Genomic DNA, 43,474 nt, shown 5'->3' on the forward strand with positions numbered 1-43,474 from the left:
CGTCCTCGCGGTACGCGGCATGCAGACTGCCCGGGCGAACTCCCACGCCGCCTCGCAGAAGGAAGGCCACACCCCGGAGGGGACGGACGCTTCCGCTCTCGCCCAGCCCGCGCGGTAGAACCCGGCTGCCTGGGTGAGCGCTTCGGGTGAGGGGAGGCGTCGACAAGCGTTGAGCCCTCACACCGTGAGGCACTTGGGCACGGCCTGGCAATGACGTGTGGTTTGCCCGGGGAAAAGCTGGGTTCGTGCAACAACGGGCTTCGTGCAACAATGTCTCGCAACTGCACAGATCGCCCGAAGGGATAGACCATGAGCACGACGCGCACGACTGCCGAGGACACCGGCAGAAAAGAGCCGAAGCCCAACGGCTTCGGCGACCGGGTCCTCACCGGCATCGAAACCCTGGGCAACAAATTGCCCGAGCCGTTCACCCTCTTCCTCATCCTGTTCCTGCTTACCGGCGTGACCTCGACGGTCATGGCGATGCAGGGCATCCAGGTGGCGGTTCCGGGATCCGATGAGGACCTCACCATCCGCGGTCTGTTCACCGGCGAGGGCCTGACCTGGCTGACCACCTCTATGGGCCAGAACTACATCGGCTTCCCGCCGCTGGTCACCGTCCTGCCGATCCTGCTGGCCACCGGTGTTGCCGAGCGGACCGGCATGCTCTCGGCGCTGATCCGTAAGCTTTTTGGCTCCGCCAAGAAGTGGATTCTGCCGTACGCCGTCGGTGTCGTCGGTGTGACGGCCTCGATCATGGCGGACGCCGCGTTCGTCGTCGTCCCGCCCTTGGCCGCGATGGTGTTCAAGGCAGCGGGCCGTCACCCCGTCGCTGGCCTGCTGGGCGGTTTCGCGGCCGTGGGTGCGGGGTATTCCACCGCGTTGTTCCCCACCAGCCTCGACGCCTTGTTCGCGGGAATCACCAACGCGGTGATGGAAACCCTGCCGGGCCTGGCCACCACCGAGGTCAACCCGGTGTCCAACTACTACTTCAACGTCGCCTCCGCGATCGTGCTTGGCTTACTCGCCGGCTTCATCACCGACCGGGTTCTCGAGCCCCGCATGGTCCGCCAGAATGTCCCCACCGAGGAGTCACTCGAGGGGGAGGACGCCGCCGCGCGCGGTGATCGCGACGCCGAGGGTAACGAGCTGTCGCCGACGCTGACCAAGCAGGAGAACCGCGGCCTGGTTATGTCCCTGGTGGCGGGACTCATTTTGTCGGTGGTCTTCCTCTGGGCCTTCCTCATCCCGGATTCACCGTGGCGCAACGAGGAGGGGGCCTTCCTGCCGCAGTCCCCGTTGTTGCAGTCCATCGTGTTTATCGTCTTCGCCTACTTCATGGTGCTCGGTATCGCCTACGGCGTGTACGTGGGCACCGTGAAGAAGGTCGCTGACGTCGTCGAGATGATGGGCCAGGCCATCAAGGACATGCTCAGCTTCCTCGTCCTCGCGTTCATTCTCGGCCAGTTTGTTGCGCTGTTTGCGTGGACGGGAATCGGCACCTACACCGCGGTCAAGGGCGCGGCGTTCCTCGAATCGGTTGGGCTTACCGGCTTCGGCGCGATCCTCGCTTTCATCGTCCTGGCGTCGCTGCTCAACCTGCTGATTATTTCCGGTTCCGCGATGTGGACGCTCATGGCGGCGGTCTTCGTCCCCATGTTCGCCCTCATCGGCTTCGAACCGGCCTTCACTCAGGCGGCCTTCCGCGTCGGTGACTCCGCCACCCAGGTGATTACGCCGCTCAACCCGTACATGATTGTCATTCTCGGACTGCTGCGTCGCTACGAGCCGCAAGCCGGTCTGGGAACCCTGATGTCGCGTCTAGTGCCGTTCGTTATTCCGTTCTGGCTGGCGTGGGCTGGCCTGCTGGCAATCTGGTACTTCGCGGATCTGCCGCTGGGTCCGGGCGCAGTAATCTTCCTGCAGCAGTAAATCCCGTTGGGTAGCGTGGGTGGGCATGGATGACCGGACCCGCCCCTCGACCGCTTTTCTCGATTACGCTACGGCCGGCATCTCCGAGCGGATGGCTCAGGTCACCGCGCCCGACGTGCTTTTCGACGCCTACCCGGCCCAACGCGACGGATGGGCCGCGGCGTCTATGGCCGCTGAGGCGCTCGAGCCTGCGCTGACTGACCTGCTCACCGATCTCCATGCCCACCCGGAGCTCGCCTTCGAGGAGCACCGTTCCCAGGCGGTGCTGGCAGAGCTGCTGGAGTCGCGGGGCTTCGCGGTAGAGCGCGGCGTCCATGAGGTAGAGACTTCGCTGCGCACGAGCTACACCACTGCGGGGTTCAACGCCGCCCAGCATCGCACTGTTGCGGTGCTGGCTGAGTACGATGCTCTGCCAGGGATCGGGCACGCCTGCGGGCACAACATCATCGCAGCGGCCGGCGTCGGGGCATTCCTTGCAGCAGTATCCGCGCTGAAAGATTCGGGCATCGAGGGTCGCCTCGTCCTGCTGGGTACGCCAGCGGAGGAGGGCCACTCCGGTAAGGAGTACATGATCCGGGGCGGGATGCTCGACGGCATCGATATGGCGATCATGGTCCACCCCTTCGGCTACGACATTGCCAGCCATGCCTGGCTGGGGCGTCGAACCCTCACGGCCACGTTCCACGGTGTCGCGGCGCACGCCAGTTCGCAACCGTTTATGGGGCGCAACGCCCTCGACGCGGCGTCGCTGGCCTATCAGGCTATGGGGCTGCTCCGCCAACAGATGCCGCCGAGCGACCGGTTGCACGCAGTGATCACCGACGGTGGGCACCGGCCATCGGTCATTCCGGAAACCGCCACGATGAGCATCTATGTTCGCTCCCTGCTCACCGATTCTTTGGTGGATCTGTCCTCGCGTGTCGACGACATCCTGGACGGTGCCGCACTTATGACCGGTTGTACCGTCGAGCGAACATGGGACGTTCACCCTGCGTCGCTGCCGATTCGCAATAACCAGGCGCTGGCGAGGCGGTGGACAGATACGCAGGCCCTTCGCGGTCGGGTTGCTGTCCCGGCCGGGGTGGTCCCGGATTCGCTTGCGGCCTCGACCGACTTCGGTAACGTCTCGCAGCTCGTCCCGGCCATCCACCCGATGGTTAAGGTTTCACCTTCCGACGTCGCGCTTCACACCGCGGCCTTCGCCGAGTGGGCCGCGGGCCCGGAAGCGACCCGCGCGGCCGTGGACTCGGCGGCCGGGTTGGCTCAGGTTGCGCTCGACATACTTGCCGACGATGACCTTGCCCGCGCAGCCCGCGAGGAGTTTGCTGCGGCAGGCGGGACGTTCAGCGTCGAAGAAGAGCTGGGGTAGAGAACGCGGCTTGCGGCGGCCCGCTACGCTCGGGACCTATGAGTTTGCTTATCGTCGCCGCAATGAAGGAAGAGGCCGCGGAAATCTCCCGCCTCACGGATCACGAGGTCCTCATCACCGGTATCGGCACCGTGCCCGCCACCATCGCGCTAACGAAGCGCCTTGCGCAGGGGCCACTGCCGGAGCGCGTGGTCAACGTCGGTACCGCGGGTGCGCTTGCCGACGTCGCCCCGGGCGTCTACGAGATCACCGCCGCCGTCAAGCACGATCACAAGGTGCTGCGTGTCGGCGGCCTGACCGACTTTGTCTACCCGCGGGTGTTCGAGTTCGAGACCGTTACCGACCTGCCCACGGCGCGTCTGGCCACGGGCGACACCTTTGTCAACACCACCGAGCTGCGCACCGAGCTTGCCCGTGAAAGCGAGCTCGTGGACATGGAAGGCTACTGCCTTGCCGCCGTGTGCAGCGAGTTCGGCGTGCCGCTAACGCTGCTCAAGCAGGTCTCAGACAACGCGGACGAGACCTCGAACGTCTCGTGGCCGGAGTCGTTGGCTGCAGCGGCCGTGCAGCTCAACGAAGCAGTCGCGGCGCTCTAGCCCCGAGGGATGTCGGGAGTTATTTTGCAAACTCCTCGACGATCGCCGCGTTGAACGCCGGCAGATCGTCCGGGGTGCGCGAGGAGACGAAGCCGTTGTCGACGACGACTTCCTCGTCCACCCACGCCGCACCGGCGTTGACCAAGTCGGTCTTAATCGACTTGTAGGACGTCAGCTTGACGCCCTTGATCACGTCGGCGTCGGTGAGAATCCAGCCGCCGTGGCAGATAACGCCGACCGGCTTGCCTGCGGCCCGGAGCTCCTTGACCAGGGAGACGGCGTCCTCGTCGGTACGGATGGCATCGGAATTGCCGGTGCCGCCGGGCAGGATGAGGGCGTCGAAATCATCAGCCTGCGCATCCGCAGTGGTCAGGTCAACGGAGACAGTCGTACCGTTCTTGCCCTTGATCTCGCCGGACTCGGTGGAGATGACCTGAGCCGTTGCCCCCGCAGCTTCCACGGCTTCCTTAGGGGAGGTCAGCTCGGAGTCTTCGAAACCATTAGTGGAGAGAATCGCGATCTTTTTGCCGTTGAGGTCGGACATGGGAGGTTTCCTTTCGTCGTAAAGCTCGTACGCACCCCACGATAGGAAAAAGTGCGGCGGCCTGCATGGAAGCTGCAGGCCGCCGCACTTTGGTGCGCGGGATTCTAGGCGTCGTCCTTATCGAGCTCGTGTTGGCGCTTGCGGTCGCTGTGCTCGTCGCCGTTGGGATCGATTGCGCGCGTCTTACCAGGGATCTCCGAATCGTAGGTCTTCTTCGGGGCTTCGAACGGGCGCGGGATGCGCGTCGAACCGAGAGACTGCTTGAGCTTTGCGCCCGTTGGCAGCACTGTGCGACGTGACATGTCGCGTAGGTGGTTACGCACCGCGAGGAACGCCTCGCGCGAGTCCATAGTCTGGCTTTGTTGCGTGGCTATCTTGATGTCGTCCGCGGTAATCTCGCCCGCCCTGAGTGCTGTCATTTCAGCCCAGTAGCCGAAGAATACGGCGATGACTGCGGCAATCGGCACCGCCAGGAACGCGCCCACAATGCCGAAGAGGGTACCGCCGACGGTGACGGACAACAGCACGATTGCCGCGTGCAGACCCATTGCCTGGGACTGGAGGATCGGCTGCAAAATATTGCCCTCGAGCTGCTGGACTGCGACGACGAGCAGGAGAACGAACAACGCGTTCATTGGTCCGTTGGAGACCAATGCGACGATGACGGAGAGAACACCTGCGGTGAACGCACCAATAATCGGGATGAATCCACCGAAGAAGGTCAGCACCGCGAGCACGGGCCACAACGGGACGCCCAAAAGCAAAAGACCGATACCGATCAGGACTGCGTCAACGGCGGAGACAATCGCCTGGGTGCGGATGAACCCGGCCAGAGTGTTCCAGGAACGCATGAGAGCTTCGGTGAGGTGCCAGCCGGACTTTACGCCGACGTATTTGCGCATCCACGGCAGGAAGCGGTCGCCGTCTTTCAGGAAGAAGAAGGTGAGGATCAGCGTCAGGACCAAGGTGGTGCCCACGGAGGCCACCATGCCCAGCCCAGACATGACGCCGGAGGCGATGTTGGAGGCCTGCCCACGCACGAAGTCGGTTGCCTGTTGCACCAGCTCCTGGACGCGGGCGCTGTCGATAACACCGATGTCGAAACGCTGCTCGGCCCAGGTGGCGAGGGTGATGATGCCCGTCTGTGCCTGGGCGATGAGCTGCCCACCCTGGTCGCGCACCATCGGGGCCATGAGAGCGAACAGGGCGCCGATGATGCCGAAGAAGGTCAGCAGGACAACCGATACCGCCAAAGCAGCGGGCGCTTTGATCCGGTTGCGCAGGAAACGCACCGGCGGCCACAGGACGGTTGCGACAACAAGCGCCAGAAGGGCGGGGAGGATGCCCACCCAGAGGTACTTAAGTAAGTAGAGCAACAGCGCCGTTGCGGCGACGATGATGATAAATCGAAGACCCCATGCAGCGGCCGTGCGACCGTCGGAGGCAATGATGTCTCCTCGGTCGATGGGCTTGGACGATATTTCCTGCGCGGCGTCTGCCGGGGTGGGAAACGTCTCTGGCGTGTTAGCGGCCGTGTCGAAGGCGCCGATGAAATCCTGGTTCGACCCGCTGGATCGAGGGGCGTTGCTGTCTGAATTGGTCACGTGTTGCGATTGTGCCAGATGGGGTGGGTAGACGTTAGAACGTACGGGGTGCGCATACCGCCATGGGTGCCCGTCACCCGTGGCGGTGACCGCGGACCGGCCCGTATTCAATCTTGTCCGTGTGTGAAGGTGGCAGTGTCCCGTAGGTGGCAGGGCATCAAATGGTCAACTGTCGTTTTCGGGTGGGTTTCGGAGGACGATCGGGGCACTCAAGAGGTGGGGCAAAAGATTTCTGTGAGGGTCGGGAACAAGTTTGGGACCAATGCCGTTGTAAAGGTTGAGCGTGAACGACTCAAGGGTCCGATCTACTCCAGTGGTAGGGTGGCAGAAGTTGAGTCGCTTGCATTCAACTTGAATGAAACCGAACTTAAAGGAGTTTTTCACATGGCACGTGCAGTTGGTATCGACCTCGGTACGACGAACTCGGTTGTCTCCGTCCTCGAAGGTGGAGAGCCGGTCGTTATCGCCAACTCCGAGGGCTCCCGCACCACCCCGTCCGTCGTGGCTTTTGCCAAGAACGGCGAGGTCCTGGTCGGCCAGTCGGCAAAGAACCAGGCTGTCACCAACGTCGACCGCACGATCCGCTCCGTCAAGCGCCACATGGGCGAGGACTGGACCGTCGAGATCGACGACAAGAAGTACACCCCGCAGGAGATTTCCGCGCGCACCCTCATGAAGCTGAAGCGCGACGCTGAGGCATACCTCGGCGAAGAGGTATCCGACGCCGTTATTACCGTCCCCGCCTACTTCGAGGACGCGCAGCGCCAGGCCACCAAGGAAGCAGGCCAGATCGCCGGCCTCAACGTTTTGCGCATCGTCAACGAGCCGACCGCGGCCGCACTGGCGTACGGCCTGGAGAAGGCTGACGCGGAGCAGACCATCCTGGTCTTCGACCTCGGTGGCGGCACCTTCGACGTCTCCCTGCTTGAGATCGGCGACGGTGTTGTCGAGGTTCTCGCCACCGCCGGCGACAACGAGCTCGGCGGCGACGACTGGGACCAGCGCATCGTCGACTGGCTCGCTGAAAAGTTCAAGTCCCAGAACGGCATTGACCTGACCAAGGACAAGATGGCCCTGCAGCGTCTGCGCGAAGCCGCCGAGAAGGCCAAGATCGAACTGTCGTCCGCGCAGCAGGCCTCCATCAACCTGCCCTACATCACGGTCGACGCTGAGAAGAACCCGCTGTTCCTCGACGAGACCCTGACCCGCACCGAGTTCCAGCGCATCACCTCTGACCTGCTGGACCGCACCAAGAACCCGTTCAACCAGGTGATCAAGGACGCTGGCATGTCCGTCGGCGACATTGACCAGGTTGTGCTGGTCGGTGGTTCCACCCGTATGCCGGCCGTGACCGACATGGTCAAGGAGCTCACCGGCGGCAAGGAACCGAACAAGGGCGTCAACCCGGACGAGGTCGTCGCACTCGGCGCCGCACTCCAGGCCGGTGTTCTGCGCGGCGACGTCAAGGACGTGCTGCTTCTCGACGTCACCCCGCTGTCCCTCGGCATCGAGACCAAGGGCGGCGTGATGACCAAGCTCATCGAGCGCAACACGACCATCCCGACGAAGCGTTCCGAGACCTTCACCACGGCAGAGGACAACCAGCCGTCCGTGCAGATCCAGGTCTTCCAGGGCGAGCGCGAGATGGCGTCCGCCAACAAGCTGCTCGGCTCCTTCGAGCTGGCCGGCATCGCTCCGGCTCCGCGCGGCGTGCCGCAGATCGAGGTCACCTTCGACATCGACGCCAACGGCATCGTGTCCGTCTCCGCGAAGGACAAGGCCACCGGCAAGGAGAACACGATCAAGATCCAGGAAGGCTCCGGCCTCTCCCAGGAGGAGATCGACCGCATGGTCAAGGACGCCGAGCAGCACGCCGACGAGGACCGCAAGCGTCGCGAGGAGCAGGAGACCCGCAACAACGCGGAGTCGATGGCATACCAGACCCGCAAGTTCATGGACGAGAACTCCGACAAGCTCAACGAGGACCTCAAGGCCCGCGTGACCGAGGCTGCGGACAACGTCGACGAGGCGCTCAAGGGCGACGACCTGGACGCGATCAAGGCTGCCGTCGAGAAGCTGACCACTGAGTCTCAGGAGCTGGGCAAGGCCCTCTACGAGGCTGAGGCCAACGCTGGCGCAACCCAGGCGGACGCTCCGGCTGATGACAACGTCGTCGACGCCGAGGTTGTCGAGGACGACAACGACTCCAAGTAGTCGCTGACGTCGCTTACCGGGACCCCACTACCGATTAAGGAACCATCTCATGACGAACGGCAACCCCCAGATGCCCAACGACCCGGGCGCTCCGGAGAACACCGACCCCGAGTACGTCTCCCCGGACCAGGCGGAATCGCTGGCCGACGAGGCAGCGGAGGCGGAGGCTCTCGAGGCTGACGAGGACCCCCTCTCAGCCGATCTCGACCAGGAGCTCGACAGGGAGCTCGCCGACGTGGAGCGCGAACTGTCCGAGCAGGTCAATCCGGACGCCGATGGTGACGGCACTGTCTCCGACACGGAGCTCCAGCTCGCCGAGCGGACCGAGGACCTGCAGCGTCTTAGCGCGGAGTACGCCAACTACCGTCGGCGCACCGAGCGTGAGCGCGGGCAGATCGCGGAGCAGGCGAAGGCGAGCGTTCTGGCCAACCTCATCCCGCTTCTCGACGACATCGACCTCGCCGAGCAGCATGGGGATCTTTACGAGGGGCCGCTCAAGGCGTTCGCGGAAAAATTCCGCTCCCTGCTCGACAGTCAGAAGGTCACCGCCTTCGGCGCCGAGGGCGACGAGTTCGACCCGGAGATCCACGAGGCGGTCCAGGACCTGTCCTCGGGTGACACCAAGGCCATCGGCACCGTCCTGCGCAAGGGATACCGCGTTGGCGACCGTCTGGTGCGCAACGCGATGGTGATCATCGCTGACGCCGCCGATGGTGCTGCCAGCACTGGCGAAGGCACTTCGGCGGACAGCTAGCCCGCCAGCCCGCGCCATGGCGATCGCGCCGGGGAAAGGTCACGCCAGTGCAATCGGCGAGACCCCACCCCGGCGTTTTTCACTCTTTAGCAAAAACGCATAAATAAAACTCTTAGAAACAACAACCCAAATACTCCCGTGAAAGGAGGGGTAAACGATGGCTATGCAGCAGGAATGGGCCAACAAGGATTATTACGGCGACCTCGGAGTCTCCTCGAGCGCCTCGGCGGCCGATATCAAGAAGGCGTACCGCCGACTCGCGCGCGAGAACCATCCGGATTCGCACCCTGGTGACAAGGCGGCGGAGGAGAAGTTCAAGCGCGTCGCTGAGGCGTACGACGTCGTCGGTGACGAGACCAAGCGCAAGGAATACGACGAACTTAAGGCCATGATCAGCTCCGGAGGCTTCGGCCGTTTCGGAGGGGCAGGGGGATCCGGCTTTCGGGGCGGGTTTCGCACGACGGGCTCGCCGGACGCCGAGTTCGACCTCGGCGACCTCTTCGGAGGAGCAGCTGGTGGACAAGCTGCAGACAGCGGCTTTGGTGATATCTTCGGTAGCTTCTTTAACCGCGGCGGCGGTTTTGGCCGGAACGCTCGGCCGTCGCGGGGGGCCGACGTCGAGACGGAAATAACCCTCGAGTTCGCTGAGGCGGCGAAGGGGACCACCATCCCCGTCGAGCTCACCGGCGATGCTCCGTGCGCGACCTGCCACGGTTCCGGGTCCGCATCCGGGAAGACGTCGACGTGCGGCCTGTGCTCGGGCAGCGGCTACATCCGCGAGAATTCCGGCGGCTTCGGCATGGCGCGGCCGTGCACGAAGTGCGGCGGGACCGGCACCATAATCGAGGATCCGTGCACGACTTGTTCTGGAACGGGAACGGTGCGTCGCACTCGGTCGATCACTGTCCGCATTCCGGCGGGCGTGGTCGACGGGCAGAAGGTCCGGCTCGCCGGTCAAGGCGAAGCGGGTCCGAATGGTACCCCGTCCGGCGATCTCTTTGTCACGGTCCACGTGAAACCGGATCCGGTGTTCACTCGCTCCGGTGATGACCTGGAAGTCACGGTGCCTGTGTCCTTCAGTGAGCTTGCTTTGGGAGGCACGGTTGCGGTGCCGACGCTGGACAACCCGGTCAAAGTCAAGGTGCCGGCGGGCACTCCCAACGGGCGGACGCTGCGTGTCAAGGGTCGCGGCGTGCCCAAGCGAAGCGGGACGGCGGGCGATCTTCTCGTTACCGTCCAAGTTAAGGTGCCGAAGGACCTCGACGCTGCGGCGACCAGCGCGTTGCGTGCGTACGCTCAAGCAGAAAAAGACTCCGGCTTTGATCCGCGAGCCGGGTGGGCCGGTGCTAAGTAGGAGGTGACCAATGATGGCAGCTGACAATTATCAGGGCCACTACGTTATTTCCGTTGCCGCAGAGTTGACGGGGATGCACGCCCAGACCCTGCGCACCTACGACAGGATGGGTCTGGTCTCGCCCGCCCGCACTCCGGGTGGTGGCCGCCGTTACTCGGGCCGGGACATCAAAATGCTGCAGCACATTCAACGCCTCTCCCAAGAGGAGGGCGTCAACCTTGCTGGCATCAAAACGATTATGGAGCTGACGAGCCAGATTGAGGATCTGGAGCGCGAGCTCAAGGAGCTACGCGAGCACAATGAGCAGCTGCGCCAGCGCCTGCGGGCGAAGCCGCGCAGCGGTGGAGAGCTCGTCCACGTCCCGCGCTCAACAGCGGTGGTGGCGTGGGAGCCGTCTGTCCGGCGGCGCCTGAACCGCTAGGCGGTTAACACACCTGCTCCAACGACGAAGCCGCCGTCCCCGGGAGGGGGCGGCGGCTTTGCTTATTCGCTGTGCTGACACGCTCAGCGTGTCAGCACGAGGCGATTAGCGGCGGACGCGGCGAACAACCTGCTGCTCGTCGCGGTTGAGCACGGAGCGGGCGCCAGCGGCACCGGCCAGAGCGGAGATGACCGCGCCGACGATCAGGCCGAGCAGGGTCCACCAGGAGCCCTCAGCAGCCTGCGGGGCGATCTCGTTGTAGGTGTCGCGCACCTGGTCAGCGGCCTCGTTGGCCATCTGGGACGCCTCCTGCTGGGCGTTGTTCACGTCCTGCTGGGTGACGTTGTTGCCAGCGGCCTGCGCGTCCTGGGAGGTCACGGTCGTGGCGTTACCTGCGGACTGGGCGACCGAGTCGAGGATGCTGCCCAGGCCACCGATGACGGAGGCGCCGAGCCAGCCGGCCAGGATCAGGGAAGCGATGAGCGAGGTTGCCCAGGTGGCGAAGCCGTGGAACAGGCCGGCGCGCACACCGAGTGCACCGGCAACGTAGCCGGCTGCGGCGAAGGCGATGGCCAGGGAGACGATGGCGAAGATGCCGGTGGCCACACCGGACGCACCCTGCAGGCCCATGGCTGCTGCGGCGACGCCGAGCAGGATCATGATGCCGAGGAAGGTGACAACACCAGCGAAGATGGCGCCCCAGGACACGTTGCCGTTGGAAACCTCGGTGGAGTCGGTGCCGATCCAGGCCTCCTGGCCGGTGGTGTCGTCAGACTCGGTGGTTACCACGTCGTGGCTGTAACCGACGGCCGGCGCGGTGCGGGTCGTGGTGCGGCGCACGGTGTCGAACTCCTGGGTGTTCTGAGCGGTGTTCGCAGCGTTGGCGTCCGCGCCAGCGTGGCGCGCGCGGTCGTTCGAGTTGGACGGGGTAGTCATAAACATGCCTTTCACGTTAAGGATTACGTTAACTACATAAACGCTACCGACATATTTCAAGCTGGTGGATACCGTTTCGATAACGATCACCTAATGATTCCGTAATGTTCTTTATAATTTCCGTCCTGGACGGCAGGGTTTTGGCAGGTGAGGGGGCATCTCCCACCTGCCGCAGCGGATCTACTTAAAGGTGATCGAGGATGCCGCACCGATGTGGCGGAGATTGGCGCGTGCGAGCTCTGCCATCCTGCCCACCCCGCCGTCGAGCACGGTTTTCACCCCGGCGGTGGTGAAACCCTTCATCATGTCCCAGGTGATGTGCGGCGGAAGGGACAGTGCATCCGGGTCGGTGACGATGTCGACAAGGACGGGCCCGTCGAAGGCGAGCGCCTCGGTAAGAACGTGGCGCAGGTCGGCGGGATCCTCAATGCGGAACGATTTAATGCCCACTCCTTCGGCGATGCTGGCGAAGTTGACCTGCTCGTGATCGGTCTGGAAGTCGGGGAAGCCCTGGACCAGCATTTCGAGCTTGACCATTCCGAGCGAGGAGTTGTTGAAGACGATTGTCTTGATCGGCAGGTTGTGCAACTTCACCGTCAGCAATTCGCCCATGAGCATGCCGAGTCCACCGTCACCGGACCAGGAGATCACTTGGCGCTCGGGGAAGGCGGCCTGGATGCCGATGGCTTGGGGGAGCGCGTTGGCCATCGTGCCGTGCAGGAAGGACGCGGACTCGTCGCGCTTGCCGTTGGGAGTGAGGTAGCGCGAGGACCAGACGTTGCACATTCCGGTGTCGACGGAGAAGTACGCGTCTTCATCCGCCAGCTCGTCCAGGATCGACGCGGCGAGCTCCGGGTGAATGGGAGTGCGGGACTCGGGGGCTTCCTGGGTGTAGGTGTCCACGACGTCGTCGAGAAGCTCCGCGTGGCGGGTGAGCATCTCGTCGAGGAAGGAACGGTCCGTCTTCTCGTTGATGTGGGGCAAGATGTTGTCGATGACGCTGGCGACATCGCCCACCACGGGGTATTTCACCGGGGTGCGCCGGCCGATGTGGGTGCCGTCGATGTCGATCTGGCCGACGTTGTCCGAGGGCAGCCAGTCCGTGTACGGGAAGTCGGTGCCGACCATGAGGAACAAGTCGGCCTTTTGAGACGCTTCGAAGCAGGCGCCGTAACCCAGCAGGCCGGACATTCCGACGTCGAAAGGGTTGTCGTATTCGATGTACATCTTGCCGCGGAAGGAATGCCCGACCGGGGCCTTGATCTTGTCGGCGAGTGCGAACAGTTCCGTGCGGGCGTTGCGGGCGCCGTACCCGGCAAAGATGGTGACGGTGTCGGCCTCGTTGATGGCCGCAACGAGCCGGGCCGCCTCGCCCGGGTCGGGGAAGACACGCTTGCCGGAGCCGGTGGCGTAGGTCGAAGCGGTGGTGTGCGGTCCATCCGAAACCTCGGAGGCGAAGACGTCACCGGGGATGACCATGACGGACACGCCGTTGCCGGCGAGAGTGTTTTGCAGGGCGTTGTGCAGCACGCGCATGCCCTGGTCTGCGGAGTTGACCACCTCAAGGTAGGAGGAGCACTCCTGAAAGAGATACTCCGGGTGGGTTTCCTGAAAGAAGGAGGAACCGATCTCCATCGACGGGATGTGCGAGGCAATCGCGAGCAGCTTCGCGCCGTTGCGGTGCGCCTCGAAAAGGCCCTGAACGAAGTGGGTGTTGCCCGGTCCGCAGGAACCGCCGCACACGGCGAGCTCGTCGGCGGCGAGGGAGTCGGCACCGGCGGCGAAGGCCGCGGCTTCCTCGTTGCGGACGTGGACCCACTCGATGTTGTGGTTGCGGACTGCGTCGGAAAGCGGGTTGAGCGAGTCTCCCACGAGACCGTAGATGCGCTTGACACCAATTTCTACAAGGTGTTCGACCAACTGGTTAGCGAAGTTGAGGGTCATGTGCGTCACTCCTGGATTGTGGTGGCGGAGGGGTCCTTACCCATTCGTACCCGCTCGCTTACTCACGCGGCGGGGAGGAAAGCGCGCGCAGCAGGTCAGGGTCGTCGAAATAGGCTAGGTGCCCGCCCTCCACACCGGGGATGGGTGTCGCACCGAACGACGGGTGGGACGGGGACGTGCCATGCGCCCCTAACTCCCGGTAGCGCAGCGCGAGGATGGGATCGCGGTCCGAATCGACAACGAAGACCCGGGGGTCGCCGGCGCCGTAGAGCTTCATCTCACCGACAGAGCGCGCTGGGACTCCGGGGGAGCCGAGCAGCCAGACGTCGTCAGCAAAAAGGCCCGCTCCCGTGGCGGCGCGCGTGGCCACGACCGTGCCGTAGCTGTGCGCCACGACAGATTTCTGGGCGCTGGGGAAGCGGTCCTCCACAGCAAGCTGGAAGGCGGAGAGCTCCTCCCCGCCGGTGCGCGCAGCAACCGGGTCGATGCCTTCGGCGACATCCGCCGGCGGGATGTAGCCCTGCCACACCACGACGGCCGCTCCGGTGCTCTCTGCAATGGTGCTGGCCCGGGCGAGATCGCCGGGCAGTTTGCGCGGACGACCCGTAGAGACCCCGCCGACGAGCGTGATCACCCGGGTCGGGGCGTCGGTGTCTCCGACCATGACGGTCGCGCGTTGCGGTCCTGCCTCGAGGATGACGCCGCCGACCTCCTGCACCGCCTGGGCGGTTGATGCGGGAACGGTTGCAAGGTTGCGTGCGTGGATCTGCTCTAAAGACTCGTTCGGATGATGCACCAGTTTGTCGAACGTCTCGTCGACGGTGCCCAGTATCGCGGTGCGCACCGCTTGGGCAGCGGCGGAGTCGAGCAACCAGGACACCATGTTGAGCCACCGGATGAGGTAGATGCGCTGGGTATTCGCGGCGACATCGGCAAGCTCGTCGAGCTTTTGCTGCGCAGATCCCGCCGATGCGAGGATCTGCGCGATGTAGCGCAGCACGTGGGCGTGCGAGATGAAGTGGTAGGCGAACGTGTCGAGCCGGCTCAGACCGGCGTTAGCAGCTGGCCCCGCGAAACCTGCCGCCGCAATTGCCGCCGCGGCGTCGCGGGAGTCGCGCCCGCGCCCGGTGACCAGGTGCGCGGCGTGCTCGAGCGTGCGGGCGGCGTCGCGCAGCTCAGCCGGACGCAAGGCAGGGGTGTACGCCGCGTTCATTACCGTCACCCCGCGTGGTCCAGCAGTGTCGAAAGCTGCCCCGCCACGTCCGCGTCGACGCGGCAGACGGAATCAGCGAAGTCGGCCACAGACTCGGTGTGGCGGCGACACGAGGTGGAGGTGGCGTCGATAAACGGGAGTAGGTGCGCGTGAGCATCGGCTAGCGCATCCGCAAGCGCGCCGGGCGAGAGTGTGGCGTGGGGGAGCGGGTCCCAGGCGGGCAGGCTCGTGCGCGCGGCGTGTGCGGTGGCGTCGGTGAGGTGCAGATAAACCATGGACCCAGGGTCGGCACCACGTGCGCGCGGAACAAGGCCGCCGTGCCCGTCCTGTGGATAACCCGTGGCATCGCCGAGGTTTTCCACATATCCTGGCGCCCATGAAAATCGCTCTCGTGCAAGTGACCACCACCGGTGATAAAGAGCGCAACATCGAGATTGTCGCGCCCCGCATCCGGGAAGCGGCGCGCAACGGCGCGACGCTCATCGTGCTGCCCGAGGCGGCGATGCAAGCCTTCGACCAGGGCCGGCTCGACACGCAGGCGGAGGAGCTCGACGGGACGTTCGCCACGTCGATGCGGTCGCTGGCGCAAGAACTCGGCGTGACCATCGTGGCGGGCATGTTCCGCCCGGCGGACTCGAACGGGGAGAACAACCGCGTGTACAACACCGCCTTGGTCACCGGCCCGGACGTACACAAGGGTTACGACAAGATCCACACCTACGACGTGGCGGACTACAAGGAGTCCGAGACCGTCAAGCCGGGCTCGGAGATGATGACTTTCGTCCACGAAGGCGCGGTCGTCGGCGTGGCCATCTGCTTCGACATCCGCTACCCGGAGCAGTTCAAGGACCTTGCCCGCCTCGGCGCGGAGGTTATTGTCGTGCCCACGAGCTGGGCCGACGGTGAGGGCAAGCTGGAGCAGTGGCGCACGCTGACCGCCGCCCGCGCTCTCGACGCCGGCGTGTTTATCGTCGCAACCGACCAGGCCCGCCCGGGCGGAAAGGACAACGCCGGCACCCCCAGCGGGCCGACGGGCATTGGCCACTCCGTCGTCGTCGGGCCCACCGGGCAGCGCCTCGCCGAGGCGGGGTACGAGGAGGACATCCTCTACGCCGAGGTCGACCCCGCCGAGGTCGCGGAAGCCCGCAAGGCCATGCAGCTGCTCTAACCTGGAGCCCTTACCAGCGTTAGAGCCAGCGCTGCGGCGCGTCCGGCGAGATCACATGCACGGGTGACTGCGCCCCACCGCGCAGCGCCTCCGCCACCGGTTCCGCGTGTGCGGCAGGACCGCAGATGATGACCGTGCGGCCGTCGACAAGCTCGGGCGGCACGGTAGCGCCCAGGGGAGCGCGGTGGACGCGCAGCCACGGGTGGAGCTCCGCCACGGCAGAAAACGTGGCGACGTCGTAGTGGTCGCGCCGGGATGGTGCGTGCAGGAGCAGATCGATCTCGGGTCGTGCGGAATTCTCAGCACCATCAGCGCGCTCGAGAATGTCGAACACCAGCGCCTTCGCCACAGCGGCGCCTGTGCCGAGGGCGACGATGAGCACGCGCTCACCCGCGTGGACATCGAGCACTTCACCGCGCGCGGCGCCCACCGTGACGTAGGTGCCCACCACCGGATCGAGTTCGCCGTCGACGTGGAACTCCAGCTGCCCGAAGGGGTTCGCCGGTAGCGCGGGCGCGAGGTTGACCCAGGCGCCCTGCCTACCGGCGGGCAGGACAGGGACGTACTGGCCGGGACGGTAGCCCAGACCAATGCCGGCTTCGAGCCGCACCAGCTTGATCCGCCCGTCTGAGCCGCGCTCTTCCACATGCGCGATGCGCGCCGCGGTGGCCGGCGGGATTCCCGCCTGGTCTGCGGCGTCCGCTTCGTGCGCCATGATCGCCGCCGCCTGGTCGATGACGTCGGCGGCCTCGGGCGCGTCGAGGACGCGGTTGAGGACCTCGGCAAACGTCGCGTAAGCGCTGGAGGGGAACCCGAAGCGGCGCATGTCGAGCGCCGCGGCGCGCAGGCGGTGGATGATTGCGTCGGGCAACGGCACACCTGCGTCGGGGAGGGAAACGAGGAGGGTCCGGAGGGCGTCGAGAAGCGAAGGTGCAATCGTCGATGCGCCTGCGGGGAAGACCCCGCGCGCGTGCGGGAGGGTGCGCACCAGCTCAGCGAAGAATCTCGCGCGCAACTCCTCGCCCTCGGCGTCGAGGCGGGCGACCAAGGATGTGAGTGTTCCCATGGGGGCAAGAGTACTAACCACATTCAAGGCGGGGCCTCGATTAATGTCGGAGGGAGAATTACCGGCATGTGACAAAAGGATTCCCGATGGATTACACCCCCTATTCACTCCTGCTCGATATCGGGTGGATCTCGATCCTGCTCATTGTGGGCAACGCGCTGCGCAACCGGCTTAAAGTGCTCCAGGCGCTGCTGCTGCCCGCCCCGATCACTGCCGGGCTGATCGGCCTGATCCTGGGCCCCGAGGTCCTCGGCTGGATCGGGTGGTCCGACCAGGTGGGCACGTACACGACCCTGCTGATTGCGGTCGTCTTCGCCTCGATGGCGTACTCGATGGAGATGGGCGGGTCCGTCGCTTCGGGCGCGCGCAACATGTGGAGCTACTCCACCGCGATGTTCATGGGCCAGTGGGGCATCTTCATCCTGCTGGGCATCTACCTGTTTGCCCCGGTCTTCGGCACCGAGCCGTGGTTCGGCATGATGCTGCCCGTCGGCTTTGTCGGCGGCTTCGGCACCGCGGCTGCGGTGGGGTCCTCGCTGGAGGACATCGGCATCGCGGAGGCCTCCTCGCTCGGGTTTACAGCAGCGACAGTCGGCACGCTCGTGGCCATCGTCGGTGGCGTCATCGCGGCCAACATCGGCATCCGCAAGGGCAAAGCCACCCAGCTGCAGGGCGATCTTCCGGACGACCTGCGCACCGGCTACATCGAAGACGTGGACGAGCGCCCGTCGATCGGCAAGGCCACGACCAACCCCTCCTCGATTGAGCCACTCGCGCTGCACGGCGGTTTCATCCTCTTCACCGTGCTGGTCGCCTACCTGCTCAACAACCTGATCACCGACAAGTGGCCGAATGTGTCCATCCCGCTGTTCGCCATGGCTTTCGTCGTGGGCCTGATCGGGCGCATGCTGCTGCGCGTGACCAAGCGCCAGGAGTTCCTCGACCGCGACACCGTCACCACCATCTCGGGCGCGGCGACCGACTACATGATCGCCTTCGGTATCGCCTCGATCATCCCGGCGGCGCTGGCCGACTACTGGCAGGCCCTGGTGCTCATGTTCGTCCTGGGCACGATCTTCTGTGTCGCGTGGATGCTGTGGGCTGGTCCGTTGTTCTTCGGCGAGTACTGGCTCGAGCGCGGCATCTTCGGCTGGGGTTGGGCGACCGCGGCTGTGGCCACCGGTATCGCGCTGCTCAAGATGGTCGACCCGAAGCTGAAGTCCGGCACGCTCAACGAGTACGGCGTCGCCTACGTCGGTTTCGCGCCGTTCGAGATCGGCATGACCATCCTCGCGCCGATTGCGGTCATCGCTGGCTTTACGACGGGCTTCGGGTGGGCGTCCTTCGGCATCGCAGTTGCCGTGCTCATCATGGCGTTCGTGCTCAAGTGGGTGCCCGCGAAGAAACACGGTACGGGGGCCAAGCCGGACTCCGAGAAGGCGTCGTCCGGCGCTGAGGCGAAGGCTGAGGCATAAGCGACGGGTTAGCGTCGAAGAGGAGTAAATCTTGATAGGAGGCCGCTAAACCCTGGTGGTGCGCGGCCTTCATCCGGCCTCTATCGGGTTGGGAGAAAAAGTTGAAGCTGAGTGGAACAGACTCAACTTCTGGGGCGTTACACCTGACGTAACGAAAAATAATCGGCAAGAAAGGACGGATGCACCGCAATGGCATCGTTCAACCCCACCACGAAAACGCAGGAGGCAATCCAGCAGGCTCTGCAGCGTGCCTCTGCGGCGGGCAACCCGGACATCCGTCCGGCGCACCTGCTTGAAGCAATCCTGAACCAGGAAGACGGCATCGCCGCGCCAGTGCTTAAGGCGACCGGCGTTGACCCCGCAACTGTGGCCGCGGAGGCCGGCGAGATCGTCGACGGTTACCCGAAGGCGCAGGGCCAGAACATGGCCAACCCCACTTTTAACCGCGACGCGCTCAACGCGATCAACACGGCCCAGGAGCTCGCCAGCGAGCTGGGCGACGAGTACGTCTCCACCGAGGTGCTCCTCGCCGCCATCGCGCGCGGCTCAGATGAGACCGCTGAGCTTCTGAAGAAGCGCGGCGCGACTTACGACGTGCTCAAGGGGGCGTTCCCCTCGGTACGCGGCAACAAGAAGGTCACCTCGCAGGACCCCGAGGGCCAGTTCCAGGCGCTGGAGAAGTACTCCACGGACCTGACCGCACGTGCCCGCGAGGGCAAGATCGACCCGGTGATCGGCCGCGACTCGGAGATCCGCCGCGTGGTCCAGGTGCTGAGCCGCCGCACGAAGAACAACCCGGTGCTCATCGGTGAGCCCGGCGTGGGCAAGACCGCGATCGTCGAAGGCCTGGCCCGCCGCATCGTCGCCGGTGACGTCCCGGAGTCGCTCAAGGGCAAGACGCTTATTTCCCTCGACCTCGGTTCCATGGTCGCGGGCGCGAAGTACCGCGGCGAGTTCGAGGAGCGCCTCAAGGCCGTGTTGGACGAGATCAAGTCGTCTGAGGGCGAGATCATCACCTTCATCGACGAGCTCCACACCATCGTCGGCGCCGGTGCCACCGGTGAGGGCGCGATGGACGCGGGCAACATGATTAAGCCCATGCTCGCCCGCGGTGAGCTGCGCCTCGTCGGCGCAACCACACTTGACGAGTACCGCCAGTACATCGAGAAGGACGCCGCGCTCGAGCGCCGCTTCCAGCAGGTGTACGTCGGCGAGCCGACGGTGGAGGACACCATCGGCATCCTGCGCGGACTCAAGGAGCGCTACGAGGTGCACCACGGCGTGCGCATCCAGGACTCTGCCCTGGTCGCTGCCGCGGAGTTGTCGAACCGCTACATCACCAACCGCTTCCTGCCGGACAAGGCGATCGACTTGGTCGACGAGGCCGGCTCGCGCCTGCGCATGGAGATCGACTCCTCGCCGCAGGAGATCGACGAGCTCGAGCGCGTGGTGCGCCGCCTCGAAATCGAGGAGATCGCCCTGCAGAAGGAATCGGACGCCGCGTCCCAGGACCGCCTGAGCGCCCTGCGCCAGGAGCTCGCCGACCAGCGCGAGAAGCTCGGCGAGATGAAGGCGCGCTGGGCCAACGAGAAGTCTGAGATCGACCGCGTCCAGCGCGCGAAGGAGGAGCTCGAGCAGCTGCGTAACGAGTCCGAGATCGCTGAACGTGAGGGCGACTACGCTAAGGTCTCCGAGCTGCGCTACGGGCGCATCCCGGAGTTGGAGCAGGAGGTTGCCGAGGCCGAGTCGCAGGCGCAGGCGACGAGCCGCACGATGCTCACCGAGGAGGTCACGCCCGACGTCATCGCCGAGGTCGTCTCCAGCTGGACGGGTATCCCGGCCGGCAAGATGATGCAGGGTGAGACGGAGAAGCTGCTCGCCATGGAGTCTGTCCTGGGCCAGCGTGTCATCGGCCAGTCCGAGGCGGTTACCGCGGTCTCCGACGCGGTGCGCCGCTCGCGGGCAGGCATCGCCGACCCGAACCGCCCGATCGGTTCCTTCCTCTTCCTCGGCCCGACCGGTGTGGGCAAGACGGAGCTGGCCAAGGCGCTCTCGGAGTTCCTCTTCGACGACGAGTCCGCCATGATCCGCATCGACATGTCGGAGTACGGCGAGAAGCACTCGGTGGCCCGACTCGTCGGTGCTCCTCCCGGATACGTCGGCTACGACGCCGGCGGCCAGCTCACCGAGGCCGTGCGCCGTCGCCCGTACTCGCTCGTGCTTTTCGACGAGGTGGAGAAGGCCCACCCGGACATCTTCGATGTCCTGCTCCAGGTGCTCGATGAGGGCCGTCTGACTGACGGCCAGGGCCGCACGGTGGACTTCCGCAACACCGTGGTGATCCTGACCTCGAACCTGGGCGCCGGTGGCAGCCGCGACCAGATCATGGAGGCGGTCAAGACCCACTTCAAGCCGGAGTTTGTCAACCGCCTCGACGACGTGGTCGTCTTCGAGTCGCTCAGCAGCGAGCAGCTCGTGGGCATCGTGGACATCCAGCTCAACCAGCTGGCCGAGCGTCTTGCCGGCCGCAGGCTCACGCTGCACGTCTCGGATGCGGCGAAGGCCTGGCTGGGCGAGCGCGGTTACGACCCGGCCTACGGTGCGCGTCCGCTGCGCCGCCTGATCCAGCAAGCCATCGGCGATCGCCTGGCCAAGGAGTTGCTGGCCGGTTACATCCGCGACGGCGACACGGTCAATGTCGACGTCGCCGAGGGCGGCGAGGCCCTGAGCGTCGACGCGGCGTAACTCGCACTACCCGAAGGTGAGATGAACGTGGGGACGGCACTGCCGCTCCCCACGTTCTTCTGCGCTCGGCTTCCCCGTTTGCGCACCCCACGGGCTAAGGTACGAGGCATGCAGCCGACAACGACGATCATCACCCGTGTTGCCGTTCCCGGTATTGAAAACGAGCACTTGGCGGCGCACCAGGTGGGGGATAACAAGTTTGTGGTGGCGAGTGTGCCGTTCGTGGATACGACGTTGGCCTTGGGCGACATCGTTGAATGCGTCCTGGTGAACAGGCATTTTCACGTCGATCGGGTCATTGTCCGCGGCGGGGCGTCGACAGTGCGCATCCTGCCCAACGAAGAGCACCCGAACGATATCGCGGAGACACTTCTGGCGTTCGGTTGCCGGGTCGAAATGGGCCCGGGCGGGATGATCGCAGCCAGCATCGGCGCTGACTGTCCGCGCGAGGGCATTACGGAGTGGCTCGACGGGTTGGAGGACGAGGGCGTCATCCAGCTCGCGCCCGGCTACACAGCTTAACGGGCGCGCCCATCCCGGCACTTGTCCCTACACTTGGCGGTATGAACGTTTTCGTCTCCGCCGAAGAGCTGCGCGAACGCATCCACACGGGCCGCAGTCAGGCCATCATCGCTGCGCTGTGGGAGCCGGCGGCGGGCGTGGCGTGGTCGAAGTTCCAGTCCCAGCACATCCCCACGGCGCAGTTTTGTGATCCGTCGACCACGCTGGCGGATCTGCCCAGCCGACAGACAGGCCGCAACCCGCTGCCGCCAGTGGAGCAGTTGCGCAAGGCCGTGCGCGAGTGGGGCATCGAGCAGGGGCATCCCACCTTCATCTACGACACCGGCTCCGGCCTTTTCGCCGCGCGCACGTGGTGGATTCTGCGGTGGCTCGGTGTCACCGATGTCCACATTGTCGATGGCGGCTTCACTGCCTGGGCCACCCGCGGCTTCGAAACAGTCGCGGGGCCGGGCAACATCTCCGTCTTCGCCGACGTCGAGGTCTCCCCGGGGGCACTGCCGGTCGCAGACATCGAGGCGGTCAAGCAGCACGAGGGCTTGCTTATCGACGCCCGCGGGGCCAACCGCTTCAGCGGCCGCCGCGAAATCTTCGACCTGAAAGCCGGCCACATTCCGGGCGCGGTAAACCTGCCGGTTTATGAGCTGTTCCATGACGAAACCCGGATGGTGCGTGACACCGACGAGATCCGCGACCGCCTGTTCAGCCTCGGTGTCACCCACAACACCGACCCGGCAGAGGTGATCGCGTACTCCGGCTCCGGTAACCACTCCGCGCTGCTGCTCGCCGCGATGGAGCACGCCGGCCTGCCGGTGGTGACGCACTACGTCGGGGGCTGGTCCCAGTGGAGCGGGGACCGTGCGAATCCTGTCGCGAATGACCTCTAAGCGCTGCGCCAATTAGACTGAACCGCGATGGCCTACCTACTTATCCTGCTCGGCGTTATCGCCCTTGCAGCAGCGGGCGCGCTGCTGATTTCCGACTCCCGCGAGCGCACCACTCGCGGCGATCAGCCGACCCCGATCGGCCGCGGCTCCGAGGTCGGCACTGAGCCCGACGCTCACACGGCCCCGGCTCCAGCTCCGGCTCCAGCTCCGCCTCCAGCACAGGGCAGCACGAAGCTGGACCTGAGCGAATTGAGCAACGAGCCGGAGGCGATCGACGTAGAGTTCGTCGAAGAGCCGGCCCCCACAGAGCCCACAGAGCCCACCGAGCCAGCCGCCGAGGAAGAACCAGCACAGCCCGCAGGGCTGGTCGCAGAGCCCACAGAGCCGGTGGTTGCTCAAGCCCCCGAGGCCACCGACAACCCCGAGGCCACCGACAACCCCGAGCCCACCGACAACCCCGAGCCCACCGAGCCCACTGAGCTCGCTGATCCAACCGAGATCACGGAGATCCCTACTGCCCCCCGCACACCGACGCGCCCGCACCGCCGCTCCGGCCTGCAGCTGCCGGGGTCGTCGCGCCGGGAGCGCCGTGCGTGGGCACAGCGTCACGGGTTCGACTTTGCCAAGCAGGACGAGTTCCTCACCGGCGAGTGGTCCCGTGGTGCCGCCGCCTCGGGAGCTGCGGCGAAGGATGTCGTGTCTGGGTCTGCTTACGGCCACGAGACCTTCCTTATGGACATGGGTGGGGTGACCGTCATCGCCATGCGCACCGGTGAGGTCAGCGACATCTTCGTCGACTTGCGCCGCGACGGTTTCTACGCGGACCCGTCCGGGGATCTTGTGGAGGTTGCGCAGATTGGACCATTCACGGTCCACGCCACCGACGCAGGTCCCGTCGCTCGTTTCATTGACGTGCGCGTCACCACGGCACTCGAGCAGTTCCCTCAGAGCGTGAGCGCGGTGTGGTTTGAGTCCGAGTGGGTGCTCGCCCAGGCCGAGCACGGCACCGCGCCGGAGGAGTGGGACGACATGCTCGCCCCGCTCGCGCTCCTCGCGGATGCGGCCCGTGTGCTCCCGCCGCGCACGTGGAACACCATCGAGCCCGAGTACCCAACGCGCGAAATGGGTGAGGCGATTGAGCCCGGTTCGGACGAGGACACTCCGGAGGAATCCACGCCGCTGGTGCAGCGTCCGGACGAGCCTGTTGAGCTGCCTACGCGCACGACCGGCACGGTGCGCGGCGTCATCGACCACCGCGCGATCGGCGGCGACGAGGTTGAGCCCATCGCGGACGGGACGACCCGGCCTGACTCCGTCTCTGACCTGACCCGGGTGCGTCGTGACCAGACGCCGCCGTCGATCTTCGGCGACTAACTTCCGCCCACGCGAGGCCGGACGCGGTACTCCGCGCGCCGATAAAATGGTCAGCATGACCAAAATTTCCTACAGCATGACCAATGACGTTGTCGCCCTCATCCTCGCAGGCGGCCGGGGCAGCAGACTTTCCCCGCTTACCGACGCCCGCCCCAAGCCCGCAGTGCCACTTGCCGGGAGCTACCGGCTTATCGACGTCACCTTGTCCAACCTCGCCCACTCGGGCCTGCGCCACGTCTGGATCGCGGAGCAGTACCGCCCGGGTCTGCTCAACCGCCACTTGGCGGGTGGTCGTCCGTGGGATCTCGACGGCACGCGCGACGGCCTGCGCATCCTCCCGCCAGGCCAGGGTGACACCGAGGACGGGTTCTCCGAGGGCAATGGCCATGCCCTGTACCAGCAGCTCGAGGCGGTCGAGGAATTCGGTGCCAGCACCTTGGTGGTGCTCAGCGCGGATCACCTCTACCAGCTGGACCTGCGTCCTGTTATCGAGCAGCACGTGGAAAAGGGTAGTGATCTGACAATTGTCACCTCGCAGCTCGACGAAGACGTGACGCGCTACGGGGTTGTCACCTCCGAGGGCGACACGGTTAGCGCCTATGACTACAAGCCCAAGGACCCGGCTACCGACGTCGTGGCGACGGAGGTCTTCGTCTTCGACGTCGCGGCACTGCGACGCGCTTGCGACGAGCTCGTGCCGGACGGCGCCGACGGCGCTGATCTCGGTGATTACGGCGACACCCTGATTCCGCACATGGTTGGCTCCGGCACGGTTCACGAGTACCGCATGGACGGCTACTGGCGCGACCTGGGCACCATTGATGCGTACTACCGCGCGCACATGGATTTGGTGGAGGGCACCGGCCTGGATCTGCACCGGGCGGACTGGCCCGTGCTGAGCAACCTGTCCACGTCGGCGCCTGCGCGTATCGCGGAGTCCGCCGACATCACGGACTCGCTGGTTTGCCCGGGCGCTGAGGTCGCGGGTGCTGTCGAGCACTCACTGATTGGTCCCGGCGTGACCGTGGCCAATGGTGCAACGGTGAGCCGCAGCGTACTCATCGGGGATGTCACCGTGCCTGCCGGAGCGCACTTGGAATCGGTCATCGCCGACCACTGCGCCGACATCCCCGCCGAAAACGTCGGACAGACGAAGCCAGGCCCGGGCAACATCACGGTGCTTGTCGCTGCGCGCAGCGACGAGGGCGACTCACTGACCCACGACATTGCCACGAAGAATCCCTAGCGCGCGACTGGGACTAAAGTCGAGGACGTTCGAAACTCGCGAGTAAAAGGAGACCCCCATGAGCCGCACCGACGTCGATTCCGCACAGCTGTCCCAGCTGGCGGAACTGGTCAAGGAGCTCGCCGTCGTCCACGGAAAGGTGACGCTGTCCTCCGGCAGGGAAGCCGACTACTACGTGGATCTGCGCCGCGCGACCCTGCACCACGAGGCGTCGCGGCTCATCGGAACGCTGCTGCGCCAGCTCACCTCTGACTGGGACTATGTGGCCGTCGGTGGCCTGACGCTGGGCGCCGACCCGGTTGCGACCTCCATCATGCACGCCGACGGGCGTGACATTGACGCCTTTGTAGTGCGCAAGGAAGCCAAGAAGCACGGCATGCAGCGCCGCATTGAGGGTCCGGACGTCGTGGGCAAGAAGGTCCTCGTCGTCGAGGACACCACCACCACCGGCAATTCCCCGCTGACTGCCGTTGCCGCGTTGCGCGAAGTCGGTGCGGAGGTCGTCGGTGTCGCCACCGTGGTCGACCGTGCCACCGGTGCCGATGAGGTCATCCGCGCCGAGGGCCTGGAGTACCGCTACCTGCTCGGCCTCGATGACCTCGGACTCTAGGGACTCGAGGGCTGGCGCGCAGCCCGGCCCCACCGAGTGGGGTGAGGGCCGCCACGGTGTGGGGCCGTGGGAGGGGCCGCTGCCCACAGACGAGCGTTACGACCCGCAGTTGCTGGCGGAGGGGGACCGGCGAAACGTCGTCGACGCGTACCGCTATCTGACCCGCGAGGCGATTATCCGCGACATCGACACGCGCCGGCACGCGCTGCACATTGCGATCGAGAACTTCGAAAACGACGCCAACATCGGCACTGTGGTCCGCACAGCCAACGCGTTCGCGGTCGACACTGTGCACATTGTCGGTCGGCGCCGCTGGAACCGACGCGGCGCGATGGTCACCGACCGCTATCAGCGCCTCATGCACCACGCGACGGTGGCGGATCTGCTTTCCTGGGCGGCGGAGAACGACCTCGAGGTCGTGGCTATCGACAACACTCCCGGCTCGGTGCCCTTGGAGACGGCGCAGCTGCCGCACAACTGCCTGCTCCTGTTCGGACAGGAAGGCCCCGGTATTACCCCGGAGGCTGACGCGGGCGCGGCGATGACCTGCTCGATCGCGCAGTTTGGGTCGACGCGTTCGATCAACGCGGGGGTGGCAGCCGGTATTGCGATGCACGCATGGATCAGGCAGCATGCAGACCTGAAACGTTCCTGGCAGTAGTGGCAATATATAAACAACACCGTCCTATGGAGAGGAAGTAGCCCGTGCCCGAAACCTGGTCACACCGCGCTGATCTCGCGGAAGCGGCCATTCAGGAGCGCCACGCGATGAAGCTGTGGGGCATCCCGCGCACGAACCTCGCCGCAGTGGCGTGGCCACCGAGCTGGCGCGAGACCATGTTTGTGCACTGGCACTACTGGTGGCAGGCGCACTACCTCGATTGCCTTATCGACGCAGCCTGCCGCCGCTCCACCAAGCTGCGCCGCCGCCGGATTTGCCACACGCTGCGCGGCATTTCCATCCGCAGCCGGGGCAAGCTCACCGCGAACCGCTACTACGACGACAAGGCGTGGCTGGCGCTGGCGTGGAACCGGGCGAACGCGCTGGAGGGTTTCGAGCAGACGAAGCAGCAGACCGAGCTCGAGTTCGATATCCTCGCCGGCATCGATCCGACGACGGGGGTGTTGCCGTGGCGTCGCAATGAGACGTTTTACAACGTGCCGTCGAATGCTCCGGCGGCGATCCTGTTTGCGCGTACCGGGCGCTTCGACAAGGCCCGCGAGATCGTGGACTGGATCTACGACAACCTCATGGCTGACAACGGTCTCGTCCAGGACGGCGAGCGCAAGCGCATGCATGGTCCTGAGGTGGTGGAGAAGATCTACACCTACAACCAGGGCACGGTGCTTGGCGCGAGCCTTGAGATCGCCCTTTCGTTGCGTCACGACGTCGGGCTTGCCAGCGACGAACCGATCGATTCGTTTGACCACTCCGAGCGCGCCGACGCCTCGGTGTTTTACATAACCCACATCCGCTCCCTCGTTAGAGCGATTTCCCGGCATCTGGCCTCTCCGCGCGGGGTTATCGTGTGCCCGCCTGAGGAAACGCGTGACGGTGACGGCGGGTTGTTCCAGGGCATCTTGGTGCGCTACCTCGCCGATGTTGCGGTGCGGCTGCCGGAAGATAGCAGGGAGAACATCGAGACCAAAAAGCTCGCCGAGCGCATGGTTCTCGCCTCTGCGGAGTCGATGTGGGAGCACCGCCTTGAGGTCGACGGGCTGCCGATCTTCCCGTCGGAGTGGACCGAGGATGCGCGTTTGCCGCACAATTATGGGTTGGGGCCGTCGTCGATAAGCGAGGCCGTCGGCCTGGTGCGCATTGACGAGCGGGACCTGTCGGTGCAGCTCTCCGGGTGGATGCTGCTGGAGGCGGCGGCGCGGGTGGCGGCTGCAAGGGCTGAGTAAAAGGGGCATACTGGGGGCGTACCGAGCGTTCTCAACCGGAGGTTTACCACCATGCCCATTGCTACTCCCGAGGTCTACAACGCGATGCTGGATCGCGCCAAGCAGGGAGGCTTCGCCTTCCCGGCGATCAACTGCACGTCGTCGGAGACCATCAACGCGGCCATCAAGGGCTTCGCGGAGGCGGAGTCGGACGGCATTATTCAGTTCTCCATCGGTGGTGCGGAGTTCGCTTCCGGCCAGGCGGTGAAGAACAAGGTGGTGGGTGCGAGCGCCCTGGCTGCGTTTGCTCACGAGGTGGCGAAGCACTACGACATCAACATCGCGCTGCACACCGACCACTGCCAGAAGGAAGTCCTGGACAGCTACGTCCGCCCGCTGATCGCGATCTCCCAGGAGCGCGTGGACAACGGCGAGCTTCCCTTGTTCCAGTCCCACATGTGGGACGGCTCCGCCGTGCCTATCGACGAAAACCTCGAGATCGCCCAGGAGCTTCTGCAGAAGGCACGCAACGCCAGCATCATCCTCGAGGTTGAGATCGGTGTTGTCGGTGGTGAGGAAGACGGTGTTGAGGCCAAGGCGGGCGCCAACCTGTACACCACCCGCGAGGACTTTGAGAAGACGATCGACGCCCTTGGTACCGGGGAGAACGGCCGCTACCTGCTGGCCGCGACCTTCGGCAACGTCCACGGCGTGTACAAGCCGGGCAACGTGAAGCTGCGCCCCGAGGTTCTGGCCATGGGCCAGGAGGCGGCCGTGGCGAAGCTCGGCCTGGAGGACGGTGCCAAGCCGTTCGACTTCGTTTTCCACGGCGGCTCCGGCTCGGAGAAGGAGAAGATCGAGGAGTCCCTGCGCTACGGCGTGATCAAGATGAACGTGGACACCGACACCCAGTACGCGTTTACCCGCCCGGTGGCCGCGCACATGTTTGAGAACTACGACGGCGTGCTCAAGGTCGACGGCGAGGTGGGCAACAAGAAGGCCTACGACCCGCGCTCTTACATGAAGAAGGCCGAGCAGTCCATGGCCGAGCGTGTGATCGAGGCGTGCCAGGATCTGCACTCCGTGGGCACCTCTGTGAACAAGTAAACCCCCGCTTTTTGCGCCCTATCGGTTCTGTGCCGGTGGGGCGTTTCGCGTGCGCTGCCCGCTAGTCTGGGCTGCATGGCCAAGCAACGGATGGGGACGCGGCAGCGCCTGCAAAAGATTGACACGTCGATTCACGCGCGTACCAAGCGCGTGCGCAACCGGATGCTCACGATCATGCGTATTGCCATTGCCGCAGGCGTGGCGTTCTGGATCGCGCAAAGAGTCTTCGGGCACGAGCAGCCGTTCTTTGCGCCTATGGCGGTGGTCATCATCGTCACCATGACGGGCGGGGAGCGGCTCAAGCGGGCCTTCGACATGTCGCTCGGCTGCACTCTCGGCGTGCTGCTGGGGGACTTGTTGTTTGTCCACCTGGGTCAGGGCGGGTGGCAGATCGCCGTCATTGTGGCGGGCTCGCTGGTGGTCGCGTCGTTCTTCTCCAAGTCCCAGCTGGTGAGCAACCAGGTCGCGATTGGTTCGATCCTGGTCGCCACGATCATGCCGCCGGGCGCCTCGGTGACCGGGGTCGACAGAACTATCGACGCCATCGTGGGCGCCACCGTCGCCATGCTCACCCTCGCATTGTTGCCGCCGCTGCCGCTGGCCCGGGCGCGCACGGAGATCGCCCACGTGATGGAGTTGATGTCCTCGGTGCTCGACGACGTGGCGAAGGGCCTGCGCGCCTCCGACGGGGAGTCCATCATGCAGGCGCTCAAAGCGATCCGCGAGAGCCAGGCCGACATCGACCTGGTGAGCACCGCGATCCGCTCGGGCAAGGAGTCGGCGAACATGTCGCCGCTGCTGTGGGGGGCGCGGCGCTATGTGGCGTCGCTAAGCCGCGTGCTTCCCCCGACGGACATCGCGGTGCGCACCACGCGCGTGCTGGCGCGGCGCGCGAGCGTGCTGTGCGACGACAACGATCATGTGACCGAAAAACAGCTGGACCTCCTGGACCGGCTGGCGAAGATCTGCCTGGATATCTCCGCGGTCTACGAGGGCAGGCCGGGCCGTGAGCAGGCCAGCGTTATTCCTGCTGTGGTGCATGAGCTGCGTGTCCTCGGTGCGGAGGCGGGCATGGACGTCATCAGTGACAACCCGGTGCTGTCCGAGTACGCGATCCTGGCGCAGACGCGATCGCTGATCGTGGACCTGCTCCAGGTCTGCGGCATGTCCTACGAGTCCGCGGTGGCCGTGCTCGTGCCGACCTCATCGACGCCGGGCTACCCGCCCGAGGTCTACCGCGGCGAGTAGCGCAGTACCGTCACCCGGACAGCACGAAGCCCCCAGCGGTTCCGAAGAACCCTGGGGGCGAGGTGTGTCGACCTGTGCCAGGCCCTTAACGGGCCCGGCTTAGGTGCTCTTAGCGCAGGTCGGTGTTCGGGCGGCCCTCGACGACGTCGCCCTCGGTCTCGATGCGCTCCTTGGCAACGTTCTCGGTGACGGTCTCGGTGCCGCGGACGGTCTGGGTGTCGAGGGAGACGCGCTCAACCGGCACGGACTCCTTGGTCACGTTCACGCGCTCTTCGTGGAGGGTGACGGACGCCTCGTCGTTGCCCAGGTCGCCGGTGAAGTTGGCGCGGTCAGCCTCGGTGATCGGCTCGCGGGTCACGCGGACCTCTTCACGCTCAACCGGAACCTCAACGGTCTCGGTCTCGGTGACGACGTACTTGCGCAGGCGGACCTGGCCGGTCTCGACGCGCTCCTTGCCAACGTGGAGCTGCTCCTCGGAGCGGACGACAGCGTCGTTGTCGACGTTGTGGTCTGCAACATCGCGGTCAGCCGGTGCGGCTGCGAACCCGCGGCCGGTCTCGTAGGTGGTGACGTCCTGGGTGCCCTCGAGTGCGTAGTGGCGGTAGAACGCCTCCTGGTCCTCGTTGGTCAGGTGGCCGTTCTCATCAAGGTTCGGAGCGTCCTCGATGCGGTCCTTCCGGAAAGCGAGGTGCAGGTCACCGTCGCGCAGGGTGTGGCCGCGAAGCGGAACGATGGAGTCGCCGCCACCGAAGAGACCGTGGTTAACGGATACGAAGTCCGGCTGGCCGGTGGTGTCGTTGACGTAGACGTCCTTGACGGAACCAATCTTGTCGCCATCAACGTCGAAAGCGGTAGCGCGGGCAAGGTCTTCGATGCGGTTGTAGTCAGCCATGTTCATTCTCCTTGTTAAGTAGTGGCGCGGATCGTGGTGACCGTGTCGGTCTCACCGTGTCGGTCACTGACCCGCGGTTCGTGGGAACGACACCCAACGTATGGAGATTTCCGGGCCCTCGCATGGACGTGTGCTCAACTTTCGGTTGTTACCGAATAGTTAGTGAAACCCTTACGTCACTTTCGGTACCATTCACGTCCGGCAGGCGGTGACCTGCGGTTTCCAGGGTGTTATGCGTATCTGTACAACATGGCGTCAGTGGACGTGACCGCTAAATGTATTCACATTTGGCCCATATGTCACAAATGTGATTTGAATCACACTTGCTTGTCGACGCCCACTTTCACGCTCTGCAGGTCGCGCAAGTGACGGTAAAAGGTCACCCGATCGACCGGCCGCGGCCGGGCCACACCGTCGATGCTCACCCGGATATCCACGCCACCGGACTGCACGGCGCGGCCCGTCACAACGTGCGAGTCCGTCAGTGCGGGCGCGACCGTCGCGTTGCGGGTCCACCACCTGCCCAGGGGAAGACCGGCGAGGCGCTCGAGCTCGGCGGGGGACTTCCCGCCAGTTCCAGTGCCAACTCCAGCCTCCATGCTGGTGCGCGCGCCACCGAGCGGCGTGACCAAACGCGTCGCCGCGATGCCAGGGGCGGTATTCATGGGCACGAGCTTGGCGCCGAACATCCCGTGGAACGACGCTGACGGTGCCGACCCGTCGCGGTAGAGCAGGACGTCGGAGTCGACGACGATCTCGCCGACAAACTCCTCGGCCGCCTCTATATGGGACAGCGTTGCCGAGCCTGCGACGACCTCGGAGCGATCGGTGCGGATGCACGGCGAGGGCGCCACCGGCGCTTCGAGCGCGGCCGCCAGCGCGTCTGCCTGCGACAGCCCCGCCACACCCCACACCGCAGCGGCCTCCGAGGTCGGATCACTCGGGATATATGCCACCTCCGCCCACAGGTAGTCGGCGCGCATCATGCGGGATAGCACGGCGCTCAGTGCCGCGTCGCTGCCGGAGACGACCACGCGCAGGCGCTCAGTGGGCTGCTGCGGGGCGAAGGTGGGCTCGCCGAGATGGGCGACCTCGGGCGAAGCCGCAATCTCGTCGAGAGACGGCGTCGGGTCAACGGGAAGGACCTCCCGGGCGACCTCGTCAAGGAAGCGCAGATCGGCCCGCGACGGGATGGCGGGGAGATGGGTGTTTACGGCGGCGTCGATAAGCAATGGCGATGCGCACGCGCAGTGAATGAGGCGCATGGCGATCACGCTACAATAGGCCCTCGATACTGCCTATATAAGGAGAAGATATGTCCGCCATCGTCATCGTCGGCGCCCAGTGGGGCGATGAAGGCAAGGGCAAAGCCACGGATATCCTCGGCGGCAAGGTCGACTACGTAGTCAAGCCCAACGGCGGAAACAATGCCGGTCACACCGTCGTCGTGGGCGGGGAGAAGTACGAGCTGAAGCTCCTGCCCGCCGGCGTGCTCAGTGAGAACGCCACCCCGATCCTCGGCAACGGCGTGGTGGTTAACCTGCAGGCCCTGTTCGAGGAAATCGACGGCCTCGAGGCTCGCGGTGCGAACGCCTCGCGCCTGCGCATCTCCGGCAACGCCCACATGGTCGCGCCCTACCACCAGACCCTGGATAAGGTGCAGGAACGCTTCCTGGGCAAGCGCGCCATTGGCACCACCGGCCGCGGCATCGGCCCGACCTACGCCGACAAGGTTGCGCGCGTGGGCCTGCGCGTCCAGGACATCTTCGACGAGTCGATCCTGCGCCAAAAGATCGAGTCCGCCCTCGATGTGAAGAACCAGATGCTGGTGAAGATGTACAACCGCAGGGCTATCACCGTCGACGAGACCATGGACTACTTCATGGGCTACGCCGAGCGCCTCAAGCCGATGGTCATCGACGCCGAGTACACGCTCAACACGGCTCTCGACGCCGGCAAGCACGTGCTCATGGAGGGCGGTCAGGCCACCATGCTCGACGTCGACCACGGCACCTACCCGTTCGTCACCTCCTCGAACCCGACCGCGGGCGGCGCCTGCATCGGCGCCGGCATCGGCCCGACCCGCATTACCGCGAGCCTGGGCATCATCAAGGCCTACACCACCCGCGTCGGTGCCGGTCCCTTCCCGACGGAGCTCTTTGACAAGTGGGGCGACTACCTCCAGGAGGTCGGCGGCGAGATCGGCGTGAACACCGGGCGCAAGCGCCGCTGCGGCTGGTACGACTCCGTTATCGCGCGCTACGCCTCCCGCGTCAACGGCTTCACCGACTACTTCCTAACCAAGCTCGACGTGCTCACCGGCATCGGCGAGATCCCGATCTGCGTGGCGTATGACGTTGACGGCACCCGCCACGACGAGATGCCGCTGACCCAGTCCGAGTTCCACCACGCCGAGCCGATCTTTGAGACGATGCCGGCGTGGGAGGAAGACATCACCGGTGTCACCGACTTCGACGACCTGCCACAGCGCGCGAAGGACTACGTCCTGCGCCTCGAGGAGCTCTCGGGCGCGCCGATGAGCTACATCGGTGTGGGCCCGGGCCGCGACCAGACGATCGTGCGCAACGACGTCATGGCACGCTAGACAACTGTCTAGTTAGCGCATGGGCCCAGGCGCCACTTTCGTCCCGCTGCCCGCGCTGGGTTAGGGTGTGTGGGAATTTTCAAGCGAAAGGCGGTCGACCCCGATGGACACGGCGGACAATAACCAGGTACTCATCCTGGGCAGCGGCGCGCTCGCGGACGAGCTGGCGGCTTCTTTCCGGCGGCTCGGCTTCGCCCCTGCCATCCGCAGCGTCGACTCCGCCCCGCTTGCCGGTCCGGCCCCCGTCCTGACGTTGGTGTGCGAGCCGGCCGCGCCCGAGGACCTCGCCGCCCACGAGGCGACGGGAACCCTGCTCGTTCCCACCGCCGACGCCTGCCGGATCACGCGTAACCGCGAGGGCATTCGCCGCACCGCCGCTGAGGAGCACGGCTTGCCGACGATGGCCTACGAGTTCATCGACAGCTTCGACGAGCTGGCCGGAAGCGCTGAGCGCGTGGGCTTTCCCTGCGTGGTCAAGCCGTGCACCTCCCGCGATGGGGCGGGCCAGACCGTGGTGCACGACCCCGCCGACTTGCCCGCCGCGTGGGACAGGGCCTACGACCCGCAGCTTGACGGCCGGGTCGCGGTGGAGAGCTACGTCGACTTCGACTACGAGTGCACCATCCTCACGGTGCGCTCGATCGACCCGGAGACTGGCCAGCTCGCGTCGTGGTTCTGCGAACCCATCGGCACCATTCACGAGGACGGTCACCTTGTTGAGGCGTGGCAGCCGGCCCCGCTTAGCGAGGCCGCCATGGGCAATGCCCGCTCCATCGCCGCGCGTATCTCAGGCGCGATTGGCGTGCAGGGCATCTACGCCATCGACCTGTTTGTCGACGGCGACGAGGTCTATTTCTCGGACGTCACGGCCCGCCCGACTCTCGACGGCACCATCACCAGCGTCACCCAGCGCATCAACGAGTTCGACCTTCACGCGCGCGCGGTGCTGGGCTTGCCTATCGACGTCACACTGACCACACCCGGTGCCGCACGCTTCGCCCGCGGCGTGATCCCTACGCTCGAGGGGCTGGCACGCGCCATGGCGGTTGCGGAAACCAGTGTGGAGATGATCAGAGGCACCGCCGTCGTGCGCTCGACAGGGGACAGCGTCGACGAGGCTCGCGTGCGTGCGGCCGAGGCGCTGCGGGCATTGCTTGAGTCGTAGAGGTTGTCCGGGGCTTGAGAGTGGTCGTTCTGCCCGATGCGTAGCGCGGGTGGGGTAGGCGACTGGGGGACGGGCGTGGCCAACTGTTTGGAGGGGTGAAGTACCCCCTGAATGGGTAATAAATATTTTTCGTGAGTAGCGGTATTATTGAACAACTCACCCCACGTTTGCCCTGATGGGGTTTTGAAAACGCTACTAAAGCGTCTGCATATTCTGAATTTTGTGGACGTGTCAGCGCTATGTGCAGGGATTATGTGGTTGGTGACACACGTCGGTAGCGGTACCCTGTCAGGTAGTTGCTAGGGAATCTCTACTTTTTGGAAAGGGTTGCCAGCAGCGCGGAAAGTTGCTCCGGAGCTCGCGCACTGATGTGCCTGCAGCTTCGGGTGCGTCCGGTTTCCTGTCTCTCTTCTCCACGGATCACCCGTGAAAGGACATTTCATGCGTAAGAATCACATCGCACGCCGCCGCGGCACTTCGATCGCGGCCGCTGCGCTGTCGCTGGCGCTCGTTGCGCCGTTTGCTCAGCCGGTAGCGGCGCCTGACTTTGCTGCGGTCGCTTCCGCGCAAACCCCTGGACTTCCTGTCCCTGATGCGCAGCCCTTTATTGAGTCGGGCGTTCCTGATACTCAGCCGCACACGGTCAATGGCACTGTCTTTACGATGCGTGAGGGTAACGCCATGACAACACTCGGCGACCCCAACACAGCCCCGCTTTCCGGTGTACGTGTTTACGCGCAATGGATGGAGGAGGATGGGAGCGTTTCCCCTGTGTACTCCACACTGACAAATGCCGACGGCTCGTACCACATCTTTATGCAGCCTTTCCGAGCGCAATCCGGACAAGTATACGAGTTCAACGCCTACTTCGAGGCGTTGGGCAACGAGAAGATCAGGGTTTGGGCGGACAATCCCGATCCTGACTCCCTCAATCGAGTCAAGTCCTTCTATAATGGACAGTTCGGGCCGGAGTCCAATGCAGCAGTGGATACTGCTCTAGGAACGACCTATTACGGTGGTGCGGTTTCCAACCTTCACATCGCATACGCGCCGGTCCCAGATAACCAAACGATGCATAACCTAGACGGGGCTCTTTTGGACCCGCCGCGTCAGACATTTTTTGGTTTTGAAAACCACCGCGTCAAGGGAGAGGTTTTCTGGAATCATGACGTGCGAGGCGAGGCAGGTGTCCAAGGAGGCATGCTCTGGGGACAGTACACCAACGTGAATGGTCGCGATGTGCCGGTAGCTGGTGCGAAGGTATATGTGTCCAGCTTGACGGATCAGGCGATTTCTCGCATCAAGGCAGAGGCTCCCGCGGCTCTTGGAACGGGCGCAGTTCGCGGGCTGGGCTGGAACCGTGACAATGAAGCTGCTCTTCAAGAGTGGATCCAGGCACAGTTGGAAGCCGCCAAAGCTAATGGCACTCTGGATGAGTGGGTTACGACTGTAGTGGCGACCACGAATGCGGCCGGTGAGTACTATGCGCAATTCCCCGAGGGTGACCTCAACACTGAGTGGGTGTTCGCTTCAATTGACAAGACTCCAGGTCTTGCCATCACGTGGAACATGCAATCCGGGTACTTTATCGGTAATAACGGCGCTCACGGGGCAGGCCCCACCGCAGGTTGGTCGCATACCCCGTACGGTGCAAACGCTATTGAGGGTGTGAATTTCGCACTTAGTGCTGAGGCGCCCATGCTTAGTGTCGATAAGCATGTCACTGCCCCCTCTAGGACGGTTGACGGCACACTCGTCGAGGAAAAGGTTAATGCCTTCGGTGGCGGGCTTCCGTACCTTCCCGGTACGACATCGGATATCAATTACCGGGTTGTTTGGTACGAAGGTGGCCTTGAAGGCAATGTCGTCGCACAGTGTGACGGGTTGACCCCGGACGCTCAGGGACAGCTCGCACCTTGCGAACTCATGATCCCAGAAGGTGCTGCCGAGGGAACGACGTACACGGCGGCTCTCTTTGCGATTGGCGCGGACGGAGTGCAACCCAATGCACCTCTTGCAACCGACAAAACCATCGTAGTCACCGAGCTGATTCCAACCTATGCTCCTGTTAAGACCAAGAGTGGTGTCACAGCTGTATCTAACACTCCGACGTGGGACGATCCTCTAACGCAGGATGTGGAAACGTACCCCACTCCTGGGGCAACCACTTTCGAGATTGATACGAACGCTCTGCCGTCGTACATTGATCCGAGTGATCTCTCGGTCGATGAAAATGGCGTGGTCACCTGGACCAATCCTCGGGAGCCAGTGTCCCAGGGCTTTGATGAGAACGGCAACCCTGTTTACCAAGACGGGGGAATCGTGCTTATTCCGGTACTCGCCACGACTACTCGTCCTGACGGAAGCACTTACACCAGCAGTGCTAATGCTCCTTTTGACTTCGCCAAGGACACCGATGGTGATGGCCTGACCGATAGGGAAGAAGCTGAGCTCGGTACGGATCCGACTAACCCGGACACCGATGGTGATGGCATCAACGATGGTGATGAGGTCAACGGTGGCGCTCACAACCCGTTCGATAACGATGGTGATGGTAAGGGTGACCCGACCGATCCGTTGAACCCGGACACCGATGGTGATGGGGTCAAGGATGGTGACGAGATCAACACGATCGTTGACGAGAACGGCAAGACCGTTGAGGATCCGAACGCTACCGATGCGAAGACCGACCCGAACAAGGCCGATACCGATGGTGATGGCATCAACGATGGTGATGAGGTCAGCGGCAGCAAGAACCCGTTCGATAATGACGAGGACGGTAAGGGTGACCCGACCGATCCGTTGAACCCGGACACCGATGGCGATGGGGTCAAGGATGGTGACGAGATCAACACGATCGTTGACGAGAACGGCAAGACCGTTGAGGATCCGAACGCTACCGATCCGAAGACCGACCCCAACACTGCCGATTCCGATGGTGATGGCCTGAGCGATGCGGAGGAAGCTGAGCTCGGTACGGATCCGAATAAGGCCGATACCGATGGTGATGGCATCAACGATGGTGATGAGGTCAGCGGCAGCAAGAACCCGTTCGATAATGACGAGGACGGTAAGGGTGACCCGACTGATCCGTTGAACCCGGACACCGATGGTGACGGTATCAACGATGGTGACGAGATCAACACGATCGTCAACGAGGACGGCAAGACCGTTGAGGATCCGAACGCTACCGGTCCGAAGACCGACCCCAACACTGCCGATTCCGATGGTGATGGCCTGAGCGATGCGGAGGAAGCTGAGCTCGGTACGGATCCGAATAAGGCCGATACCGATGGTGATGGCATCAACGATGGTGATGAGGTCAACGGTGGCGCTCACAACCCGTTCGATAACGATGGTGATGGTAAGGGTGACCCGACCGATCCGTTGAACCCGGACACCGATGGTGATGGGGTCAAGGATGGTGACGAGATCAACACGATCGTTGACGAGAACGGCAAGACCGTTGAGGATCCGAACGCTACCGGTCCGAAGACCGACCCCAACACTGCCGATTCCGAGGATGACACTCCGGGTACGGGCGACAATGGCTCGTCTGAGATCCGTGGTGACGACGCCGCACTGACCACCCCGTCGTGGGACAACGAGGTGATTGAGCCGGGTGCGACCATCGAGGTCCCGAACGTCGGTGACGAGCTTCCGGCCGGTTCCACGGTCGAGGCGTCGGCAGACGCAGCTGGCTGGACTGTCGTGCCGAACGCAGACGGCTCCCTGAGCGTGACCTCGCCCGCGGATGCTGAGCAAGGTGACAAGACCACGATCACCGTTGAGGTGACCTACCCGGACGGCTCCAAGGATGTGGAGAAGCTGACGGTCACCGTCGTTGATCCTGCGGATGCGGGTGCGGGTACCGATGCCGATGAGACCACTCCGAACTGGGACAACTCGGAGGCTCTCCCGGGCGTTGAGGTCGAGATTCCGAACAACGGCGACACCCTGCCGAATGGCTCCACCGTTGAGGCCACCATTGACCCGAACACGGGTAACGAGGGCTCCGACGAATGGACCGTGGAGGTCGATGAAGACGGCAACCTGACCGTCACACCGGGCGACGACGCTGTCAATGGTGACAAGATCGAGATCACCGTCGAGGTAACCTACCCGGACGGCTCCACGGATACCGAGACGGTCACCGTGACTGTCGTGGACGAGAAGGCTCCGACTGTCGATCCGATCAGGGAAGGTGCGAAGGAGATCTCGGGCAAGGGCGATCGCCCGGGCGAGAAGATCATCGTCACCTTGCCGAACGGTACTGAGGTCCCGACCGTCACTGACGAGGACGGCAACTGGAAGATTGAGGTACCGGAAGGCGTCGAGCTGAAGGAAGGCGACGAAGTTGTCGTTTCCGACGGGGCAGGTAACACGACGACGGTCACGGTTGTCAAGGCTGGCACCTCCAGCGACGGATCTACCGATGGTTCCACCGACGGTAGCTCCGACGATTCCTCCAACAACAACGGTGACCTGTCGAGCCTGACCGACGAGGAGCTCGGCCGCTGCATCGCCACCGGCGTTGGCTTCGGTCTCCCGCTGCTCGCGCTCGTACCGCTGGCACTGGCTACACAGCTGGACATCCCGGGCATGAGCTCGGTCATGGACCAGGTGCTGGCTCCGGTCAAGGAGTTCAACACAATGGTCCAGCAGCAGGCTGGCGTGTTCAACCCGGCTCTGGCTTCCCAGGTTGAGCAGCTCAACGTGCAGCTGCGCGCCTACGGCGCTGACCTCGGCACCGTTGCCGGTGTTGTCGCTGGCCTGTCCATCGCCGCTCTGGCGACGGCCATGCTCGTTCAGAACTGCACCCCGGGCAACGACGGTTCCTCTGCCGACAGCTCCGTGGACTCTGCTGACCTGAGCTCCGGCTCCAGCTCCCAGAGCTAATACCGAGAGTGACCGATCTGTTCCCGCCCGGGGCTTGTAACCGGGCGGGGCGGGTTGCCTCTCAGTAACGCTTCACCCCTCTCGCTCCACTGAACGTGGATCCGCGAGAGGGGTGTTTCGTTTGTGGTGGGGTGGTGGGACCAATGGGGCGTCGACAAGCGATGCCCCGCCCCCTACTCAGGGTGATGATTGGGGCCCTGAATCTGTGCCCGTGATCACCCGAGAATCCCGTGGCCAGGGCAATTTTGGATATGTGATGATGTTCATAGGTTTTATTCGTGTGAGACAACGGCGTATCACTAAACTAGTTAGGGTCAAAAGCCCCGCCCGGCGTTATGCGCCGCGGAACCGAAAGGTGGATTAATGGCTGCAACTCAGTCAGTCTTGTTGTCCCTGGCCAATCGCAACCTCGATGGCGTCGACGTTGAACGCCTCGCTGAGGACAACGGACTGCGCGTAGTCCGTGTGGAGGACCAGGGCGCGGAGCTGTCCGGCATTGTCAATGCCGACCTCCTCGCCGCTGGCCCCGCCCTCGTGGTTGGTACCGGTGACCTCTCCTTCGACATCGAGCTCGCTTCCGCGCTGGGTGTCCCGGTGGTCGTGCTCGCCGACTCCGCTTCGCGTGCAGAGCTTATCGAGCGCCGCGTCGCCGAGTTTGGTGCAACGCTCGCCGGCGTCGTCACCGAGGACCAGCTCGCGGAGGCACTTAGCACCACCGCTGAGGCGCACCCGGTTATGTCCCCGGTTGTCTTCGAGAACTGGCTGATCACCCGCGCCAAGGAAAAGCAGGCACACATCGTCCTTCCTGAGGGTGAAGACGACCGCATCCTGCTTGCGGCCGGTGAGCTGCTTGAGAAGGGCGTGGCCAAGCTGACCGTCCTCGGCGACGTCGCCGACATGGAGCGCCGCGCGAAGGAGCTCGGCGTCGACCTTTCCGGCGCTCAGCTGATCAACCACCTCGAGTCCGACCTGCTCGAAGAGTTCGCCGCCGACTTCGCAGAGCTGCGCAAGTCCAAGGGCATCACGCTCGACCAGGCTCGCGAGACCATGCGCGACATCTCTTACTTCGCCACCATGATGGTGCACAAGGGCCTTGCCGACGGCATGGTCTCCGGCGCCGCTCACACCACGGCCCACACCATCAAGCCGTCGTTCCAGATCATCAAGACCGCCCCGGGTGCCTCCGTCGTCTCCTCCATCTTCCTGATGGTCATGCGCGACCGTCTCTGGGCATTCGGCGACTGCGCCGTCAACCCGAACCCGACCGCCGAACAGCTCGGTGAGATCGCGGTCGTCTCCGCACGCACCGCCTCCCAGTTCGGCATCGACCCCAAGGTCGCGATCCTGTCCTACTCCACCGGCACCTCCGGCTCCGGCCCCGACGTCGAGCGCGCCGTGGCTGCCTACGAGAAGGCTCGCTCTCTTGACCCCGAGCTCGCCGTCGACGGCCCGCTGCAGTTCGACGCCGCCTGCGACCCGGGCGTCGCCTCCAAGAAGGCACCGAACTCCCCGGTTGCCGGCCAGGCAAACGTCTACGTCTTCCCCGACCTCGAAGCAGGTAACGCGGGATACAAGATCGCCCAGCGCACCGGCGACGCGCTCGCAGTTGGCCCGATCCTTCAGGGCCTGAACAAGCCCGTCAACGATCTGTCCCGCGGCGCCACCGTCCCGGATATTGTTAACACGGTCGCTATTACCGCAATTCAGGCAGGAGAAGCATAAATGTACTCACTCGTTATCAACTCGGGTTCCTCGTCCATCAAGTTCCAGATCCTCGACCCCAACGCCGGCTCCTCTGCCGAGCCGCTGGTGTCCGGCCTGGTCGAGCAGATCGGTGAGCCCTCTGGCCGCATCACCGTCAGGCACGACGGCAACAAGGAAGCTGCTGAGCTTCCCATCCCGACCCACAAGGAAGGCCTCCAGGAGACCTTCCGCATCCTCGACGGCCTCGGCGTTGGCCCGACCCAGCTCGACATCACCGCTGTCGGCCACCGCGTCGTCCACGGCGGCACCGTGTTCTCCGAGCCCGTTCTGATCGACGACGCTGTCGTCGAGCAGATCCGCGACCTCATCCCGCTCGCACCGCTGCACAACCCGGCCAACATCGACGGCATCGAGGTTGCTCGCGAACTGCTGCCGAACATCCCGCACGTTGCCGTCTTCGACACCGGCTTCTTCAGCAACCTGCCGGCCTCCTCCGCGGTCTACGCCATCAACTCCGAGGTCGCAGAAGCCCAGAAGATCCGCCGCTACGGCTTCCACGGCACCTCCCACGAGTTCGTCTCTTCCCAGGTGCCCGCACTCATCGAGCGCGACGCAGCCGAGACCCGCCAGATCGTTCTCCACCTCGGCAACGGCGCCTCCGCCTCCGCAGTGGCAAACGGCGAGCCCATCGACACCTCCATGGGCATGACCCCGCTGGCCGGCCTCGTCATGGGTACCCGCTCCGGCGACATCGACCCGGGCATCATCTTCCACCTGGTTCGCCAGGGCGGCATGTCCATTGACGAGATCGACAACCTGCTCAACCGCCAGTCCGGTGTGAAGGGCATCTCCGGCGTCAACGACTTCCGCGAGCTGCGCACCCTGATCGACGAGGACAACGCCGACGCCAAGCTGGCCTACAGTGTCTACATCACCCAGCTGCGCCGCATCATTGGTTCTTACATGATCCAGCTCGGCCGCGTTGACGCCATCGCGTTTACCGCAGGTGTCGGCGAGAACGACAACTACGTTCGCCGCGACGCGCTTGCTGACCTCGAGGTCTACGGCATCAAGCTCGACCTGGAGCTCAACGACCAGCGCGGCGACGGCCCGCGCGTCATCTCCACCGAAGACTCCACCGTGAAGGTCCTCGTGGTTCCGACCAACGAGGAGCTCGCCATCGCGCAGAAGGCTGCCGAGGTGGCTGCTAAGCAGGCATAGGTTGTAACTGCCTGTTGATTGAAGGGAGGCGCGCCGCAGGGATGCGGGGTGCCTCCCTTTTTGTGTGTTGGGGTTTTGGTTCTGGGAGTTGCTGGACGACCGCTTTGGATTGGGGTGTGTAAAGGGCCAGGTCGGGTGGTGCTGGTGTGACGTGGATTCGTTGTGGTCGTCCGGGGCAGGGAGCGTGTCTGCCAGACGACCGCTTTGGATTGGGACGTGTAAAGGCCCAGGTCGGGTGGTGCTGGTGTGACGTGGATTCGTTGGGGTCGTCCGGGGTGGGGGAGAGTGCCCGCTGGACGACCGCGCCGCGGAGGTTGCCTAGAAAGACCAGTTCGCGTGTTGCTCCTGTGGGAAAGGGTCGTTGCGGTCGTCCAACGACGAGCTTGCACCCCCGCGACGGCGCGGCACGTGTCCGGGGTCGGTGCTATGTATGAGCCATGTCTTTTTCGGGGGATAAAGAACTGGCAACTATTACGAGGCTCTACAAGTGCAGGCGCACCGCCGTGCTCACTGGCCCGGCGGCACTGCACGTGATGGGGATCAAGACACTGCGGCGCATCACATCAATCGACCTGGTCTTGCGCGGTGCTGCCAAGGCGAAGCGCAAAGACCTGTGGGGCAAAGGGGTTGTCTACCGCAGTGGGCGCCTCGACGATCAGCTGGTGGTCAGCTACAGGGGTTTCGAGGTGGTTCGGCTGATACGCGCGCTGTTCGACACATACCGCTACCACGGCAGGACCGCCGCACTGGTCTCCATCGAGTCCGCACTGCAGAGATC

Annotated in this window: 34 protein-coding genes and 1 pseudogene (1 of these 35 running past the window's edge); 26 read left to right on the top strand and 9 right to left on the bottom strand. The window is 64.4% G+C overall.

Annotated elements, in window-relative coordinates:
* From VVR41_RS03385 to VVR41_RS03400, 4 genes are all read left to right on the top strand, one after another.
* Positions 1-118 carry the 3' end of a sulfite exporter TauE/SafE family protein gene (locus VVR41_RS03385; RefSeq protein ID WP_368523628.1) on the top strand. The gene continues 818 nt to the left of window position 1, outside the view, so only the last 118 of its 936 coding nucleotides appear in the window; its start codon lies off the left edge, out of view; the stop codon is at positions 116-118.
* A gap of 191 nt (positions 119-309) precedes the next feature.
* Positions 310-1,932 carry an AbgT family transporter gene (locus VVR41_RS03390; protein ID WP_368523594.1) on the top strand — a complete coding sequence of 541 codons (1,623 nt, stop codon included), beginning with the start codon at positions 310-312 and terminating at the stop codon, positions 1,930-1,932.
* Between the two features lie 25 nt (positions 1,933-1,957).
* On the top strand, positions 1,958-3,301 hold the full coding sequence (locus tag VVR41_RS03395; protein ID WP_368523595.1) for a M20 family metallopeptidase: 1,344 nt from the start codon (positions 1,958-1,960) through the stop codon (positions 3,299-3,301).
* 38 nt (positions 3,302-3,339) lie between these two features.
* The gene (locus VVR41_RS03400) at positions 3,340-3,897 is read left to right on the top strand and encodes a nucleosidase (protein WP_368523596.1); all 558 of its coding nucleotides are present in this window, start codon (positions 3,340-3,342) and stop codon (positions 3,895-3,897) included.
* Positions 3,898-3,916: 19 nt separating this feature from the next.
* On the opposite strand, the gene VVR41_RS03405 is transcribed toward VVR41_RS03400, so the two are convergent.
* Together VVR41_RS03405 and VVR41_RS03410 are read right to left on the bottom strand one after the other, a co-directional pair.
* Positions 3,917-4,441, bottom strand: a complete 525-nt coding sequence (locus tag VVR41_RS03405; protein ID WP_368523597.1) for a type 1 glutamine amidotransferase domain-containing protein — start codon at positions 4,439-4,441, stop codon at positions 3,917-3,919.
* 104 nt (positions 4,442-4,545) lie between these two features.
* Positions 4,546-6,045, bottom strand: coding sequence for an AI-2E family transporter (locus tag VVR41_RS03410; RefSeq protein WP_368523598.1), 1,500 nt, complete (start codon positions 6,043-6,045; stop codon positions 4,546-4,548).
* A gap of 384 nt (positions 6,046-6,429) precedes the next feature.
* Here VVR41_RS03410 and dnaK point away from each other — a divergent pair, with 384 nt between their 5' ends.
* The 4 genes from dnaK (at position 6,430) to VVR41_RS03430 (ending at position 10,788) form a co-directional block, all read left to right on the top strand.
* Positions 6,430-8,259 (top strand): molecular chaperone DnaK, encoded by a 1,830-nt coding sequence (gene dnaK / locus VVR41_RS03415; RefSeq protein ID WP_368523599.1) that lies wholly within the window; start codon positions 6,430-6,432, stop codon positions 8,257-8,259.
* A gap of 49 nt (positions 8,260-8,308) precedes the next feature.
* Positions 8,309-9,013: a nucleotide exchange factor GrpE gene (grpE, locus tag VVR41_RS03420; protein ID WP_368523600.1), complete on the top strand. Its 705-nt coding sequence runs from the start codon at positions 8,309-8,311 to the stop codon at positions 9,011-9,013.
* A 157-nt stretch (positions 9,014-9,170) separates the two neighbouring features.
* A complete protein-coding gene (gene dnaJ / locus VVR41_RS03425; protein ID WP_368523601.1) occupies positions 9,171-10,367 on the top strand; it encodes a molecular chaperone DnaJ in 1,197 nt (398 codons plus the stop codon).
* 13 nt (positions 10,368-10,380) lie between these two features.
* Positions 10,381-10,788 carry a heat shock protein transcriptional repressor HspR gene (locus VVR41_RS03430; protein ID WP_368523602.1) on the top strand — a complete coding sequence of 136 codons (408 nt, stop codon included), beginning with the start codon at positions 10,381-10,383 and terminating at the stop codon, positions 10,786-10,788.
* A 105-nt stretch (positions 10,789-10,893) separates the two neighbouring features.
* Here VVR41_RS03430 and VVR41_RS03435 read toward each other — a convergent pair whose 3' ends face one another.
* The 4 genes from VVR41_RS03435 to VVR41_RS03450 all read right to left on the bottom strand — a co-directional run bounded on the left by VVR41_RS03435 (position 10,894) and on the right by VVR41_RS03450 (position 15,156).
* Positions 10,894-11,724 carry a hypothetical protein gene (locus VVR41_RS03435; protein WP_321102663.1) on the bottom strand — a complete coding sequence of 277 codons (831 nt, stop codon included), beginning with the start codon at positions 11,722-11,724 and terminating at the stop codon, positions 10,894-10,896.
* Between the two features lie 180 nt (positions 11,725-11,904).
* A complete protein-coding gene (locus VVR41_RS03440) occupies positions 11,905-13,668 on the bottom strand; it encodes a pyruvate dehydrogenase (RefSeq protein WP_368523603.1) in 1,764 nt (587 codons plus the stop codon).
* Positions 13,669-13,726: 58 nt separating this feature from the next.
* Entirely contained in the window at positions 13,727-14,881 is a 1,155-nt protein-coding gene (locus tag VVR41_RS03445) for an alpha/beta hydrolase (RefSeq protein ID WP_368523604.1), read from the bottom strand.
* Positions 14,882-14,886: 5 nt separating this feature from the next.
* Entirely contained in the window at positions 14,887-15,156 is a 270-nt protein-coding gene (locus tag VVR41_RS03450) for a hypothetical protein (protein ID WP_368523605.1), read from the bottom strand.
* 101 nt (positions 15,157-15,257) lie between these two features.
* Between VVR41_RS03450 and VVR41_RS03455 the strand changes: the two genes are divergently transcribed.
* Complete coding sequence (locus tag VVR41_RS03455; RefSeq protein WP_368523606.1) at positions 15,258-16,049, top strand: carbon-nitrogen hydrolase family protein; 792 nt, start codon at positions 15,258-15,260, stop codon at positions 16,047-16,049.
* A gap of 19 nt (positions 16,050-16,068) precedes the next feature.
* Here the strand turns inward: VVR41_RS03455 and VVR41_RS03460 are convergent, their stop codons facing one another.
* On the bottom strand, positions 16,069-17,115 hold the full coding sequence (locus VVR41_RS03460) for a hypothetical protein (protein WP_368523607.1): 1,047 nt from the start codon (positions 17,113-17,115) through the stop codon (positions 16,069-16,071).
* Positions 17,116-17,201: 86 nt separating this feature from the next.
* Between VVR41_RS03460 and VVR41_RS03465 the strand changes: the two genes are divergently transcribed.
* The 11 genes from VVR41_RS03465 (at position 17,202) to VVR41_RS03515 (ending at position 30,210) form a co-directional block, all read left to right on the top strand.
* Positions 17,202-18,590 (top strand): sodium/glutamate symporter, encoded by a 1,389-nt coding sequence (locus tag VVR41_RS03465; protein ID WP_368523608.1) that lies wholly within the window; start codon positions 17,202-17,204, stop codon positions 18,588-18,590.
* A 189-nt stretch (positions 18,591-18,779) separates the two neighbouring features.
* Positions 18,780-21,335, top strand: coding sequence for an ATP-dependent chaperone ClpB (clpB, locus tag VVR41_RS03470; protein ID WP_368523609.1), 2,556 nt, complete (start codon positions 18,780-18,782; stop codon positions 21,333-21,335).
* Between the two features lie 108 nt (positions 21,336-21,443).
* On the top strand, positions 21,444-21,857 hold the full coding sequence (locus tag VVR41_RS03475) for a DUF4265 domain-containing protein (RefSeq protein ID WP_321102678.1): 414 nt from the start codon (positions 21,444-21,446) through the stop codon (positions 21,855-21,857).
* Between the two features lie 41 nt (positions 21,858-21,898).
* The gene (locus tag VVR41_RS03480) at positions 21,899-22,741 is read left to right on the top strand and encodes a sulfurtransferase (protein WP_368523610.1); all 843 of its coding nucleotides are present in this window, start codon (positions 21,899-21,901) and stop codon (positions 22,739-22,741) included.
* A gap of 27 nt (positions 22,742-22,768) precedes the next feature.
* A complete protein-coding gene (locus tag VVR41_RS03485) occupies positions 22,769-24,115 on the top strand; it encodes a hypothetical protein (protein ID WP_368523611.1) in 1,347 nt (448 codons plus the stop codon).
* A gap of 55 nt (positions 24,116-24,170) precedes the next feature.
* Complete coding sequence (locus tag VVR41_RS03490) at positions 24,171-25,361, top strand: glucose-1-phosphate adenylyltransferase family protein (protein WP_368523612.1); 1,191 nt, start codon at positions 24,171-24,173, stop codon at positions 25,359-25,361.
* A gap of 58 nt (positions 25,362-25,419) precedes the next feature.
* Positions 25,420-25,971, top strand: coding sequence for an orotate phosphoribosyltransferase (gene pyrE / locus VVR41_RS03495; RefSeq protein WP_368523613.1), 552 nt, complete (start codon positions 25,420-25,422; stop codon positions 25,969-25,971).
* Positions 25,955-26,632 carry a TrmH family RNA methyltransferase gene (locus tag VVR41_RS03500; protein ID WP_368523614.1) on the top strand — a complete coding sequence of 226 codons (678 nt, stop codon included), beginning with the start codon at positions 25,955-25,957 and terminating at the stop codon, positions 26,630-26,632. Before pyrE ends, VVR41_RS03500 begins: the two co-directional genes overlap by 17 nt.
* A 44-nt stretch (positions 26,633-26,676) precedes the next feature.
* The gene (locus VVR41_RS03505; protein WP_368523615.1) at positions 26,677-27,876 is read left to right on the top strand and encodes a glycoside hydrolase family 76 protein; all 1,200 of its coding nucleotides are present in this window, start codon (positions 26,677-26,679) and stop codon (positions 27,874-27,876) included.
* A 51-nt stretch (positions 27,877-27,927) separates the two neighbouring features.
* The gene (fbaA, locus tag VVR41_RS03510; protein ID WP_368523616.1) at positions 27,928-28,962 is read left to right on the top strand and encodes a class II fructose-bisphosphate aldolase; all 1,035 of its coding nucleotides are present in this window, start codon (positions 27,928-27,930) and stop codon (positions 28,960-28,962) included.
* Between the two features lie 75 nt (positions 28,963-29,037).
* The gene (locus VVR41_RS03515; protein ID WP_321100819.1) at positions 29,038-30,210 is read left to right on the top strand and encodes an FUSC family protein; all 1,173 of its coding nucleotides are present in this window, start codon (positions 29,038-29,040) and stop codon (positions 30,208-30,210) included.
* 109 nt (positions 30,211-30,319) lie between these two features.
* Here VVR41_RS03515 and VVR41_RS03520 read toward each other — a convergent pair whose 3' ends face one another.
* Together VVR41_RS03520 and VVR41_RS03525 are read right to left on the bottom strand one after the other, a co-directional pair.
* Positions 30,320-31,102, bottom strand: a complete 783-nt coding sequence (locus VVR41_RS03520) for a DUF2382 domain-containing protein (protein WP_368523617.1) — start codon at positions 31,100-31,102, stop codon at positions 30,320-30,322.
* A gap of 317 nt (positions 31,103-31,419) precedes the next feature.
* Positions 31,420-32,367: a hypothetical protein gene (locus tag VVR41_RS03525; protein WP_368523618.1), complete on the bottom strand. Its 948-nt coding sequence runs from the start codon at positions 32,365-32,367 to the stop codon at positions 31,420-31,422.
* Positions 32,368-32,417: 50 nt separating this feature from the next.
* Between VVR41_RS03525 and VVR41_RS03530 the strand changes: the two genes are divergently transcribed.
* The 6 genes and pseudogenes from VVR41_RS03530 to VVR41_RS03555 all read left to right on the top strand — a co-directional run.
* Positions 32,418-33,707: an adenylosuccinate synthase gene (locus VVR41_RS03530; protein WP_368523619.1), complete on the top strand. Its 1,290-nt coding sequence runs from the start codon at positions 32,418-32,420 to the stop codon at positions 33,705-33,707.
* A 103-nt stretch (positions 33,708-33,810) separates the two neighbouring features.
* Positions 33,811-34,872, top strand: coding sequence for an ATP-grasp domain-containing protein (locus VVR41_RS03535; protein ID WP_368523620.1), 1,062 nt, complete (start codon positions 33,811-33,813; stop codon positions 34,870-34,872).
* Between the two features lie 1,200 nt (positions 34,873-36,072).
* Positions 36,073-39,771, top strand: a complete 3,699-nt coding sequence (locus tag VVR41_RS03540) for a Rib/alpha-like domain-containing protein (protein WP_368523621.1) — start codon at positions 36,073-36,075, stop codon at positions 39,769-39,771.
* Between the two features lie 363 nt (positions 39,772-40,134).
* Positions 40,135-41,493 (top strand): phosphate acetyltransferase, encoded by a 1,359-nt coding sequence (gene pta, locus VVR41_RS03545; RefSeq protein WP_368523622.1) that lies wholly within the window; start codon positions 40,135-40,137, stop codon positions 41,491-41,493.
* Positions 41,494-42,696, top strand: a complete 1,203-nt coding sequence (locus tag VVR41_RS03550) for an acetate kinase (protein ID WP_368523623.1) — start codon at positions 41,494-41,496, stop codon at positions 42,694-42,696.
* A gap of 437 nt (positions 42,697-43,133) precedes the next feature.
* A pseudogene (locus VVR41_RS03555) lies at positions 43,134-43,474 on the top strand (hypothetical protein); the annotation flags it as partial.

Origin of the sequence: Corynebacterium sp. LK2510, from assembly GCF_040946405.1 — a bacterium.
Lineage (GTDB): Bacteria > Actinomycetota > Actinomycetes > Mycobacteriales > Mycobacteriaceae > Corynebacterium.

Bases quoted from the DNA above. Each gene is read 5' to 3' on its own strand.
- VVR41_RS03400 (WP_368523596.1), top strand. From the start codon at position 3,340: ATGAGTTTGCTTATCGTCGCCGCAATGAAGGAAGAGGCCGCGGAAATC.
- VVR41_RS03450 (WP_368523605.1), bottom strand. From the start codon at position 15,156: ATGGTTTATCTGCACCTCACCGACGCCACCGCACACGCCGCGCGCACG.
- VVR41_RS03515 (WP_321100819.1), top strand. From the start codon at position 29,038: ATGGCCAAGCAACGGATGGGGACGCGGCAGCGCCTGCAAAAGATTGAC.
- VVR41_RS03485 (WP_368523611.1), top strand. From the start codon at position 22,769: ATGGCCTACCTACTTATCCTGCTCGGCGTTATCGCCCTTGCAGCAGCG.
- VVR41_RS03440 (WP_368523603.1), bottom strand. From the start codon at position 13,668: ATGACCCTCAACTTCGCTAACCAGTTGGTCGAACACCTTGTAGAAATT.
- VVR41_RS03480 (WP_368523610.1), top strand. From the start codon at position 21,899: ATGAACGTTTTCGTCTCCGCCGAAGAGCTGCGCGAACGCATCCACACG.
- VVR41_RS03445 (WP_368523604.1), bottom strand. From the start codon at position 14,881: ATGAACGCGGCGTACACCCCTGCCTTGCGTCCGGCTGAGCTGCGCGAC.
- fbaA (WP_368523616.1), top strand. From the start codon at position 27,928: ATGCCCATTGCTACTCCCGAGGTCTACAACGCGATGCTGGATCGCGCC.
- VVR41_RS03430 (WP_368523602.1), top strand. From the start codon at position 10,381: ATGGCAGCTGACAATTATCAGGGCCACTACGTTATTTCCGTTGCCGCA.
- VVR41_RS03465 (WP_368523608.1), top strand. From the start codon at position 17,202: ATGGATTACACCCCCTATTCACTCCTGCTCGATATCGGGTGGATCTCG.
- VVR41_RS03540 (WP_368523621.1), top strand. From the start codon at position 36,073: ATGCTCTGGGGACAGTACACCAACGTGAATGGTCGCGATGTGCCGGTA.
- dnaK (WP_368523599.1), top strand. From the start codon at position 6,430: ATGGCACGTGCAGTTGGTATCGACCTCGGTACGACGAACTCGGTTGTC.
- VVR41_RS03395 (WP_368523595.1), top strand. From the start codon at position 1,958: ATGGATGACCGGACCCGCCCCTCGACCGCTTTTCTCGATTACGCTACG.
- VVR41_RS03460 (WP_368523607.1), bottom strand. From the start codon at position 17,115: ATGGGAACACTCACATCCTTGGTCGCCCGCCTCGACGCCGAGGGCGAG.
- VVR41_RS03500 (WP_368523614.1), top strand. From the start codon at position 25,955: ATGACCTCGGACTCTAGGGACTCGAGGGCTGGCGCGCAGCCCGGCCCC.
- VVR41_RS03530 (WP_368523619.1), top strand. From the start codon at position 32,418: ATGTCCGCCATCGTCATCGTCGGCGCCCAGTGGGGCGATGAAGGCAAG.
- VVR41_RS03455 (WP_368523606.1), top strand. From the start codon at position 15,258: ATGAAAATCGCTCTCGTGCAAGTGACCACCACCGGTGATAAAGAGCGC.
- VVR41_RS03520 (WP_368523617.1), bottom strand. From the start codon at position 31,102: ATGGCTGACTACAACCGCATCGAAGACCTTGCCCGCGCTACCGCTTTC.
- VVR41_RS03405 (WP_368523597.1), bottom strand. From the start codon at position 4,441: ATGTCCGACCTCAACGGCAAAAAGATCGCGATTCTCTCCACTAATGGT.
- VVR41_RS03490 (WP_368523612.1), top strand. From the start codon at position 24,171: ATGACCAAAATTTCCTACAGCATGACCAATGACGTTGTCGCCCTCATC.
- clpB (WP_368523609.1), top strand. From the start codon at position 18,780: ATGGCATCGTTCAACCCCACCACGAAAACGCAGGAGGCAATCCAGCAG.
- VVR41_RS03475 (WP_321102678.1), top strand. From the start codon at position 21,444: ATGCAGCCGACAACGACGATCATCACCCGTGTTGCCGTTCCCGGTATT.
- VVR41_RS03390 (WP_368523594.1), top strand. From the start codon at position 310: ATGAGCACGACGCGCACGACTGCCGAGGACACCGGCAGAAAAGAGCCG.
- VVR41_RS03435 (WP_321102663.1), bottom strand. From the start codon at position 11,724: ATGACTACCCCGTCCAACTCGAACGACCGCGCGCGCCACGCTGGCGCG.
- VVR41_RS03525 (WP_368523618.1), bottom strand. From the start codon at position 32,367: ATGCGCCTCATTCACTGCGCGTGCGCATCGCCATTGCTTATCGACGCC.
- pta (WP_368523622.1), top strand. From the start codon at position 40,135: ATGGCTGCAACTCAGTCAGTCTTGTTGTCCCTGGCCAATCGCAACCTC.
- pyrE (WP_368523613.1), top strand. From the start codon at position 25,420: ATGAGCCGCACCGACGTCGATTCCGCACAGCTGTCCCAGCTGGCGGAA.
- dnaJ (WP_368523601.1), top strand. From the start codon at position 9,171: ATGGCTATGCAGCAGGAATGGGCCAACAAGGATTATTACGGCGACCTC.
- VVR41_RS03535 (WP_368523620.1), top strand. From the start codon at position 33,811: ATGGACACGGCGGACAATAACCAGGTACTCATCCTGGGCAGCGGCGCG.
- grpE (WP_368523600.1), top strand. From the start codon at position 8,309: ATGACGAACGGCAACCCCCAGATGCCCAACGACCCGGGCGCTCCGGAG.
- VVR41_RS03550 (WP_368523623.1), top strand. From the start codon at position 41,494: ATGTACTCACTCGTTATCAACTCGGGTTCCTCGTCCATCAAGTTCCAG.